This is a genomic window from Paraburkholderia panacisoli (assembly GCF_008369935.1).
GTDB lineage: Bacteria > Pseudomonadota > Gammaproteobacteria > Burkholderiales > Burkholderiaceae > Paraburkholderia > Paraburkholderia panacisoli.
In genome coordinates this window covers 57,672-115,342 of record NZ_VTUZ01000013.1, presented here as the reverse complement: position 1 = coordinate 115,342, position 57,671 = coordinate 57,672, and the positions used below count along the sequence as shown (strand labels likewise).

Here is a 57,671-nt window from a genome sequence, read left to right as displayed (position 1 = left end):
CGAAACGGATCATCTCCAGTACGTCGCCGCGTTCGTCCCACGAGTCTTCGCCGCAGGGCCACGGGTGCTCGAGATCAAACAGCAGCGTCACGCGCCGCGCGTAGTGCGCCGGTGGCCCCGCCGGAGCGATCCAGGTCCACGCAAGCAGCCGAACGCCTTGCACGTTCACGAGTTCGATGCGGGTAGGCTTTTCGGTAAGGCCCTCTTCACGAAAGCTGTGCGCATCGTGCTCAATGGTGCGCGTGATGAACTGCAGGCCGAAATCCCGAACACTATGGTGGGACTGGGCATGCGCGAACGCGCCGTCGATCGCGACCTTGCCTGACACGATACGCAGTCGACCGCCCAGATGGCCGAAGATGCTAACCGGGTCCCGGGTTTCGTCGTAAAGAATCTCCTGTCCTGCATGTGCGCCATCAGGCAGCCATTTTGCGTAGACACGTCGAGGCGTGTCCTGATATCGAATATCGATGTGATCGGGCCGGTCCGGCCATCGCCCGGATATGCGCTCCTGCCGGAGCATTTTGTATTCGTACGCGTCGTCCGGCACCATGTCGGACTTCGCGTACTCGACGAAGGCTTCCGGTTTCATCGCTTCCATCAGAGAAAGGATCTGATCGTCGGTCAGGGCCAGCAGTGAGTGATCTTCGAACCGCGTTCGCAACGACGCCGCCTGTTCGTGGACCGTGAGACACCGGAACTGGTCGACGTCCGCGCTCACGGCATCCGACGTACCGGCCTGCGCGCATCCCGCCGATATAGCGGATGAAGCCGGCTCCATCGGCCTGGTCGATTGACCGGCGGCGCCCACGGGAGCAATCAGGCACGTCAACGCGAGTACACACAGCAACATCCGCCAGGTTGGCCACCGTTGCACATCAGGTGGCATGCACCGGCGCGCTCGACGACCGGAAATGCGATATCGACAAGTGATCATAGGTTCAAAACGTCGCTTGCACTTTGGCGTCTGAATGGCCGCCCGGGCGTGCTGCATGCGAACGACTCGCCACGCCATAGTCATGCAGGAGGCTGCGAGGCGTGCCTGCCGCCACCGTGGCAAGCGACAGCGCGCAACCGCACAACGAGCGTCGCTCGCGGGCCTCCCGAGAATACTCTCAGCGCGGCCTTCTTTGCGTCGGGGAATGGCATTCCGGCACGGAATGGGCTCGAGACTTCCAGGGTCAGCCCCGTGGATAAACGTACGGCATAACCCGCATATTCCAGTCGCTCGAACTAAAAGGTTGCTCTCGCGAGGCCGCGAATATTTTTGACACGAACCCTTCGCCTTGCTTGCAGCCAGGAGTGGTCATGCCTTCGCTGCGTCAAGATCTGCTCGAAAGTGGGAGCGCATCTTTCGCCCTGCTGGCACAAGGCTGCTGATTGCTTTCACTGCTTCGTTCGCTGGCTGCGGCGGCGGTTGCAGCGGTGGCAGCGGTGGCAGCGGTGGCAGCGGTGGCAGCGGTGGCAGCGGTGGCAGCGGTGGCAACGGTGGCAACGGTGGCGCAAGCAGCATGCCGATGATTTCGCTCACCGGCACGGCTGCAACCGGCAAAGCACTTGCGAACGCGACGACATCGCCGGGTACCAGCACAGGTGGGACCGGTGGCACCGGGGCGGGCGGCAGTGGCAGTCTGTCGGCATGATGTGAAACAACAACACACATCATGCCCGGGGTTACAGGCGCTCCATGACGAAATCCCCTGGCGAATTGCTGCGGTCCAAACCGGGTGCCTGCGAGCAAAACAGAGCCGTGAACTCTTCCGCAGGCAGAGGTCGTGAAAAAAGATAACCCTGTCCAGCCTGGCAGGACCATTCGCGAAGGAGTCTTGCCTGCTCACCGGTTTCAATCCCTTCGGCCGTGACGGTCAAGCCCAGTGACTGCGCTACCGAGATGACGGCTCGAACGATTGCATCGTCCTCCGCACTCGTTCCAATGCCCTGAACGAATGACCGGTCGATCTTCAGGACATCCAGCGGCAGCTTGCGAAGATAACTCAGCGAAGAGTAACCCGTGCCAAAGTCATCGATTGCGATGGTTACTCCAAAATCTTTCAGGCTTTTGAGGGTCTCGATACTCTTCGCCGTATTCCGCATGATCAGGCCTTCCGTGACCTCCAGTTTCAGCAGGGCTGCGCCGATCTGAGCACCGGACAGCGCCGCAGCCACGTCGGCGACGAGGTTGGGATCATCGAACTGCCTTGGAGAGAGATTGACACTGACCTGTAGTGGCGGCTCGGCTGGGAACTCCCGCTGCCAACGGGCGACTTGCTGGCAAGCCTCTTCCAGTACGTATCGCCCGAGCGGAATGATCAGGCCGCTTTCTTCTGCAATCGCAATGAACTCGGACGGCGGCAATAGACCTCTCGTGGGGTGCTGCCACCTCACGAGCGCTTCCATTTCACGGAACCCCTCCCCCTGAAGCTGCATGATGGGCTGGAAATACACGCGTAGTTCGCGCCGCTCGATCGCGGAGCGCAGATCAGTTTCAATCTCCAGCTTTTTAACCGCCTCCGCGTGCATGTTCTCTTCGAAAACCACATAACGGCCCTTTCCGTCATTCTTGGCCCGGTACATCGCAACATCGGCGTCCCGCAACAACGTGTCAGCATCTCCGCGGCCGCCGCCTGCGTGCGCGAATGCCAACCCCACGCTTGCGCTGACGATGTACTGCTTGCCGTCGAGATCGAACGGTTGACTGAAATGCGCAAGGATATTCTCCGCGACCAAGGTCCCTTCACTCGTTGCTTCACTCCCCAGATGTTCGAGCAAGATGACAAATTCATCTCCGCCTAGTCGCGCGACGGTGTCGGCCGGGCGAACGCACGCTTCGAGGCGTTTGGCCGCTGCGATCAGCAGTCGGTCTCCCACGTGATGGCCAAGACTGTCGTTGACCCGTTTGAAGTTGTCCAGGTCGATGAAAACGACTCCGATTACTGCGTTGCGTCGACGCGCGCGAGCTTCGGCCTGGCTGATACGATCGAGCAGCAGTGCGCGGTTTGGCAACGAGGTCAAGGTATCGTAGAACGCCTTTCGGGCCAGTTGCTCCTCGAAGTTCTTTCTCTCGGTTGTGTCGCTCGCTGTTGCCACGATCGCACCGACAGCCGGTTCGTCGAGCAGATTCGTCAACGTCAGCTGAATGTAGCGCCACGCATCGTCCTCGCCCCGCGTGCGAAGCTCGATGGATTTCGTGGATCCACCTGTCGACGACACGGCCTGCAAAAGGCCTTGCAACGTGGGACGATCAGCGGGATGAATGGGATCGAGCAGACTGGTGCCGACAAGCTGACCCATGTTCTTCAACGGGTCCGGCCTTCGCGTTGGCGCTTCGTAAACGACATTTCCGTCGACGTCGGAAACGAGGATTGCATCCGACGTGTTTGCCACGAGCGCCTGCAGCCTCTGCTCGCTCGTGCGCAGCGCGCCTTGGGCGGCCGCATCGATATTCCTGCGAATACGCCGCAGCATCTGGAGAAACAGGAGCGCAAGCCCCACGCCAATTGCCAGAACTACGGGGGTTGATATCAGGACGATCCGTTGCACGGCAACGAGCCGGTTCAGTTGCATCGTCGCATCGTCACGGTGCCGCGCCGCCGCTGCGAAGACTTGCTGTTCGATATCGTCGAAGAGCGGATCAGCCGAATTCTCGTCGATCTCATTGGCTCTCGGTATGTCGTGGGCATCGACGGCCTTGAACATCGGCTTCGCGAAAGCCCGATACTTCGCGTGCTTCTCCAGCAACCCGGTCAGCATTGCACGGCTGCCAGGTTCAAGTGCCATCGCTTTCTTCAGCGAAGCGTCCAGTGCTTCGCCGGCCTCGCCATGCTCGCGCAAAACCTCCGGACGCGGGTCCAGGAAGTACTTGCGTTCGGCCGACTCCTCCCATGCAACACTGTACCGGGCTGCCTCGAAGGCCTTATCCGCCTCATTGGCAGCTTGCGCGGCGAACCCCGCGCTCAGACTTTCATACGCTCCCCAAAAAGCCAGAAGCGGCACGCTCAACAGAACGAGCACGAGTCCCAATACTGCGGTGCGCCGCGCCGGGGGAACATTCAACGACGACTGCTCCAGCGGGTCCGCTGCTGAACCGCCTCGCCACAAGTGACCACGCCTTTCGGTATTTTTCTGTCCTGTCACGGTTGCTCCGATGTGAAACGGCACGTCGACGGCTTGATCCGTTCGAGCGGATCGGACGGAACTTCGTCAGGTGTTTCAGTCGCGTGGCCGACGACGCGCGCGTCCCGAGTCGAAGCCCTGAGCGCGACTTATCGCGTTCATCTCCGAACCGCGGAAATCAGGGACGACGTTGGTCTCGGGCCCTGTTTTGTCGGTCCACCGCATGTTTACGGCACGCTCTGGCAAATCTGGAGAGTGCACGAGGGTGGATGCAGGAATGGGGTGTTGTCGGCCTGGACGAGCAGGTCGCGCAACACATCGCCGTCGCGGGAAGGCCCACGACGATGCCGGAGCGGGTCATGTGCTCCGATGCTGAGTTTTCCGGACCCAGACGAATATCAGCACCCGCAATTCTGGATAATTCTGGGTGATGATCCCGTAGGAGAGTTACGACAGGCGCATCTGGAGAAAGCTGGACTAGTGCCGCCGCATTCCGCCGAAGCCCCCCATGCCCCCCATGCCCCCGCCGCCAGCGAACTGGCTACGATGAAAGCCCGCTCCGATTGGCCCACCGAAATGGCCGTGATCCATCTGATGGAAATGATTGAAGTGGTGAAAGTGATGAAAACGATCCACGAAGATGAAACGCACGCCCGCGCCAACGAAAATCGGCGGCCCCCACCACCACGGAGTGGAATAGGAGTAGGAATAGGGATAGGGATAGGTCGCGACCGGGTACCACAGCACGCTACCATCCGTGCTTTGCACCATCTGCCAGATCCCGTCGCTTTGCAGGCATGCACGTCCGACGATCTGCTGCATCGTGCCATCGATTTCTGCATGCGCGACAACCGCGCGGCAATTCGTGCTGCTGACCGGCGCCGCTAACTCGTCATACATTTGCGCGAATGCCGGTGTGACGAAACTGAGTCCGACGAGCAATGTCCCGCAACGAAGCAGTTTGTCCATGATGTGGGGCCGCATGAATCCCCCGACGTTTTAGACGTCGTGTCATCGGCGTCACCCAGCACATCGGTGTGCTTGCGCAAATTCATGCCACGGGGGCAGCACCAGGAGAGGCTCGCCGCCCGGACACACAGTTGCCTGACGAGTAAACGATGGAGCACGCTGGCTTATTCCTGCGCTGTACTGACAGGAGCGGGACAGTCACCCACCTTTTGCACATGCGCCTGGGATAAACCCTTGCACCCAAGGCGGGAGAGCCCCACCGTTCATGACTGTCTCGCCGGGCCACGTGTGACACTGACACCCGCTTGTCTGCGCCGATAGCCGGTGTCCCGCGACGCCAGCCAGTAATACAGCGGCGACGTCAAAAGCAGCCCGATAACCCACGAAAGATCCGCGCCGTCGAGATACTTCGGCACGGGACCCGCATACATTGGCGTGTTCATGAACGGAATCTGCACGACGATACCGATCCCATAGGCAATCAACGCCTGCGGATTGAAGCGGCCGTAGATGCCGCCGTCCACCTGGAAGATCGATTGGATGTCGTATTTCCCCTTGTGGATCACATAGAAGTCGATCAGGTTGATCGCGGTCCACGGCACAAGCACGACCAGCAGCGCCAGCACGAGATCGACCAGATTGCCGACGAAATTCGTCGAAGCGCCGATCGCTCCGTAGCAGGATGCGAGGAGAATCGCAATCGACAGCACAGCGCGCGCCTTCGCCGTGGGAATCCACCGATAGGCGAATGTCTGCAGCGACGTGATGGCCGAGAGCACCGCGCCGTAAAGATTCAGCGCGTTATGGCTGATCACGCTCAGCAGGAAGAGGACGAGCATCGGCAGCCCGAGGGGTCCGGTGGCCTGCTTGACGGCGTCCATCGCGTCGGCGCCGGGCGGCACCGCGAGCACGGCTACCGCGCCGAAGACGAACGCGAGAGTCGACCCGATCGTGCAACCGAGGTAGGTCGCCCAGAACGTCGATGCGATGCTGACGTTCTCCGGCAGATAGCGTGAATAGTCGGAAACGTACGGGGCGAAAGCAATCTGCCAGAGCGCCGACAGTGAAACGGTCGCGAGCCAGCCGGCGAAGTTGAATCCGCCGCGCGTCAGGAAATCGTCAGTGGCGATATGCGTGAAAATATAGCCGAAGCCGATGAAGATGCCGATTCCGAGCACCCACGTTCCGATGCGGTTCAGAATATGTATGAGCCGGTAACCAATGACCCCGATGAGCCCTGACCCCACCGCGCCGATTACGATGCCGACAGGTACCGGTACACCATTTTCGATGCCATGAAGAGACTTCCCGGCAAGCACGATATTGGACGCGAAAAAGCCCACGTACATGACGCCAGCGATCACGGTGACGAGCAGCGCGCCCCATGAACCGAACTGCGCGCGGCTCTGAATCATCTGCGGGATACCCATCTGCGGGCCCTGCGCCGAATGCAACGCCATCAGCACGCCGCCCACAGCCTGACCGACGACGATCGCGACGATGCCCCACAGCAAGTTCAGGTGGAAGATCTGCACGCCGAGCGCGCCCGTGACGATCGGCAATGGAGCAATGTTGCCGCCGAACCATAGCGTGAACAGATCGCGCACCTTGCCATGGCGATCCTCGGGCGGCACATAACCGATGGTGTGTTTTTCGATCAACGCCGGGGCGTTGCGTTCCGAAGTATTCAAGTTCGTCTCCTAGGTCGGACGGAGTTGGCGCTTCAGCGCCGCGCTCCGGTTCCATGCGTGGTCAGGCGTGTCCGGTCGACTGAATCGCCGTGCCCGGCATTCGAAAGTAGTTGAGCTGAGCGGTCTTGCGGATCGTCTTGCTTTGGCGCACGACAGTGGCCTCGCTAGACGCGCCGCCACTGGAGCGCCCTCGATCCACACGTCTCAGGAAGCGGCGGACAGGTAGTCCGCCAGGCGAGCCAGCATCACATCGCAATTGCGCAATTGCTCGACGGTGACGAATTCGTCCGGCTTATGCCCCTGGTCCATGCTGCCGGGTCCACAGACCACCGTTGGAATACCCGCCTGATCGAACAGGCCGCCCTCAGTGCCGAACGCGACCGTGCCGAAGTCCATCGAGCCGGTGAGCAGCGCCAGAAGACGCGCCGCTTCGCTGTCAGGCGATGTCGCCAATCCCGGATACGCAGAGAGCGGCTGAAGGCGGATGTCGGTGTCGGACTTCACTGCGCGCATCTTCGGCAGCAACTCAGCCTCGGCGTAGGTCTGCAACTGGTCGGCTACCTGGTTTGCGTCGAAGCCGGGCAGCGCGCGCACTTCGAAGTCGAATTCGCATTCGGCCGGCACGATGTTGAGCGCACGGCCGCCTTTGATCATGCCTGTCTGCACGGTCGAGAATGGCGGATCGAATCGCTCGTCGTGATGCTCGGGCTGCGCCAACTGCTCGCCGATCTCTTCCAGACGGCCGATCATCCGCGCCGCGTATTGAATGGCGTTGACTCCATTTGGCGCATAGGCCGAATGGCAAGCCGCGCCTTTCACCTGACAGCGCATCGCCAGCTTGCCCTTGTGGCCCAGCACCGGCTTAAGCTCGGTCGGCTCGCCGATCAGGCACAGGGCCGGCTTGTGCGCACGCCGCTCCAGTTCGGCCAGCATCGGCCGCACGCCGAGGCATCCGACTTCCTCGTCGTACGAAAAAGCGAGGTGCACCGGCAGCTTCAACTCGCGCTCAAGAAAGCCGGGCACCGCCGCCAGCACCGAAGCGATGAAACCCTTCATGTCGGCCGTGCCGCGGCCATACAGCCGCCCGTCGCGCTCGGTGAGACGGAATGCATCGACGGTCCACGCCTGGCCCTCGACGGGCACCACGTCGGTGTGGCCGGACAACACGATGCCGCCGCGCTCACCCGGACCGATGGTTGCGAACAGATTCGCCTTGGTACGCTCGGCGTTGTAGAACAGCTCGCTCCCGACACCGAGTTCATCCAGGTAGAGCCGAATGAATTCGATCATCTCCAGATTGGAGTCCCGGCTGACCGTGGCAAAGCCGATCAGCCGTTCAAGCAGCGCACGGCTGGATCGGTCATTCATTGCCGGGCACTCCGTAGCTGGGCGCGGCGGTCGGATTCAACGCCCGGGTCAAGTAGTCCTGCATCTGCGGCCGATACGCCTGCCATAGACCGTCCAGCTGGCCGATGGGGTCGTCATCCGCCCAATCGACCCGCAAATCGACGATCGGCCAGCTCAGGTCGCCCACGATCTTGAGCGCCGCCGAATGCACGGGCCCCGCTTCGCCGCCCGCAGCCATCGCCGCATGCATGGCCGCGAGCAGGCGATCGGCAAGCGTGCCCGATGCCTGCTCGAACGCCGGAAGCATGGCCTCGATCACTTCGACGCCGGCGAGCATGTTGCCTGCGGCTACGCACTGCTTGCCGGCGGCAGCGTGATACGTGCCCAGCGCTTGCTTGCCGCTGAAGAACGCGGTGCGACCCTGGCCATCGATCACCGTCACCTGGCGGTACTCGCTCCACTCGCTCGAGCCGAGCACACGATCCAATGCTGCGGCGGGATCGAGTTGCCCGTTCTCCAGAAGATCGAGAACCTGCGGGCCGAGCGCGGGCAGCGTCACGTTCTGCGTCGCCACCGCGCCCACGCCTGCGCGCACCCATGGGCATCGCGCGCCCACCGCGATGCTGGACGAACTGATCGCGATTCCAAGCTGCCCGGAGACCGGACAACGTCCAACGATGGAGAATGTCATGTCCCGTTCCTTAGGCCTTCGGTGGCGTCCATCCATCCGGAATGACCGCGATAACATCGATCTCCATCAACCACTGCGGCTGACCCAACGCGACCACCACCAGGCCCGTCGAAATAGGAAACACCCCCTTCAACCACTTGCCGACTTCCTGATAGACCGGCTCGCGGTAGCGGATGTCGGTCAGGAACGTCGTCGTCTTGACGACGTGAGACAGGTCGCTGCCCGCCTCTGCCAGCAACTGCTTGACGTTCTTCATCGCCTGCTCGGCCTGGGCGCGCGGATCGCCGAGGCCGACCAGGCGGCCTTCGAAATCCGTGCCCACCTGACCGCGCACATAGACCGTGTTGCCGGCCCGCACGGCCTGACAAAGATCGTTGTCGAGCGTCTGGTTTGGATACGTATCCTTCGTATTGAACATGCGGATACGGGTATGCGTAGGTTGGCTCATCAATGCACCTTAATGCTAGGAAGAAATGGATCGCGGATTAAAGAGGCGTACGCATCAATTCACGCCCATCTCGCTGACTTTGTGGACGCGTGAACCGGCGGATGTGACTTCGACGCTTTCAACGCACTCCTCACGGCGGCTCTGTGACTGGCGTTGCGAGTCATCGTAATAGGCCAGGTATTTACGCTGCGTGACGATGTGATCGGCGATGTGCTTCGCGTCGTGCCACACGCCCCAGATGAATGCGGAGCCGCGGCGCGATAGCCAGGGCAGACCGAGGAAATAGATGCCCGGCTCCTTCGATACGCCGCGCTGATGTTTCGGCTTGCCATTTTCATCGAAGGCGTTGACCTTCAACCAGCTGAAATCGACTGCATACCCGGTCGCCCAGACAATCGACGTCACGCCGGCCTTCGCCAGATCGAGATCGAGCAACGGGTGGGTCACGCATTCCGGATCCGCGGGAATGACGCGGGCTTCAGGCTCTTCGGGAAGAACGAGACCGTTGCGCTCGGCATACGCGTCAGCCGCGTTCAGCAGCGACAGATAGTTTTCGTCGCCGCGTGCGATGTTCTCCGCGAGATCTGCTTCGAAGGCCACCACGCCGTCATTGAACGATTTCGTGAGACCAACGAGCGTGATGCCCTGATTCGCCAGACGCCGGAAATCCACCGTATGGCCGCCGCGCGAACCGCTCACCGCAATGGTGACGTGCTCCCTGCCTGGCTTCATGACCTCTGCATCCCATTCGCCGAGCACGCCGAGCCACCAGCAGAAGTCGCGACCGCGATAGGCGCGTGGCGGGCGATCGTGGGCTCCGACCGATAGGTAGACACGCTTGCCCGCACGTTGCAACTCGTCCGCGATTTGCACGCCCGACGAGCCCGCACCCACCACCAACACGCCCCCTTTGGGCAATTGATCGGGATTGCGATAGTCGGCGGAATGAAGCTGCGTAAGACTCGAATCTCGCGGCGCGATGGGCGGAATGACGGGGCGCTGGAAAGGCCCGGTCGCGACCACCACGCGATTGGCCTCGATCACGCCCTCCGATGTTTCGATGGTGAAGCCCTGCCGTCCCGGATTGCGCACGACCTTCTTCACTTCCACGCCGGTGCGGATCGGCGCTTCAAACTTCTTTGCATAGGCGACGAAATAGTCCGCGATCTGTTCCTTCGGAGCGAATGCGTCGGGGTCGAAGTCTGAGAACTCGAGATTGGGGAAACGATCGTGCCACGCGGGGCCATTGGCGACCAGGGAATCCCAGCGTCCCGTGCGCCAGCGCTCGGCGATACGAGCGCGTTCCAGCACGAGATGCGGCACGCCAAGCTTGCTCAAATGTTCGCTCATCGCGACGCCGGCCTGACCCGCGCCGACCACGAGCGTGTCGATTGACGTTGTTTCCACTGTCATGGCTGTGTCCTTCTGAAATGGTGGAATGTTTCGATTCGATCGCGGCGTCGCGGTCTTGGAGCGCTCGCGATCGTTGCGGACCCGGTCGTGTTTTCCGACAGCACGTTGCCACCCGGTCCGTTTCCGCTTTCGAGAAAATCTACGCGTCCGTCTAGAATTTGAAAAATATATTTAAAAAATGCATGGCATCGGATTTACCTATGCAAGCTTTTTTGACTGCTTCACAATGCCGCCATTGAAGACCCTGAACGCGGAGCGCCGTCGATGGAGACTCACCCGTTGCGCTACTCGTTGCGCCAGTTGCGTTATTTCGTGGTCACCGCGGAAGCACTGTCCTTCACCGCCGCCGCGAAGCGTCTGCACATCTCGCAGCCGTCGATCTCCACGGCACTCGCGGACCTCGAAGTGTCGTTCGGCGTGCAACTCTTCATACGGCATCACGCGAGCGGTCTTTCGCTCACGCAAGCCGGTCGCGATCTGCTCGGGCAAGCGCGCAATCTGCTGAAAATCGCGGAGGAATTGCAGACGACCGCGAAGGAAATGGACGGCGGCATGACGGGCGCCATCGCGCTCGGCTGCCTCGTCTCGCTTGCGCCGCCGCTGATGCCGGGGCTGATCAGCCGATTCACGGGCGAGCACGCGGGCATCTCGTTTCGCACGGTCGAAGCGCATCAGGATGGCCTCTTGCGCGGCTTGAACGACGGCTCGCTCGACATTGCCCTCACCTACAGTCTCGATCTGACGGAGGACATCTCGTTCACGCCGCTGCTCTCACTGCCGCCTTATGCGATCCTGCCGAGGACGCATCGTCTGGCACGTGCACGCAAGGTATCGCTCGCAGACCTCTTGCCCGAGCCGTATGTGATGCTCGACCTGCCGCACAGCCGCGAGTACTTCGCCGCACTCTTCGATGCGGTGGGCAGCCGTCCCGTGCCCGCGTTCCGTTCGTCGCAGCCGGAGGTCGTGCGCGGCATGGTGGCCAACGGTCTCGGCTACAGCCTCCTGAACTTTCCGCTCAAATCGAATCGCACCGTGGATGGCGAAGAGTTCGTCATTAAGCGTTTCAAAGACAACGTCAACGCAACGATGCTCGGCATCGCGCAATCGCGCACGATGAAGCCGCGCCAGGTCGTGCAGCGGTTCGCGTCGTTCTGCGAGAACTATATTCGGCGGCTGCATCTCGACGCATGATCAGGAAAGCGCGATCGTCCGTTTTATGCCTGCGCCTTGTGCATAGGTAAAAGCTTTGCTTTGTATCTGAAAACAATATTTTGGCTTGCAATTTGGCTTGATAGATTGGTGTTCATGTTGGGCGCTACGCCGCAAAGCCTCGCGTTGCCGCGCTCTCACCGTGACGAATCAAGGGGGACACCATGGCCAACCCGGCAAGGACGATCGCAGTGCAAGCACTTGTCGACGAACTGCAGACGGGTTGCGAACGGCCATTCGGCGATGCGCATTCGATGCCGCCCGGTGTCTACACGTCGCCCGAATTCCTCGCGCTCGAAGAGCGCGCTATCTTCGAGCGTGAATGGCAATGCGTCGGCCGGGCCAGTGCGCTCAAAGCGCCCGGCGATTACTTGACGGCGCGCATTGGAGCGCAACCCGTCATCGTGTTGCGCGACAACCAGGTGCAGCTCAAGGCGATGTCGAACGTGTGCCTGCATCGCATGTCGGTGCTGCTCGAAGGACGCGGCAACGTGCGTCGCATCGTCTGCCCTTATCACGCCTGGAATTATTCGCTGGACGGCGCGCTGCAAGGCGCGCCGCTCATGGATCGGCAAGGGGGTTTCTGCAAGGAAAGCTACCAGCTGCCGGCCGTGCGCTGCGAAGAATGGCAAGGCTGGATCTACGTGACACTCGACGAAAACGCGCCGCCCGTTCACTCGCAACTCGCCAAGCTGAGCGAGCTCATCGGCGCATACGGCATGTCGGACTACATCGAAACCTTTCATGAAGAGCACGTGTGGAACACGAACTGGAAGATCCTCGCGGAAAACTTCATGGAAAGCTATCACCTGCCCATGCTGCATCGCGCGACGGTAGGACCGCATTCGCGGCTCGATGAAATGGAATGTCCGCCGGGCTATCCAGCCTTCAACTATCACTGGATCACCAAGGAAGCGTCCTTGCCCATCGGCAACGCGCATCCGGACAATACGCGCCTCACGGGACATTGGCGCAAGACCACGGCGCTGCTCGCGATCTACCCGACGCATCTCGTCACGCTCACGCCGGGTTACTTCTGGTATCTCGTGCTGCAGCCTCAAGGCGTAGAGCGCGTGCATATCCGCTTCGGCGGCGGCCTTGCGCCGGAGTTCATCGCCGATACCGAAGCCAACGCGCACATGGCGACCTTGAAGAAGCTGCTCGACGAAGTCAACGCGGAAGACAAACGCGGCGTGGAAGCCGTCTTTCGCGGCGTGCACGCGCCGCTCGCGAAGCCCGGTCACTTGAGCCATCTCGAACGCCCAAACTATGACTTCGCGCGCTACCTCGCTAGCAAAATCCTCGCGACGCAGCTCGCCACGCATTGATTACGACGCACCATCGACAGGACGCGATCACGATGTCAAACCCTTCCTTCATTTCGTTTTCGGGCGTGAGCAAATCGTACGACGGCGCCCAATACGTGGTCGATGACTTGAACCTCGACGTGCGCAAGGGAGAATTCCTGTCGCTGCTGGGCCCGTCCGGTTCGGGCAAGACGACGACGCTGATGATGCTGGCGGGATTCGAATCGCCCACGCACGGCGAGATTCGCCTCGACGGCCGTCGGCTCGACGACAAGCCGCCGCATCAGCGCGACATCGGCATGGTGTTTCAGAACTACGCGCTCTTTCCGCATCTGACGATTGCGGAGAACGTCGCGTTTCCACTCTCCGTGCGGCGCGTGAGCCGCGCCGAGCAGAAGACGCGCGTGAAGCGCGCGCTCGAAATGATCGAACTGCCGCATCTGGCGAACCGGCGTCCCGCGCAGCTCTCCGGCGGACAGCAGCAGCGCGTGGCGCTCGCGCGCGCGCTCGTGTTCGAGCCGAGCGTCGTGCTGATGGACGAGCCGCTCGGTGCGCTCGACAAACGCCTGCGCGAAACCATGCAATACGAAATCATGCGCCTGCATCGCGAGCTGTCGCTCACGATCGTCTATGTGACGCACGATCAGGCCGAAGCGCTGACGATGTCGGACCGCGTCGCCGTCTTCTCCGATGGCCGTATTCAGCAAGCCGCCACGCCCAGCGAACTTTACGAGAATGCGCAGAATGCTTTCGTCGCAAACTTCGTCGGCGAGAACAACGGGCTGACCGGGCGCGTTGTCAATGCGGGCGAGGACTGGGCGACGCTCGCGCTCTCGGACGGCAGCGTCATTCGCGGCCGTTGCGAACCCGGCCTGCGCACGGGCGACGAAGCGATGCTCGCGCTGCGCCCCGAACGCGCACATATCCCCAGCGCCGAAGGCTCGCACGCCGACGAACACAGCAACGTGGTGCGCGCACGCGTCGAGGAACTGGTGTATTGCGGCGATCATCATCGCGTGCACGTCGCGCTCGGTTCGCGCGATTCCTTCGTGGTGAAAGTGCCCAATACGCAGCGCCATGCGCTGCCTTCGCCCGGCAGCGCGATCGAGATCGCGTGGCGCCACGACGACTGCAAGATTCTCGCGATGAGCGCGCCACGCAGCGCGCCCGTGATCCCTGCATCCCCACCGCTCTCCCCTTCCATCATCACGACCGCACCCGCAGGAGCCAATTGACATGCGCACCTTCATCAAAGCACAAAGCGCCGCACTCGCCGTACTCGCATTCACCGCCGTGACCGCCCAGGCAGCGGAGACGCTCTCCGTCGTGACCTTCGGCGGCGCGTACGAGGCGGCTGCCAGGAAGGCCTATTTCGAACCGTTCACGCAGGCCACCGGCATCGGCTTCTCGACCGAATCGTATGACGGCGGCCTCGCGAAGCTCTCCGCGATGGAGCAGGCGAAGAACACCACGTGGGACTTGATCGACCTCGAAACGAACGATGCGATCACCGCCTGCGACGAAGGCCTGCTCCAGAAGTTCGACAAGAAGACGCTCGGCAAAACGAGCGACTTCATCCCCGGCTCGATCGGCGATTGCGCCGTTGCGAGCATGGTCTGGTCCACGGTTTACGCCTACGATGCGAGCAAGCTCAAGACCGCGCCGACAACCGTCAACGACTTTTTCGATCTGCAGAAATTCCCCGGCAAGCGTGGTCTGCGCAAGTCGCCGAAGGTGTCGATGGAATGGGCGCTAATCGCCGACGGCGTCGATCCGAAGGATGTCTACAAGGTGCTGGGCACACCCGCGGGCGTGGATCGCGCGTTCAGGAAGCTCGACACGATCAAGAAGAACATCGTGTGGTGGGAGTCGGGCGCGCAGGCGCCGCAGCTGCTCGCGGACGGCGCGGTCGTGATGACGCAGGCCTACAACGGCCGCATCGACGACGCCGCGAAGAAGGACAACAAGCCCTTCAAAGCCGTCTGGGACGCGCAGGTCTACGACTTCGACTGGTGGGGCGTTCCGACGGGCGCGAAGCACGCCGACGCCGCCGCGAAATTCATCGTCTCCGCTTCGCAGCCGAAGGCGTATGCGGATTTGTCGAAGTACATCGCCTATGCACCGCCGCGCAAGGACGCAATCGCGCTCGTCGACAAGCAACGCCTCGTCGATCTGCCGACCGCACCCGAGAACTTCAAGCGCGCCTTGCAAATCAACGCGAACTTCTGGGCCGACAACGCGGACCAGATCAACAAGCGCTTCCAGGTATGGCTGACGCAGTAACACCATCGTCCGACGAGAGCCCAACTTGACTATGAACATGCCCGCTTCGGCCCGAGTCACGGCCCCGGGCTCTCCGACGAGAGCCGACGGCCGCGCGTCGTTTCAAAAGGCGCGCCGCCGCGCATCGGTGCAGGCGCTCATGCTCGCGCTACCACTGATCGTGTTTCTGCTTTCAACGTTCATCGCGCCGATCGCGCTGCTGCTCGCGCGCAGCGTGGAGAATCATGAAGTGCCCGACAGCATGCCAGGGCTCACGCGTGCGCTCGATGCATGGGACGGGCACGGCGTGCCGGACGAGCGCACGTTCGCCCTGCTCGCTGCGGGGCTCAAACAGGCGCAGCAAAGCGGACAGCTCGGCACAGTCGCGCGGCGGCTGAACTTCGATCAGGCCGAGTTCCGTAGTCTGTTGATGCGCACCGCGCGCCAGCTGCCCGCCGATGCGCCGCCCGCGTGGAAACCGGCGCTCGTCGAACTCGACGAACGCTGGAATTCGCCCGAGATCTGGCGCTTGCTGAAGCGCGCCGCCACGTCGCCGACGCCGGACTATCTGCTAGCGGCCGTCGATGCGCAAGTGACACCGCAAGGCGCGCTCGCGTTCATGCCGGACAACGCTTCGGTCTATCGGCAGGCGTTCGTGCGCACGATCTCGATCAGCGCCACGGTCACGCTGCTGTGCCTTGTGCTCGGCTATCCGGTCGCATGGCTGCTCGCGAACTTGCCCGCGAAGAGCAGCAACCGCCTGATGCTCCTTGTGATCGTACCGTTCTGGACCTCTGTGCTCGTGCGCACAACCGCGTGGTACGTTTTGCTGCAACCGGGCGGCGTCATCAACAGCCTGCTGATGGGACTCGGTCTCGTCACACATCCACTGCCGCTCATCTTCAATCGCGTGGGCGTGCTCATCGGCATGACACATGTGCTCTTGCCCTACATGATTCTCGCCATCTACTCGGTGATGAAGAGCGTATCGCCCGTGTACGTGCGGGCCGCGCAATCGCTTGGGGCGCACCCGTTCACCGCGTTCGTGCGGGTCTACATGCCGCAGACGCTGCCGGGCGTGGGGGCGGGCTGCTTCCTCGTGTTCGTGCTCGCGCTCGGCTACTACATCACGCCCGCGCTGCTCGGCGGCGCAGGCGACGAGATGATCAGCCAGCTCATCGCAATACAGACCAACACGCAACTCAACTGGGGCCTCGCCGGTGCACTCTCGGCATATCTCGTGATCTTCACGGCGATCTTCTATTTCCTGTTCAACCGCATCGTCGGCATCGACCGCTTGCGCTTCGGTTGAGACTCGGTTGAAACACGCGAACACGACGAAGGAATGACATGCCAGATCAACGCAACAAGGTGCTGACGGAACGCGTCGCCGCGCGCTGGGTGCGGCTGCATACGGCGCTTGTGCTGTTCTTCCTGATTGCGCCGATCCTCGCGATCATCCCGCTCTCGTTCAATTCGGGCTCGTACTTCTCCTACCCGTTGCAGGGCTTTTCGCTGCGCTGGTATGAGCAGGCGCTCACGAGCCCGGACTGGCAACGATCGCTTCTGAACAGCATCGGCATCGGCGCGGCATCGACGCTGATCGCCACGTGTCTCGGCACGCTGGCCGCGCTCGGCATTTCGCGCGCGCAGTTTCCGCTGCGCTCGCTGATCATGCCGATCATCATCTCGCCGATGATCGTGCCGATCGTCGTCGTCGCCGCGGGCTTCTATCTGATCTTCGCGCCGCTCGGCCTCGTGAACTCGTATCCCGGTGTGGTCCTGGCGCATGCCGCGCTCGGCACGCCATTCGTCGTGATCACCGTGACTGCGTCACTGCTTTCTTTCGATCAGAGTCTGTTGCGCGCCGCTTCCGGGCTCGGCGCGACGCCTTGGGTCACATTCAGGCGCGTGACCTTGCCGCTCATCACGCCGGCGGTCGCGACCGGCAGCGTCTTCGCTTTTGCGACCTCGTTCGACGAAGTAATCGTCATTCTGTTCATCGGCGGCCCGGATCAAACAACCGTGCCGCGGCAGATGTGGAGCGGCATTCGCGACTCGATCGACCCGTCGATCCTCGCCGTGGCAACGATGCTGATTGTGTTCGCAGTGCTGCTGTTCGCGAGCATCAACTGGCTGCGCGGCCGCACGGCCGCCGCCAGCAAAGCACTCGTCTGATGCATCGAGGCCACCTGGCGTCGAGCTTAGGTAGGTTTCAATATCTGGGCGAATCGAATTCATCTCCAATCGACACCGCAGATCTGCAACGAACATCTGATTCGCAGCAGCCTGAACTATGCGCACTGGATCGTGCAACACGCGACCGATAAACTGAAATGCATCAATTCGCCATTTTGTACGAAGAAAACTTCACCAGACTAATCTTTTAATTTACGATGACCCCGCTGTCTGAAAACGCACTTGCAACATGGCCCGGCGTTGCAGGAATGGCCATGCATCACGTACACGTTGGAGGCGGGGGCGCAACTCGCGTTTTGTTCGGGTGGGCTGCCCGCGCATATCCGGGAGCCAATGCCGCGTGGGTCCAATCCGTAACCCTTTATATTGGTTCATGACTTGTTGCTTGCAACGCCTGATATCCACTTGAGTAGCAGAACCAAGGATAGCCAGACCAACCCGTCACGCCTCTTTCGCGGATTCGCGGTAGACGTCGGTGAAAACACTCAACACAATGATATTGACAATGCAGAGCCAGTCGATCCGATTACCTGTCCGTCTCGTCACGTGGCGGCAAACGCATCGCTCGACTCTTCTTCACGCAGGATGTAGCCAAGACCTCGCAAGGTCATGATCTTCGCACTCGATTCCGCGAGATGTTTGCGCAGACGATGGATATAAATATCGATCGCGTCGGCACTGGCTTCGTCGTCGAGCGTAAAGACTTTATCCATCAACGTAGACTTCGAAACCGTCTTGCCCAGCTTCAGCATCAACGTTTCAAGAATGGCGTGTTCGCGGCGGCGCAACCGCATCGGTTCATCTCGCAGCACGAATTCACGCGAGTCGAACATGTAGCGCAAATTGCCGCATTCGATCAACTGGCCCTTGTCGCCGGCCGCCTGCCGGCGGATCAACGCCTTGATGCGCGCAACCAGTTCGCGTGCGTCGAACGGTTTGACGACGTAGTCATCGGCGCCGGCCGAGAAGCAGGCAACCTTGTCGTCAGTCGAACCGTTCGCGGTGAGCATGAGAACCGGCACGTTATCGCGTTTGCGGCGCAGACGCGCGAGCACGTCCTTGCCGCTGATACCGGGCAAGCGCAGATCGAGCAACACGGCGTCATAGCACTGCGCGCCGAGTAGTGTTTCGGCCTGTTCGCCGTTCTGCGCCCAATCGATCACGAATTGCTCGACCTGCATCAGATTCATTACCCAGCGCGCGAGATCGGCGTCATCCTCAACCAGCAGCAATTTCATCGTTTTCTCCCGTTCCGTCGCATCCAGACGCGCATCACGCCGCGCCAGCCCATAAGCGCATCTCGACGGTGGCAACCAGGCCGACACCGTCCTCATTCGATTCGAGCGTGACGGTGCCGCCTTGCCGGTGGGCAATCTCCCGTACGATCGGCAACCCGAGTCCCGTTCCCTCAGCGTGGTTCGATGCACGATAGAAACGCTCGAACACGCGTGCCCGTGCTTCGGCTTTGATGCCGGGCCCATTGTCGATGACGCGCACGATCGCCCTGTCATGGCTGCGTAGCGTTTGCACCGTGACGCGACCGCCCGCTTGCGTATAGCGCAGCGCATTGTCGACGAGATTGGTGACGAGTGCGGCAGTCAGTGCTTCGTCGCCAGTGACATGCAAGCCGTCTTCCAGTTCCGCGCCCAGATCGATCTCGTGCGACTGAGCGAAAGCAATCAGTTCCTCCAACACGCCCGCAATCAACGCGCTCAGATCGACACGCTCACGCGCGCTGGACGGCGTGGCCGATTCGGCCTGTGCAAGCAACAGGAGTTTGTTGGTCAACGTGGTGAGCTTGCGGCTGCTTTTATGCATACCGGCCAACGCGTCGGCGAGCGATGGGTCGCGATTGTCGCGCTGCCGCGCGTACTGAATTTGCGCGGCGAGCAGCGCCAGTGGCGTGCGCAATTGATGCGCCGCATCGGAGATGAATTGTCGCTGGGTCGCCGCTTGCTGGCCCATGCGTGCGATGCACTGATTGATGGCCTCGACGATAGGCCTCAGTTCGACGTGCAGGCGAGCGACGCGAATCGGTTCGAGTTGCGATGGGTTGCGATTGGCGACGTCATCTTTCACCTTCATCAGAGGCAGCAATTCGAAGGTCAGACCGAGGTAGACAAAAACCATCGCGAGCAACAGTGTCAGTACTTCGCCGAACAGCTGTGGACGCAACAGGTGCCACACCATAGCATCCCGTGAGCCTTCGGTCTTCGCGACCGCCACGACGACTTTTTCGGTGCGCCCGGAATCGTACAGCTGGCGCACGTAGGCGACCGCGCGCACCACGCGGCCATCGTCGAGGCGTGTGGAATAGAGCGTCGGGCTGTCCCCCGCGCGCGGCGGAAGCGGCAATTCGAGAGTCCCTGCCAGCAGGCGGTGGCCGCTCGCCTCGACACGATAGAAGACACTGTCCTGCTCGGGCGACTCGAAGAGTTCAAGCGCGGCCGGCGGAATCTGGATCGAGACCGAGCCGTTATCCCAATCGATATCCTCGCCAATGATACGCATCGACGAAAGCAATGCGTTGTCCTGCACCAGGTCGGCCGTGGTCTGCGCAAAGCGGTATGAGATCACGCCGGAAATAGAAACGAACGCGGCCAGAGGCAGCAAAAGCCACCACAGCAAACGTCCGCGCAAACTGCCTGCAAACACGATGTGTCGCCCCCTTCAAGACAGCGTTATGGCTTCACGTCGTCGACGAACCGATTGGTAAAGGTGCGCGACAAATCGATATGACGACCCTTGACCGACGGGCTGAAACCGGACAGCACCTTGAGCACCGTTGGCGGCCCGTCGGCCGGCATCTTGCCGTCGGCGGTGTACATCGGCAGCGAGGCGTTCAACGCGCTCACGTAGAGCGCCTTGTCGTTACCGGCATAGTCTTTCGGCATCCGCGCGGCGATCTCTTCGGCGCTGTGCGTATGCAGGTATTGCAGCGTCCTCACAAAAGCCCGCGCGAGTCCGGCTGCTTCCTTGGGATTCGCCTCGAGCCACGCGGTTTGCATGTACAGGCTCGATGCCGGATAGGTGCCGCCGAGCGCGGCGCGCGTGCCTTCGACGTTGCGCATGTCCACGAGCACCCTGGCGTCGCCATTTTTCAGCAACTGCGACACGGTCGGCTCAGTCGTCATGCCAACGTCGATGCGACCTTGCCGGATTGCGGCAATGAAGCTACTGTCCGCGCCGACCGGCAGCACGGTGTACTGCGAAGCAGGCACGCCATTCAGATACGCCAGATACTGCGTCAGGAAGTGAGTCGAGGAACCGAGCCCCGTGACGCCGAGCGTTTTACCCTTCACGTCGGCCATGCTTTTGATTGAGCCGGCCGCTCTGCTCGCCACCAGTGCGACTTCCCCCGGCACCTGGCCGAACACAACGATGGTCTTCACCTCCTCGCCCTTGGCCTGCAGATAGATCGTGTGATCGTAGAAGCCCACCACACCTTGCACGGCACCCGTGAGCAGTTCGGTCTCTGCATCGACACCCGCCGGTTGCGACAGCAGTTCGACATCTAGCCCCTCAGCCTTGAAGTAGCCTAGCTGTTCGGTCAAACGTACCGGCAGATAAATGAGCTTGGTGATGCCGCCTACCATGATCACGATCTTTTCTGGCGCGCCCGCCTGTGCGAACGCGGCCGGCTTTAGCAGTAGACAGAATGTAAGCGACGCCGCGGCGGCGGCACGAGCGAGGCGCGAGAGCCGCGCCAAACGACGATTCATTGGTGGGTGTCTCCGTTATATGCCCTGTCGGCAATGGGCGCGTGATAGACCGGCCACCGGAAATTCTATGGACGCAAATCCTTCTCGACGCTTTCGCAGATGCGCATTCTATCTTGATTGCGGGTTTATCCCGAGTACGTCCGACGCGGCAGCGTCAGGCCGTCCCGTGCCGCCGCGCTCTCGCTGTATGGGGATGCGTACTTTCGAGCCGGGAACGGGTGCTCACACGCCCGCCAGACGCACCCAGTACATCTCAGGAATGGCCCGGTCTTCATCGGATAGAAACGGATTGTCGATCCAGAGTACCTTTCTGCTGCTCAGGTTCGCGCGCTTCAACCCGTTCTGGATATACGGATGCGAGTTGAACAGTTTCAGATACGATCCATCGCGCCACGCCGCTGTGAAGCCGCGTGCGATCGTCGCCGCCAGCTCCTCCTGGCTCGGCGACACGTAGAACAGAAAATCAGAGCGATAGGCCAGCAGCAAATGATTCTCGACAGCGAGGCCAGACTCCGTGCCTTGGCGCGAGTCCAGTTCCGGATAAACCTCGATCACGCCGCGCGGGAAATAGTCGACCCGTCTGCCTTCGACCATCCTGAAGATCGTTTCGTAGCTGGAAGTCGTCTGCACCGAAAGGCCTGCGTGGCGCATGATGTCGGCATCGACCCAGCCGAGTCCCTGTACGCCCGTCATCGACCGGAGATCCTCCAGCGTATCGATTCCGTCGAAATCACGCTGACGATCCTCTCTGATCAGAAACAACCGAAATCCGATCAGCCCCCGATGAATGGGTATGTGGACGACATTCAGTCCGCGCTCGGCCTGTGCCTCCATGCTCGTCCAGTGCAGGTTGATCGTGGTTCCCGACGCGAGTTCGGCGAGCGCCCTGCCGCGTTCCATGACGAGATCGAGCTCGTGTGCGGTATAGGACGCGTTGGCCGCCTTCATGGCGAGATCCAGCGTGGCCAGCGCGAACGCCGCGTGCACGTCCCGGCCCGGGCGGATCTGTGGATAGATGATTTCGAAATGCCCGGCCGGTGCAGCCCGCGCGGCGAGCGCCGCGCTCGCGGCGGCTGCGGCCGCGAAGATAAAGCGCCTTCGATGCATAAATACGAATGACTAAAGCGGGTCGTGCGGATGGCTCGTGAGAAACCGAGGCTAATGAGATCGTGGCACCGGCCGTACCGGGACAACAGTCGGACAAACCCGCTGACGGAAAGCTAACTTATCACTTACTTCACGCTTTCATTTCACGTGTCGTCCACGAAGCCTAAGACTTTCCTGAACGACAACTGATGCATTGCATCATCGGCATGTCCGCTTGCTACTCTGCGATCAGTCCATGCCGGATCGCATAACGGATAACCTCGGCGTTGTTCGAGAGGCCCAGCTTCTGCATTAGCCGCATCTTGTGCGTGCTGATCGTTTTTGCGCTGAGCGCACAGGTGTCAGCGATCTCGTTGATGCTCTTTCCCGCAGCCAGCATCTGCAGCACCTGAAACTCGCGGTCGGACAACACTTCATGCGGCGGCACGTCGCCGCGATGCGTTTCGAACACCATTGCATCGACGAGCTTCGGGTCGATGAAGCGCCCGCCGTCCGCGAGCTTGCGAATCGCCGCTAGCAGCACGTCCGGGTCACTGTCCTTCGTCAGATAGCCCGTCGCGCCGGCGCGCAGCGCGCGCGAGGCCACCTGCGCCTCATCGTGGATGCTCAGCACCAGAACGGGCAACGCCGGCTGCTCGGCGCGCACTCGCCGGATCAGATCGACTCCGCTGATACCGGGCATGGTCATGTCGAGCAACAGCAGATCGACGGCGCAGGTGCGTAGTTTGTCGACGACTTCCGAGCCTTGCGCCGCTTCCGCCGCGACGACGATATCGCTGGTTGTCGCGATGATCTGCTTGAGTCCGCCGCGGACAATCGCGTGATCGTCGGCAATGAGTATCCGGATCATGTTCGAGTGCCGCGATCGAGTGGAATATGAATCGAAACCGTGGTGCCTCTGCCGGGCGTGCTGTCGATCGACAGTGAGCCGCCGATCAGTCGCGCCCGCTCGTTCATGCCGAGCAGCCCGTACGAATAATCGCGGCGCGCCGCCTGCTGGTTGAAACCGCGGCCATTGTCGCGCACATGCAGTTCGAGCTTTGCAGCCGTCGAGGCCAGCATGACGTCTACGCGCGTTGCGTCGGAGTGCCGGGCCACGTTCGTCAGCGACGCCTGCACGATGCGAAAAACGGCTGTCGCATGCGCGTCGGACAGCATGGGTTCGCCGCCGGCAATGCGCAATTCGCACCCAATGCGGTTGCGCCGGTTGAAATCCTGGACCAGCCACTCCAGCGCCGACACGATTCCGAAGTTCAGCGCAGCGGGACGCAGATGGTTCGCGACGTTGCGCACCATCCAGATCGTGCCTTCGACCAGTTCGCGCATGTCGTCGGCTTTCTTCATCGCTTCTTGATCGTGCGCGAGGCGCATTCTGAGCAATGAAACGTCCATCTTGAGTGCCGTCAGCAACTGACCCAGTTCGTCGTGAATCTCCATCGCGATGCGTTTTCTTTCGTCTTCACGAATCGCCTCCATGTACGCGGAAAGCTCCCGCTGCTGCTCGCGTGATTCGACCAGTTCCTGTTCCATCCGCTTGCGTCCTGTGATGTCGTTCAGACCGACATAGACCGCCGGGGACTCGTCGTAGGTCGCGACGCGCGCGGTTGCAATTGCCCAGAACTGGGTTCCGTCAGGACGCCTGAATTGAACCTCCGCATTTCTCAGGCTACCTTCCGTTCGCAGATGATCGACCAGATTTTCGCGCTCCAAGGGGTCGACATAAAAATCCGCGATGTTGGCTGTCATGCCTTCCCCCATGCCGAAGAGTGCGCGCAACGGTTCGTTCGTATAAAGGATGTGCCCGTCCGGCATGGATGTGATGCATAGCGGCACAGGGCTCGTCTCGACGATCGCGCGACAGCGCGCCTCGCTCGCCTGCAAACGCGCGTCCGCGCGCCTGCGCTCGTCGATCTGGCCCTGCAGTTTCGCATTGGCGCGCGCCAGTTCTTCCGTGCGCAACACAACCCGCCGTTCGAGATCGTCGCGCGCCTGCGACAGCGCGGCTTCCGTCTCCTTGCGTACGGCTACTTCGGCGAGCAGATGCCGGTTTTGCGCGACGAGCCGCTTGTGCATCGCCCGCAACTCGAGATGTACGCCGACCCGCGCCAGCATTTCGTCGACGCGCAACGGCTTGGTGACGTAGTCGACGCCGCCCGCCGAAAACCCTTCGACCCTGTCCTCGTCTCCCGTCAGCGAGGTCATGAAAATGACAGCGATGTCGCGTGTGCGTTCCTCCCGTTTCAACCGGCGACACGTCTCGAATCCGTCGATGCCGGGCATCTTCACGTCAAGCAGGATCAGGTCGGGTTGCGAGAACGACGCGCGTTCGAGCGCCTCGACTCCGTCGAGCGCAACCAGCACGCGTATGCCGCGTGCTTCGAGACTGTCGACCACTACCCCCAGATTGGCGGGCGTATCGTCGACGATCAGGATCGTGCCCGTCTGCGCGACGGTAGCAGCGAGCTCGCTCATGATGTCGTGTTCCCTTCGAAATACCGCTCCACCAGATGCAAGATCGCCTTCGACTGGTAGGCCCGTGCCAGTTGACGCAATCGCGCCGCAAACGCCGCATGCGGCGGATCACTCGCCGCGATTCGCTCCGCCCATTGCACGATGCCCCGCATGTTGCCGTCGCGCGCAAGCTGACGCAGTTCACTCATCGCGTCGGCGGGCATCCCGCTGGGGAACGTCTCGGGCGCGTCGAGCGGTGCTTCCGGCTGCGCCGCAGCGTAAATCCACGTCAGCCCGAGCAATGTCGTCATGTGCGCGAGCAATACATCGAAGTCGACCGGCTTCGTGATGAACGCGTTGGCACCGGCATCGAGACTCATCGCGCCGTCCACGCCGAACGGCGTCGCCGATATCGCAATGATCGGCACGTCCGCGAACTCCGGCACGGCGCGCAGACGCCGCGTCACTTCGAGACCGTCGATACCGGGCATCACGATATCTGTCAGGATCAGATCGGGATGTTCAGCCAGCGCCGTCGCGATGCCGTCGCTGCCGTTCGCGGACTCGGCGGCGGCGAAACCGATGCGCGTCAGCAATTCGACGACGACCGCCCGATTGACCTGCACGTCGTCGATCATGAGCACCTTGCGGCGCGGCCCCTCGTAGCCGGTGACAATCGACGCAGGCCCCGCGGATTTGCCTGCATCCTGCTCGACGACTGCGGACGGCAACTCGAACCAGAAGACGCTACCCTGACCGGCCTCGCTCTCGACGTGTATCTCAGCGCCCATCGCGCGCACGAACTGCCTGCTGATCGCAAGGCCCAGCCCTGTGCCTCCCGAGCGGCGCTCCGAGCCGCTTGCCTGCTCGAACGGCATAAAGATTGTCTCTTGATGCTCTGCACGAATGCCGATGCCCGTATCGCGCACTTCAAAGCGGACCGCGCCGTTTTCGCTGCGTCCGATAGAAAGGCGCACGCTGCCGCGGTCGGTGAACTTGACGGCGTTCGATAGCAGATTGAGCAACACCTGGCGCAAGCGGCGTTCGTCGGCACGCACACCGGACGGCGTGCCGGCGGCAACCGTGCAGGCGAAGTTCAGCTGCCGCTGCTCCGCCTTCACACCGATGATCTCCCGGATCGTATCCACGAGTCCCGCGAGCGGCACGTCGCCAATCTCGATGCGCAGCTTGCCCGCTTCGACTTTCGCGAAATCCAGCGTCTCATCGATCAAGGTCAACAGATGTTCGCCGCTTTGCTGGATCACGCCGACGCCGTCGCGCTGACGGATGGTCAAGGTGCCGTCGCGGCGCAAGATCTGCGCGTAGCCGAGAATCCCATTGAGCGGCGTGCGCAGTTCGTGGCTCAGATTGGCGAGGAACTCGCCCTTCGCGCGATTGGCCGCTTCCGCCGCGCGCCGCGCTTCCCGCTCGACAGCGGCTTCACGTTCGTCGAGATACGCGCGATGCAGCCGCATGCCCATTGCGTTGAGCGCCGATACCACCCGGTCGAGTTCGTCAGGTTCCTTCGACGGCGAGCGTTGCAGCACGAACGGCCGTGGCGGCTCATGAAAGTCGTAGTCACTGACACTGCATGCGATTGCCGCGAGATGCCGCGTAACGAGCCGGGAAAGAATATAGAACGTGAAAAGCGCAACGAGAAACGTATTCGCAGCCTGGCTCACGAGTATCACGAGCGCGGTGCGCGTCAGGTCGTGATAGAGATTGGAGAGCGTCGCCTCGACATAGAGCGTGCCGATCCGCTCGACCTTCTCCTTCACGCGGTACAGGATCGGAAATTCGCGCGCCACCGTCATGCTAGGCATGCGCACGCCCGCGGTCACGACCATCGACGAGCCGACCGCCGGAAATTCGCGGACTTCGGCGGCGCTGATATCCGCGAGACGCAGCATCCCTTCCAGCTCCAGCTTCAATTGCGGCTGATCGAGGCGCCATAGCGCTTCACCCAGGCTGTCGCGGTAGCTGCGGTCGATATCGACGAGACGGTTCTGGATCTGCTCGATGCCGTGCTGGTAGTCGCGATACAGCTGGAGCGCCGTCAGAATCAGGGTAATCGCGCAGCTGAAGGCCAGCACTGTCGCGAGCAGTCGCAGCACCACGCTACGCCGCACCTCACGCAGCCCGCTCCACCCTGCATCCAACCTGTCCAGAGCCATATCTCCCCGCGAGCGCCGCCGTTCTCATCGCCATATTCTGCACTCGATGCCAAAGCCCGGTCTACCGCGCCCGCGCCGGGGCATCAAAGGTCCGATGAAAGTCGGCGCGCGTCCGCTTTGCTGCCCGGCGCCCTATCTGCTTTCAAGTTGTCTTTTGCGCGCCCGGTTCGCCTATTTCATCTGCCTGCATTGCTGCTACGCATCTATCCACGTGTCTCGGGCATCTCGCCAATGTCGATCAATCTGACTGTGCGTGCCGGCTGCTCGCTCAGCTCGTCAAGCAGATCGGCCATTTCGCAAAGCACCTGGAAATCGTTGTCGTCAAGCTGGTCCGCGTGATAGCGCCGTAAGTCGCGCATCGTTTCGCCAATCCGTCTCACCGCCTGGGGCGTGCTGTCGATCATTGGCCAGCAATGCATCAGATACGCAAGCGGCGTCACACTGCGCAATTCGCACCACGCATCAAACAGACGCAGACAGATCGAGTTGACCTGCTCCACGATGTTCTCACGCTCGGACAGATAGGCAATCATTATGTGTCGGCTTAAATCCATTTCAATAGCCCATCATCTACCGACCAGTTTAGTGTGGCAGTCAGCACAGGCTGGAAAACCAACGTGTGACTTCCTGATTCCGGTGTCAGGAAATCCTGAACGCGATTCGCACGAAAAACGGCGAACCGGATCCCTGAAAACGCCGGCAACACCCTGCCTCGCACCGCCTCTCCCTAAGGAAATCCTGACGGCGCAAATCGGCACTTCCTGAGTCAACATTCCGCCACTGCCGATTGGACGCCTGTACGCGTGCCGCTAGCATGGATTCATCGGGCATCAGGAGAACATACGGTGGCGGCCAATTCATCACTGCGCACTCAGATCGAGAAACTGGTGGGCTCGACACGCGACCCTGCGGCACGCGTGCGACTGCTCGACCGCTCGCGCACAGGCGGCACGAGGCGTGTCTGCATTCAGATCGAGCGCCCTACAGGGTCGTTCTCTGTCTTCTTGTTTCGCCACGCTGACGGCATGTGGCGCGTTTTTCCGCCGAACCGGCGCCGTCCGGAGATGGGGCGTGGCCGCCAAGCCGCATGACCGATATGCGAGCCCAGGAGGCGCATATGCATGACGACGCTTCGGATGCACTGTCGCAACACATGATCGACCTGCGCACATGGATTAGCGACTGGTACGACCATGCGTTCAAGGCGGGACTCGTCCGGCCGCCGTTCACGGTTGACGATGCAATCGTCGAGCGGCTGGAAGGCTACTTCAAGGCGGGGCTGACACCCGCCGAGGGTGCGATCGCGTTCTTTGGCTTCGTGCACTGAGAGCACAGCGAAGCAGTTCGAAGAAACTCACTTGCGTTTGGCGCACCTGCTGCAACGGCTTCCTGCCGGGACGATAGCCGAGCTGACCGACTGCATGATCGCGTAGCGCAAAAACAGTTGGCCGTGCGATCTACGGCGCTTGCGTTGCGTCGAGAAGACGGGCGGCTTCACGCCTCGCCTGCTCGGCCTCACGCGGTCGTCGGAACTGGCTGAAGAGTGCGCCCAGGTTGCCGAGTGTCCGTGCTTCATCCTGACGATAGGCCATGGGATCATCTCGCGACAGAGTCCGGTAAAGGTCCAACGCGTTCCGGTAGGCGTCTTCCGCCTCGCGTGGGCGCCCGGTGTGACTGAAAAGCACACCTAGATTGTTCAGCGTCCGCGCTTCGTCCGGCTGGTAGGCTGTAGGGTTGTCTCGCGCGAGCGCACGATAGATTTGCAACGCATCCTGATACGCCTGCTTTGCCGCAGCCGGCCGTTGCGTGGCGCGATAGAGCGCGCCAAGGTTGGTGAGCGTGCGTGCCACGTCGGGCCGATAGAGTGCTGGACTCTCCCGGCCAAGCTGCTGCCGGATCGTCAGCGCCTCCTTGTATGCGTGCTCTGCTTCCTCGTGTCGCTGCATCGCGCTATAGAGGTTCCCGAGATTGTTGAGCGTACGCGCGAGTGCCGGGCGATAGGCCGCGGGGTTACCGCGCACGAGCGCGCGCTGGATGTTCAGCGACTCGCGATACGCCTTCTCAGCATCGCTCGTTCGTTGTGCGGCGTCGTACAGGATGGCGAGGTCGTTGAGCGTTGTCGCAATCTCGGGCTTGTAGGTCTTGGGGTCGCGATAAGCCAATGCACGATCGATGCTCAGCGCTTCGCGGTAGGCATCCGCGGCCTCCTGCAGGCGCTGTGTATCGCGATATAAGACGCCGAGGTTGTCAAAAGTTTCTGCCACAGCGGGCCCGTAGGCCGCAGGGTCCTGTCGCGCCAGTGCCCAATAGATCTCCAGCGCCCGCAGATAGGCGACCTCCGCCTCCTTTGGCCGTTGCAGCCCAACATAGAGGTTGCCAAGCTTCTCCTGCGTACGCGCTATCCGGGGTTGGTAGGCGGCGGGCTTCTCCTGCGCGAGCACCTGATAACGCGACAGCAGCGTGTGGTAAATCGGTGCCGCACGTTCGAACTCGCGTTGCTCTCGCAAAGTGTCGGCAAACGCCGTCGCAATGTCGGCGTTTTCCGGTTGCAATGCGTAGGCCTTTTCCAGGAACGGCAATGCATTCAGCGGCGAAAAGCGCAGCAATTCGATTTCGGCAGCCTCATAACAACGTGCTGCGAACACCTGCTGGGTCTCCTGCTTTTCGGCAAGCAGCGTGCCAAGGCGTTTTGACGCACCCTCCAGATCGACGCGTCCGAGCGCTTCGTTCACTTGTACTTCAAGAGGATCGGAACTCCTTGCGATCGACCTTCGACGCAGCAAATCCTCGTAACGTGCAGCCCATTGCTGGGCTTCAGCTACCAGGTCTACGTCGGGCTGCGCCCTAAGTTGCTCGGCCAAGTGCTCGATTAGCGGTTCGATGTTGGTGACCGGGGTATCAGTCTTGCGGTCAATGCGGCTCGATTGCCCATATACGGCACTCAGTATCACGTTGGCCGCCCGCGCGAGCGAGACCATCTGGACATTGGAGAGCCCGGCGGCTTTCGCCGCGCGGCTCAGCCCGGTGGTCATGCGGTCGAGGGTCCGGACGGGGAAACCACAATCGGCCTCCACCTTGAAACCGTCTTTGACATCGACGTCGGACAACGCCGGAGCACACGAACTAGCGATCGCAGCGCGGCATCCCATGAACAATACCGCCATCGCCACGCCCGATAGCGTCTTGCGCGTACTCATTTCCCGCGGGCCTGAAGTCAGACTACCCAGACTTCGCAATGAATTCAACGGCTTGCGTGCTTCTGTCTAACTTTTTGCCCGGAGAACAGGCCACTTCCGCTGTGGCTTTCCGGCCGTTTATGTTTGCAAGTTAGACGTCGGGATCCCGGCCCGATGAGCCCGTGCCATGTAGGTGCCGACGAGCCATTGACCGGTATGCCGCCTGTGTCGCGATCAGCCTGCGTCACCCAGTTGTAGATGGTCTGTGCAGTCGGCTCGAACTCCTTTTCCAGTTCCTCCGGCCTGCGTCCAGCCTTCACCAGTTCGACCATTTGCGCCCGAAATTCCGCCGGGTACGGGGTACGATGCTTGCCCATAATCGGCACCTCCTTCTCCAAAGGATAGATGTCCGCTTTTCTGGGTCAACTTCACTTGACCTGCAAGATCTGCGTCAGCAGCTCGCCATGCAGCGCCGGTTGCGGCAGGAGTTGTACGCGACCTCAATGTGGTCGCAGCCGGAACAGCGCAACACATGCCCGCCCAGCGCCGCAGTGCGGCACTGTTCGATGGCCGACATGGCCTTCAGCTGCCCCAGGCACAGCTGCGCGCGACACTCGCCGCGATTGACATGTTCGATGAAGAGATCGCCGCGCTCGCGCGCACGCTACCCGACTTCGCGCTGTTTGACTCGCTGCCAGGCGCGGGCCCTCATCTGGCACCGCGCGTGCTCGCGGCTTTCGGCGAGCAACGGGAGCGTTTCCACAGCGCGACTGAGGTGCAGCAGTACACCGGCATCGCACCGGTCACCGAGCGCAGTGGCAAGAAAAGCTGGGTGCATTGGCGCTGGCAGTGTCCGAAATTCCTGCGCCAGACCTTCGTCGAATGGGCCGGCCAGACGATCAACCAATCGTTCTGGGCCGGACTCTACTATCGGCAGCAGCGCGCAAAGGGAAGTTCATACCAGGCCGCGGTGCGGGCGCTGGCGTTCAAATTGATACGCATCCTCTACCGTTGCTGGCAGACGCGAAAACCCTACGATGAGAGCGCTTATCTGAACGCGTTGAGAACACATGGCTCGCCACTTCTCGAACACGCGACGCTACCAGGAAGCGCCGCGCTTTCCTCTGAAACCACTTGACGGACTGGCTCAGGGCGTGTTGCGGTCATTCGAGATCGGTCAAATTCGTCGGCCGCGAATGGCCGCTGTCGAGAAAATCGAATGCTCCTTGTCGACCCCAAACCAGCCGGTGGCGAATGGCCGCTTCCGGGGAGTGAACGAAATCTCGAGGTGTACCGCCTCTATGTGTTGGTACGACGTCGCCGCCGATCGTGAGTAGCAGTGGCATTTGAAGTCCATCGCGACAAAGGCGTGGCAGGGACATTCGACTCCATTCCAATGACCCTAGATGGTCGCCGCGTCCCCGGCCGAGGGAACGCCGTAGAGCACCTCGTTGAAGAAGCGAATTCTTTGGGGTTCCTTCAAAAGCTCACCGATTTGCGCGGCCACGCCCTCCCCGGTGCGCCAGGCGAAATAGGCAAGGTAGGCATCGCGCGACTCCCAGCGTTGCACCGAGATAATGTAGTTAGGATCGTCCTGATCCTGGCGGATCGAAATCTCTTCGGCGCCGCCGTGCTGCAGGCTCGACGGCAGCAATTTGCGCAAGAGCGCGATCAAATCCTCGGAACGACCATCCTTGGTTTTGAGCTCGGCAATGATGTTGATGCTCATGTTGTCATGTCCTCTCTTGGTCCGGCTCTGTCGTGGGAACCGGTCGCCACCGGCTGAAATGACCTCATCGCTCGCAGGCAATCCTGCTTTGCGCGCAGCGCTCCAGGCGATCCGATCAGATCGCAGGTTCGGCGACGGCCGTGTTCAGCATGATGACCAACTGGGTGATCAGCCCGTCCTGAATGTTGAAGTAGTAAGTCAGCACGACGGGATCGGGCAGCTTGCTCTTGTCGAAGGTGCCGTCGACCTTGCATCGGACGATGATGCTGCCGTACTGCTCATAGGCAACCTGCGGGTCTAGCGTGACCTTGTCTCCGAAAATCTCCTTGTCGGCCCATTTACGAATGGCCTCGTGGCCGAGGAATTCGCGCCGGTTATCGTTGAGCAGGGCGTCGGGCGCCAGAGTTGCCATCAACAACTCGGGGTCAGGCGCATTGTGAGCCCGGATGTGGTCCTTGACGACCAGCGGCAGTTCGTTGGTGATGTCTTTCATTGCATTTTCCTTCTCACAGTGGGCCCGTCCCTGTGACGAGCTCGATGCCATTCAATCTATCAATTCCCATTGCGGTATGGAACTGAGTCATCTGGAATACAATCGATTCCAGTTTAGAATGAATTAGGAGACGCCTATGGATCGTCTGGACGCGATCGGCCTGTTGGTTCGAGTGGTCGACTCCGGCAGCTTTTCTGCGGTTGCCCGCACACTCGGCGTCGGCCAGCCAGCGGTAAGCAAGCAGGTCGCTGCGCTCGAGGCGCACCTTGGTGCTCAACTGTTGCAACGAACCTCGCGCAGCCTGACGCTCACCGAGGCTGGGCGCGACTTCTACGAATCCGCCGTGCGCCTTGTGGGCGATATCGAAGCCGCCGAGTCCCGCGTTGGGCGCGGCCGGATCGCACCCTCTGGCTTGGTGCGCGCCACCGTGGCGCTGGTTTTCGGCCGGCTCTATGTTGTGCCCCGATTGCACGAATTCTTCGCCCGCTATCCGGAGGTGACAGTCGACCTGGTGGTCGCTGACCGCCTCATCAACCTGGTCGAGGAGGGTATTGATGTCGCCATCCACAATGGCGAGCTGTCGGATTCCAGCCTCATTGCCAGGAGGATCGCACAGACCCCGGTCATCACCGTCGCCACCCCCGCTTATCTGGCGGCACACGGCGAGCCCGCGACGCCGGCGGAACTCGAGCGACACTCCTGTGTGATCTATGCCCCACAAGGCGCGCCGCGCGTCTGGGGATTCGCCGGCAGGTTCGGCGCGATCACCTATCAGCCCAAGGGCGCTTTCCGTACCAACGATGCCGAGCAAATCCGCGCCGCTGTCCTGGCCGGTCTGGGCTTGGCCCACACACCGGGCTGGCTATTTGATTCGGAAATCGCCTCCGGTGCCGTGCAGCCGGTGTTGACGGACTTCGAACCCGCCCCGCTGTCAATTAGCGCGGTCAGGTCCGGCAGCCGGTTCCTGGCCAGCAAGGTCAAGGTCTTCATCGACTTCCTGGCAGAGATCTTTGCCGAGCAGTCCGGTCTCGCCCTATAGCCAGCGAAGGATGCGAAGCGGCTACCTGTCCAGTCTGGACCTCTAGCAAACGATCCTACGCCCGCACCTTTTAAAGGCAGCTGAAATCCTGCGCTGAAGATGGAGGAATACCGTCCACGAACGACCGCTTCGGGGTGGTCAATTCGGGCTATCGAGAGACGGGTAATGGCCGGACTGAGACCTTGCTGCTCTGCGTCCCTGCCAGCCTGCGCGACCGGCTTTCGCAGGTGACACAATGATTTCGCGTCTCGAAACCCTTGTTGTTCCCCGAGGCTGAACCGGCATGGACATGCGTTATCCGGTCTACGGCACCGGGCTGTCGACCGCGCCCGCTTTCATGCTGCCTTGCGCTGACCGGCCCTTGCGGAACTGCGCATAAGGCACCCCCCGCTCCGGATGCGCAGTAGTTTCATCGATGACGCGCTCGACATCGGGAACCTCGCGTAGCGCGGCCATGAACTCCGCCACCGGAAAGTTCGGTGCCACGCAGCCCTGGACCAGCATCCAACGCTGCCACACCGTCACCCACAAGGTACTCTGGCGCCACCCCGGCAGGTTGGCCGACAGCCATTGCAGCCGGCGGTGCGTGCTGTCGGCAATCTCCTCGTCGTAAGCGAAGGCGTTCGGCAGGCGGCAGCGCCCTTCCAGCCAACAGTGGTTGCCGTGCTCGATGCGGTGATGCGATTCGCGCTTCCACTCGGCTTCATTCACGCGCGGGCCGGCGGGCTCCGGGCAGTTGGGAATCGCAGAGGAGACCTGGAAGAACGGGTCATGACCGCGGTTCTGCAGGTCGTCCTCGGCATGCGTGCAGGGCGTCACCAGCATCAGCGCGCACAGCATGCAGCGGTAGTCGATCGTCATCGATGTCCTCCTGAGTCCGGCTTGATGCGAGGCGCCCCCCCGTAGCACTCCGCCCCCGGAGGGCCAACTCCTGCCATGTCTCCATATCTGGTTTTACTAGAAATCCACACCGGCAGGCGCCACCGCGATCACCGGACTTGTCCGGTCCGGCCAGCGGATTCAACTGCCTAACCGCGGTACCCGGGTCATCCCCACTTTGCACTGACCTTCGGTCTGTGCGCTTTTTCGCATTAGCCCTCCACAGTGCCGGACCAGTTCGTCCAGCCCCAGACCGAACGGTCGAGATCGACCCGGAAGGAGGAAATCCGGGGCGATCTTCGTGAAGTGGGCGCGGCACTCCTCGAGGCCGATGTCCGGCGGTAGGTCATAGAGGACGATGGCGGTGATCTCGCGTACCTCCTTAGGTCGACGGGTCGTTGACTTGCTGTAAGCCCGGGCATTCACGGGCGCGCGTCCAACATAGGCGTCCCGGACGGTCGGGCCGCGACGTGGCATCTGTCGATACCTCTTCGCCCCTGGATACCGGCGGACAGTGCGGCGCGAGATGCACCAAGCGCTTCTGGGCGAGGTCGTCCGCCAGAAACCAGGCCGAGCCGGGGCATGTCGCACCTTCGCGCGGTATCAGATGTAGACTGAAATTGGACTTGTATTCAGGTTGCTGCATCGAGTGTCCCGACTGTGGGGGACCGCGCGATTCACACTCATCGGAGACGCAAATGGCGACTGCTATCATCACCCCCCGGAACGACGGCCCGTACCACATCAAAGGCGACTTCAAGATTACCACCCAAGGCGGGAAAGAAATCGAGGTGACTAAGGATGAGGTCTGGCTATGTCGATGCGGCCACTCGCACAACAAGCCATTCTGCGATGGCTCGCACAAGAAAGCCGGGTTCCGAAGCGACCTTGACGAAGAGCCGCAGGAAGGCCAAACACCTGATGCGTCGAACCAGTGATCGCCGTGAAGTTCGTCAGGGCCGCTTGTGACCGGCATCTGCGTATCGTGGCCGGCAACTGCGAGACTGAACGAAAATACCCATGCGTGGGTCGATGAGAAAATATCGAGGAGACACGAGATGAGCCTCCTGCCAGCTTCCTTCGCCCATGCTTATCTCCACGCGCGCAATCTGAGCCGCACCGGACCAGGCCACGCCGCGAATGGCCAGTTCACCGCGCCGGACCTCCTAATCAGGTGCCGGCTCGGTGATCAAAGCCCGCACGCGCTGCAGCGTGACCGGCTCGCGGACGGTTTGGCCATCGCGTTCACATTCATACCAATACTTGTCGACCTGGTAGTGCCCGGCGAACGGCCGGTCGATGAACTCGATTTCAGTCAGCCATTGACGACGAGAACTGACCATTCGAGCTGAAGATTAAATGCGCATCTCTATCTGTTGCTTTTCCGCAACCGAGGCTCTGTCGTACGCCCTGTTGCGTTTGACAACGTGGGGTGCTGCGTCGCCTCCCAAGGCAGTCATTGCGTGCGGTCAGCTCCGCTGTTGCGATAAGAACGCGGTTTTCGCAACAGCGGCATCGTCAACGGCCGCCCGCAGCGAATGACGGAGCGACTTGCGGCTGCTTTGTGACGACGCGAGAGGCGCTTGACGACCCCCTTGCGGTCGTCCGACCCCGCGCTACCAAAGCGGCGGCTTACCGGGTATAAGGGCCAGTCGGGTCGCTCCACTTCGTTGCCCAGGATAACGGACTGCGCAACACGCCGCACCTTTGTCCCATAAAACGCAATGCCGCTAGTACCAGTCAGCGACATAGACGACCCCGGCAGGAGGCGCGGCTTCCGGCGTGTTGCCGTCTCCCAGCGTTCCCTGCCGTCTTGTTCCCACGCGGGAAAATGGCCGAGGCCGCGTGCTGGCCCGGCCTATTCTAGAGGGAGCGCTCCCTGCCTATCGGGCAAGGGCGCACAAGCGGGAGCGACCCATGAGCAGGCTGATTCTCCGGCGCAAGCAAGTACTTGTGTCTTTCACGCTGAGCAAAGTTGCCGTAGGGCTTGCGTTTGCAGGTATTGCAGTAGCGGCAAACGCCGACACGGTCCGGATCACCGTCTCGCACTACAGTGACGCGACTGGCCCATACTTCAACAAGATGGCGCAGGAGTTCGAGAAAGCTAACCCTGGTACGACAATCAAGGTCGAAGAAGTAAACTGGGACACGCTGCAACAGAAGCTCCAGACGGACATCATGGGTGGTGCGAACTCGGACCTGGCGATTGTCGGTACCCGCTGGTTGCTGGACTTCGTTAAGGACGACGTCGCCGAGCCCCTTGATGGCTACATGGACGTGAGCTTCAAGGACCGCTTCATTGGCCAGATGCTGGCGCCGGGTGAAATTAAAGGGAAGGTGTATGGCTTGCCGATCGCTGCTTCAACACGCGCGCTGTACTACAACAAGGACTTGCTTGCGAAAGCTGGTTATCCTAATGGTCCGAAGACGTGGAACGACGTAATCGATGCGTCAAAGAAGCTGAAAGCGATCGGAATCGCCGGCTTTGGTCTTCAAGGCAAAGAGATCGAGACAGACGTCTATTTCTATTATGGACTCTGGAGTTACGGCGGAGACGTGATCGGCAAGGACGGCAGGGCTGCTTTCAATTCGCAGGCTGGCGTGGAGGCCGCAACGCTGTACAAAACAATGATAGACGAAGGTCTGACCGAACCGGCGGTCACCGGGTATAACCGTGAAGGCGTACAGAACCTGTTCAAGCAGGGGCGTGTGGCAATGGTTATCTCTTTGCCCTTACTGTCGAAGCAGATCGCGAAAGAGGCGCCGAATCTGAAGTACGGTATCGATCCCATTCCGACCGGAACGACGCAGGCCACCTATGCGGTGACCGATTCAATCATGATGTTCAAGAACTCCAGGGTCAAGAAGAGCGCCTGGAAGTTTCTCGACTTCCTCTTCACAAGGGGCCCGCGCGTCGAATTCTCGAAGACAGAAGGCTTCCTGCCCACGACGAAGGCTGAAGCCAGCGATCCGGCGCTCAATGGCCCAGACACCAAGGCGTTCATCGCGTTGTTGCCGAACGCGCGCTTCGCACCGACTGTCACTGGCTGGGAAGACACCGGGAAGGCCGTGTCGGATGCGATGCAATCCGTCTACCTGGGAAAGGCTCAACCCGCCGCGGCACTGAACGCGGCAGCCGAAAAGGCAAACCAGTCGCTAGGTAAGTAATGCGATGGTGGTAATTGAGATTTGATGCAGACTAGCGCGCGAACGGTTCGCGGCGAACGGTGCGGGGTGAAACGAGGTTCTACCAGGCCATGGGGTTTTATGCCAGAAGGCGAGTTGGCGTCTGCTGCACGTTGCTCGGTCAATGCTTCATTTCCGACCATCCTTTTGCAGCCGGGAAAGTCCATTCAGGCACTGTGCTTGCAACGGACGCATTCCAAGGTCTTGGGCGATCGTCAACGCCATGCGATAGTGGTTATGAGCTTCCTCGACCCGGGGTGCGGTAGCGTCGACATCCGAGACAAGATCCCCCATCAGGCACCAGGCCCAAGCTTCGTTGCCTCGTTCGCCGGAGGCTCGAGCAAGATCAATGGCGTCATGTGCATGAGTGAGGGCTACATCTTGTCGACCAGCGAGCTGGCATACTCGACCGAAAATTGAGAGCACTAGCGAGTGTCCGAACGTTAAACTACTCGCCGCCGCTTGGCGAACTGCCTCTTCCAGAAGAACCAGTGCCTCATCGGTCCGGCCCAGTGAAGCATACGCCGCCCCCAGACAGGAGGCTATCCGAGGAACGTAGTATGGAAACTCAGCGCTCTTGCACATGGCCAGTGCTGGCTCAAGTGCCTGGACAGCAACGTCGAGTTTGCCTTGAATAAGGTGCATCCGTCCGACACCGTGGCCAGCAAAGATCAGTTGCTCTGGCTCATTTATCCCTCGGGCAATGTCGGTCGCCTCGTGTCCAAGGACGGCAGCCTCGTCGAATCGGCCGAGTTCGGCAAGACACAGCACCAACCAGATACGAGCGTTGACGCGCGTGTATTTTACGTAAGCCTCATCGGGGCCGAGGCCGTGGCCAGGGGCTTCATGGAGGAGATCTAGCGCCTGCCGAGCATGTACCATCGCGCGTTCATAGTCTCCGCAGCCATACCGTGACCTTGCCAGCATCATCGTAGCCCAAGCCTTCGCATCGGGGTCGCTTCGCCGTTCCGTCAACGCCAGGGCGCGTTCCCCTGCCTCGACGGCGCCGACCGAATCACCTAACGAACCGAGCGTGAAAGCCAACCTTGATAGAACGCGCGATAGGCGTACCTCGTCGCCAAGTCCTTCGGCAAGATGTTTCGCGTTCTCCAGATTCGCTCGGTTCCGTGTCAATTCTCCGAGAGAATAAAGCGAGTGGTTAAGATCCCACCGGATGTCGATGACTTCACCGAGTGTGTTGGCCGAGGACGGCAGGACTGCATAGGCAGTCAGGGCTTTCTCCAACAAGACCGACGCCTCGCGATGAGCGGCGCGTTTTGCAGTATTGTTACCGGCACGCCGCCATAGCCGGGCCGCCTTTTCCGTCAATCCGGCTTGGGCGCAGTGTTCGGCCAGGATTTCCGGTTGTTGGTCCGCGACGTCAGAAAAATGATTCTCGAGCTCCGTTGCGATGCGGGCATGGAGTTGACGTCGCCTGTCCCGCAGCAGGGAGCTGTACGCGGCGTCTTGCACCAGGGCGTGCTTGAAGGTGTATTCAGCGTCCGGTGGTGCCCCGCGCCGGAAAACCAGCTCGGCACTGACGAGATGCTCCAATGCGTCGTCCAGGCGCTCCTTGGGCATCGACGCGACCGCGCTGATCAGTTCATAAGAAAATCGCCGGCCGATTGCAGCGGCGATCTGCGCTACATCCCGCACCGGGGCCAGGCGATCGAGCCGCGCCATCAGCGAAGCGTGCAGCGTCATCGGGATCGCCAGTGGTGGCAGTGGACCATCGAGGACGTAGCGCCCGTTCTGTTCCCGTAGCAGGCCGCTCTCCAACACTGACTTGGTCAGTTCCTCGACAAATAGCGGTATTCCATCCGTATGCTCGATGATCCGGTCTGTAACCTCTTTCGGTAGTGCCTTGCCAAAGGTTATCCGCTCGATCATCTCCGCTCGTTGCCGAGGGTGCAGACGATTGAGCGTAAGGAGCACCACCTCTGAGCGGCCGATCCACGGAGAGATGAAATCAGGCCGGAAGGTGACGATCAGCAGGACAGGCAGGGTTGCAATACGATCGACAAGCTGGTCCAGCGCTTCGAGTGAGCTGGGGTCGGCCCAATGCGCGTCTTCAAACAATATCAGCAGCGGCTGACGCATGGCCAGACCCTCGATCTGCGCAATGATTGTGCTAAGCGTCTTCTCCTTGTGCTTCTGCGGCGTGAGGTTAAGGGTTGGGTATCGACCTTCTGTCGAGATCGATAACAACGCCGCCACCAGCGGAGCAGCTGCGCCCGGATTGTCGATGGCCAACGCGAGCACCGCCTCGAGTTTGTCGAGACGTTGTACAGCAGTATCGTCGCGCCGCAAACCAGCCGTACGCTCGAGCTGGGCGATGAACGGGTAGAAGGCGCTGTCTTGATGGCGGCGCGAGCAGAAATACCGCAAGCGGGCGTGCGGCTCAAACTGGAGCCGCTCTTTAAGGGCGGCCGTCAGTCGCGATTTCCCGATACCCGGCTCGCCCGAAAGCAGCACAACCTGCCCCTCGCCGTTCTTCACTCGCTGCCATCGGCGGAGCAACAGCTCGATTTCCTCGTCGCGCCCGACGATTGGCGTCAGCGTGGTCCCATGCAGCGCCTCGAACCGGCTTTCGACCCTGCTGGGGCCGAGCACTTGCCAAACCCGCACTGCTTCGCCAATACCCTTCACAGTGGCCAGGCCCATGTCGCGGTAGTCAAACAGCCCGCCCGTAAGCCGCTGCGTGCTCGTAGAAATCACCACTGTTCCGGGCTCGGCTAATGTCTGCAGCCGGGCAGCGAGATTCGGCGTCTCACCGACAACGCCACGCTCCAGGGCTGCGCCTTCGCCGATGAGATCACCGACTACCACTACACCGGTAGCGATCCCGATCCGCACTCGCAAACCTTCGTCCGTCCCGGAATCGAGTTTGCCGATGGATCGCACAAGCGTCAGCCCCGCGCGTACCGCCCGTTCCGCGTCGTCCTCATGCGCCCGGGGATAACCAAAATAGGCCAGGACACCGTCGCCCAGGTACTTTGCGATGAAACCACCGGCCGTGGTAACGATATCTCCGCAACCCCGGTAATAGGCGCCGATGATCTTCCGCATGTCTTCCGGATCGAGTCGCGTCGACAGGGCAGTCGAATCGACCAGATCGCAAAACATGACGGTGAGCTGGCGTCGGTCCGCGTCATCACGTGGCACAGGCGCGGCCGCGACAGGAGATATTGCAACGGCGCTGTCGCCAAGTTCGGCTATCGCGCGCAGCATTTTGCGGCGATGCCCAAGCAAGACACCCAGATCCTTGAGATCCTGGTCCGTGAGATCGCGAAGGACCGAGCGATCGATACCATTCTCGGCAAAGATCTGAACATACTCGGACAAGCCGAGTGATGCTAACCACTCTGCAATGCTCCCCACCGCTTGTCTCCTGAAGGCGGCTGCCCCATGCAATGGTAGGAAAAATATTCGTTCCGCGCTTGTCGACAATCAGCGCGGCGGCCGGCTGCAACCAGAAGTGGTTTATTCAAGTCGTTGTGCGGTGCCGCTAACGTATGATTTAGTCCGCTTCCTGACGGCACGCGAACTGGGCTGTGAGATTGTTGGTTGCCCGTGGATCCGGGTCCAAACCTGCGTGTCAGGTCTTCCCGCGGAGGCTGAGGCGCAGGACCTCCGGGCTGGTTCGCAAGTTCGCGTCTGCCCGGGCGCTCGACCGTGTCCCACGCGAAGGTCCGTTATCTTGACCGGAACGGTCCTCTGAATGGCCGTGTAAGGACAAGGGCGAACGACTGCAGTTGGGCCGATCACTGCCTGACGGCGACCGGCGGCACGCGACCCGATGGAGCCGCTCGGACAAGATTTACCACCGTCCGCTCCGGGAGCGACATGAGACGACCGCGGATAACGCGTCGGCCTTTATCTCGTCGGCCATCACGGAAAGTGGCGGATCGCTGACGCGGTCCGACCATACCGCGACCCGACGGCGTGACTCCGAAAACGTTGGGAGAGCACCCCAAACCGATGCAGACGCATCCGTTGACTTGCAGCAGACACCTCGTCGACGATCCACAGAATTCGAATTCAGGAAAACAGGTCAGTCAGCCTTAGGCACGCACGCTCGACGCAGCCGATGGAAAGTCTTCACGGCGCTCCGCCCATTTCAGGATCGCATCCAGTGCCGGGCCAGGGCCGGAATGGAAAAATTCCGGCTATCGCTTTGCTGGAGCGGGTTCGTGGAATTTTGCCGGTACCGATACCACCAAAAATACCACCGGGCGTGGGTACTAGGTCATTCACGTGCTTTTGGCTGGCCATTCTGTCTTTTGCATATGTGTCATGTCGAGACTCCGCTTGACACGTATTGGGCCGTATTCGACCCAAAGAGGGTGCCGACGGCCTCGTCTAGACTGCTTCTCAGGGGAAGATCGGTGTCGTGGGCTCCGCGCCTTCGAGATCGGCCTTCGAAAAATGCTGCGCGACCATCTGCTCGATCTCATCTCGCGCGATGCAGGCACGTCGGCCATGATAAGAGCTGGCCATCACGTATGGCGCCACGAAGGCGCTCGAGTCGTGCATTTGGTTCGTCGACGCCGATCATCGCGGCCGTCCATGGCCCGAAGCCCGCACCCGCCAACGACAATGCGATGACGGCGCCGCCCGCAATAGCGAACTCAGCGGGAGGAAAGACCAGCGCCACGAGGCCGAGAAGCACTCCAGTCGCACCGCCGAGCGCCACGCCGCGTTCGAGCGAGTGCACGACGTCGCTGCTTTGCAGCAAGGATGCCTCGGGTAACTGTTCGAGTGCGACACTGTGATTCGCGAGGATATGGATATGTCGCGATGTGATCCGCGCCTGCAGCAAGTCGTCGTACGCACGTCGCACACGTGAACAGACCCTAAACACCCGGCGCCCTTAGAAAACGGCCGCCTCGGCAACCAATGTTGGAGGCGGCCGTTTTGCATTGCATCGCGGCAAGGGACTCCTCCATTCGCGCGATCCGTATAGGGGGCGGGCTTCCCCCTGGCGCTGTCTTGCACGATGCAGAGGAGAGGACTACCTTTGCTTTAGAGCCGCATACAATGCTCAGCGAAGCGGTCCTGGCAGAACTGCCGGCGCAGGCAGTACGAAGTACGGCAAGGCGGCACAACGACGCCAGGAGCCTTTATTGTTAGCGGCTCCAGCGAGTGACGCGCAGCGAGGTGACCTATGTCGCTTGCGATTGCCCTGTTCCTGATCATCGTATTGGCGGTGGGGTTTCACTTTGCCAGTCCCTGGTGGATCACACCAATCGCGTCGAACTGGGTGCGCATGGACGACATGCTGACGATCACGCTCGTCATCACCGGCGCGCTCTTCATCGCGATCAACCTGTTCATCGTGGTCGCACTGGTGCGCTACCGCAACCGCAAGGGTCATCGCGCTGCTTACGAGCCGCACAACAGGCGGCTGGAATGGTGGCTGATCGGCCTGACCACTGTCGGCGTAGCAGCGTTGCTGGCACCGGGGCTCTTCGTCTACGCAGACTTCGTACGGCCGCCGCCCAACGTGCTGCAGATGGAAGTGCTCGGCCAGCAATGGCAATGGCGCTTCCGCTTTGCCGGCCCCGGAGGCAAGCTGGGCACGACGGACGTGCGCTACATCAGCAACGACAACCCCTTCGGCCTGAACCCCGCCGACCCCAACGGCCGTGACAACTACCTGATCGAGACGCCCGAGGTACACCTGCCGCTCAACCGGCCGATCCAGGTCTTGACACGGTCGCGCGACGTGCTGCACGACTTCTACGTACCGCCGTTCCGTGCGCGCATGAACATGGTGCCCGGCATGGTGACGACCTTCTGGTTCACGCCGACCAAGGCAGGGCGTTACGACATCCTGTGCGCGCAGCTTTGCGGTATCGGGCACTCCAACATGCGCGGCGTGGTCGTGGTGGAAGACGAAGCATCGTTCACGCGCTGGCTGGCGAAGCAGAGCACGTTCGAGCAGCGGCAGCAGGCCAAGGTGCAGGCCGCAACCGCCGCTGCAGGCGGCAGCGCCCAAGCGCTTGCTGACCAGGGCAAGGCGCTCGCAGCGGCCAAGGGCTGCATCGCCTGCCATACCGTGGACGGCAGTCCGCTCGTGGGTCCCACCTGGAAGGGCCTGTACGGCAAGACCGAAACGATGGCCGACGGCAGCACCGCGAAGGTGGACGAAGCCTATCTGCGCGCCTTCATCCGCGACCCGAAGGCCCGCGTCGTGAAGGGCTTCGCACCCATCATGCCGACCTTCGACCTGAGCGAGCAGGAGCTGACCGCGCTGGTGACCTACATCAAAGCGCAAGGCGGCCCGGCCGCCAGCAGCGCAGCCCAACCCTAGCGGAGCAGACGCAATGCCTTACGCACACACCGACCACGGCCCGCAAAGCTTCTGGACCCGCTATGTCTGGAGCCAGGACCACAAGGTCATCGCCGTGCAGTATTCGTTGACGGCCATCGCCATCGGCCTGGTCGGCCTTGTGCTGTCGGACCTGATGCGGTTGCAGCTCGGCTTTCCGGGCAAGTTCAGTTTCATCGACGCCAATCACTACTACCAGTTCGTCACCATGCACGGGATGATCATGGTGATCTACCTGCTGACGGCGCTGTTTCTGGGCGGCTTCGGCAACTACCTGATCCCGCTGATGCTGGGCGCGCGCGACATGGTGTTCCCGTTTCTCAACATGTTGAGCTACTGGGTCTACCTGCTGGCCGTGCTGGTGCTAGTAGCGAGCTTCTTCGTGCCAGGCGGGCCGACCGGCGCTGGCTGGACGCTGTATCCACCCCAGGCCATCCTGCCGGGCACGCCGGGCGTGGAATGGGGCATCGTGTTGATGCTGGTGTCGCTGGCAATCTTCATCGTCGCGGCAACGATGGGCGGCCTGAATTACGTCACCACTACGCTGCAGGCGCGCACGCGCGGCATGACGCTCATGCGCATGCCGCTCACGGTGTGGGGCATCTTCATCGCGACCATCCTGGCACTGCTGGCGTTTCCGGCGCTGTTCGTGTCGGCGGTGATGATGCTGCTCGACAGGGCACTCGGCACCAGTTTCTTCATACCGGCCGTGGTGTCGATGGGGCAGACGCTCAAGCATGCCGGCGGCAGCCCGCTCCTGTTCCAGCACCTGTTCTGGTTCTTCGGGCATCCGGAGGTCTACATCGTCGCGCTGCCGGCCTTTGGCATTGCGTCGGACCTCATCAGCACGCACGCGCGCAAGAGCATCTTCGGCTACAAGATGATGGTGTGGGCCATCGTCGTCATCGGTGCGCTGAGCTTCGTGGTCTGGGCGCACCACATGTTCATCGCCGGCATGAATCCGTACTTCGGCTTCTTCTTTGCCACCACCACGCTCATCATCGCCATCCCGACCGCCCTCAAGGTCTACAACTGGGTGCTGACGTTGTGGCGCGGCGATATCCACCTGACCGTGCCGATGCTGTTTGCGATCGGTTTCATCAGCACTTTCGTCCTGGGTGGGCTGACCGGGCTCTATCTCGGCAACGTGAGCGTGGACATTCCGCTGTCGAACACGTACTTCGTGGTGGCGCACTTCCATATGGTGATGGCCGTGTCGCCGATCCTGGTGGTGTTTGGCGGCCTCTACCACTGGTATCCGAAGGTGACGGGCCGCATGCTCAACGACACGCTTGGGCGCGTGCACTTCTGGGTCACCTTCCTCGGCACCTATGCGATCTACTTCCCGATGCACTATCTCGGCATCCTGGGCATGCCGCGGCGGTATTACGCGTATGAGGGCATCAGCTTCATCCCCTCTTCGGCGCAGACGCTCAACACGTTCATCACCGTCATTGCGCTGATCGTTGCAGTGGCGCAGTTGCTGTTCCTGTTCAACCTGGCGTGGAGCCTCGCGCGCGGCAAGCGTGCCGACGGCAACCCTTGGCGGGCCACCACGCTGGAATGGCAGACGCCGCAAACGCCGCCAGTGCATGGCAACTGGGGCGCCGCGCCGCCCGTCGTTTACCGCTGGGCGTACGAATACAGCCCGACGGGGCAGGAGCAAGACTTCGTCCCGCAAAACCAGCCGCCTGCGACGGCGCCTGAACCGGCCGCCCACCCGACGCTTCAACCCGGAGAGGCACGCGAATGACCACACTGCGCCGCTCCTTCGTTCCTGACGTGCCACCTGTGTCGCCGAATGCGAGCCGCATCGGCCTGATCGTCTTCATGGCGGTGGCAACGACATTGTTTTCACTGCTGCTGTTCGCCTATGCAATGCGTATGCGCGAGCCCGACTGGCAGCCGATCCCGCATCCGGCGCTGCTGTGGTGGAACACCGGCGCGCTGGTGCTGGCAAGCATTGCCATGCAGCGTGCCCGGCAGATCACCTTGCACCGCGCGGCGTGGCTGGTGTCAGGCGGGGTACTGGCGGCCGTGTTCGTGATCGGACAACTGGCCGCCTGGCGCATGCTGTCGGCGGCCGGGCAGACCGTCACCGTCAATCCTTCCAATAGCTTCCTCTACCTGCTCACCGGCCTGCACGGGTTGCACGTGCTGGGCGGGCTGGTGGCCTGGGCCGTGACGATCGCGCTTCTCAAGCGAGCGGACCCCTTCCGAGCCCACCGCGCCATCGCGCTTTGCGCCATCTACTGGCATTTCCTGCTGGCTGTCTGGCTCGTGCTGCTGGCGGCGATGTGGTGGATCACCCCAGGGTTCGTCGCCGCCATCTGCGGGCCGCTGTATGGAGCCGCTCCATGACCACACCCACGCTCCCCACCGAATCGGCTGCCACCACGCCCACCGACGCCGGGCCTGACGGCTGGCGCGGCTTCGTCACCGACTGGTCGGCCGACCGCGAAGCCTTCAAGGTGCCGTGGGGCAAGGCGATGATGTGGATCTTCCTGCTATCGGACACCTTCATCTTCAGCAGCTTCCTGATCGGCTACATGACGGTGCGGATGTCGACCACGGTGCCGTGGCCTGACACTTCCAAAGTGTTCGGGCTCACGGTGGGCGGCGTGGAAGTGCCTTTGCTGCTGATCGCCATCATGACGTTCATCCTGATCAGCAGCAGCGGCACCATGGCGATGGCTGTCAACTTTGGCTACCGGCGTAACGCAAAGCGCGCCGCCGCACTGTTGCTCGCGACCGCGCTGCTGGGCGCAACCTTCGTATCGATGCAGGCCTTCGAATGGACCAAACTGATCGTCCATGAAGGTATCCGCCCCTGGGGCAACCCGGTGGGCGCGGCGCAGTTTGGCGCGTGCTTCTTCATGATCACCGGGTTCCACGGCTTTCACGTGAGCTGCGGTGTGATCTACCTGCTGCTGATCGCACGCAAGATCCTGCAGCCGGGGTTCACCGAGCACGGCAACTTCCAGATCGTGGAGATTGCCGGCTTGTACTGGCACTTCGTCGACCTGGTGTGGGTGTTCATCTTTGCGCTGTTCTATTTGTGGTGAGGCAGACCATGGACCACACCGATCCCGCCCGTCGACCCGACGCCGCGCACGGCCAGCAGCATCCGATCGGCATCTACCTGAAAATCTGGGGCCTGCTGTTCGTACTGAGCACGATGTCGTACATGGTGGATTACTTCCACGTGCAGGGCCTGCTGCGCTGGGCGCTGATCGTCGTGCTCATGATCGCCAAGGCCGGGCTGATCGTGTCGATTTTCATGCACATGATGTGGGAGCGGCTGGCGCTGGTGTACGCCATCCTGATGCCGCCCTTGGGCCTGCTGGTGTTGATGGTGCTGATGGCTGCCGAAGCGCATCACACCTTCGGCATGCGGGAACTCTTCTTCCACTGACCCCTGCGCCGACCGTTCCTCTGGCGAGTGCCTGGAACGCACCGCTCTGAATACAAAACGACCCGACAAAAGCCGGGCCGTTTTTGTTTCCTGGCTCGCTGAAAATCTCAGCGAAAAACACCTTCAAATCAGGCGTGCTTCTCGCTGAATTCGTTGAGCGGCTCAGGCTGCTTGAGCGGATCGAAGTCGGCCCACCGCCCTTGTTGCCAGCGGCCGGTCGCGCGTTCGATCGCCGCGCCTCCCGCAGCGCGCAGCACCCGTGCGGCGTCCAACTGGCTGTCCGGCGACACGTGTACGGCCACCAGCACGCCGGAATCACGGGTTCCTTCGTCGCCGGCTTCATGCGTGCGCATCATCGCGCCGACCAATGAACCGACATACGCACCCACCCCGGCCGCGATCAGCGACATGATAAGCGGCGCCGAAAACGCCGCGAAGATCCCGACGCCGACCACGGCGCCAACCGCTGCGCCAATCGTGATGCCCATCTCGGCACCCTTCGGCGACTCCCTCGCGTCTGTGTCGGCGCTGATAGCGCCGCCGGGCCGAAAACGTGCGTGCTGGCCGACCGGATTGACGAAAAACAGTGTGACGTCCTCCTCGACGAAACCGGCATTGAAGAGCCGTTGCGCCGCGTTTTCAGCGGCGGGGAATGTCGTAAAGCGTGCTGCGACGATGAGTGACATGTGGCCTCCTTCCATCGTTGACTAGCGGTTGCAGACTATGGCGCCCCACCCCACCCGCGCGAGACAGGGGTGCATGCGGTGGCACGCGCCGGGACTATGCCGTGATGCCGCGATCGGATTCCATGCCGTCCACTGTGAACAGTCCGCTATGTAACACTACTCCTTTGCCGCCGTTCTGGTCGATCGATTCCGCGCAAACCGAGCGGATAGGATTGCGGCCGTTGTCGAAAGCAGCCATTAAGGCGGATTCCAGCGCGGAATGGGCGCCGAAATGATCTTCCAGCGCCTCGGCGGTAATTGCCGCACTCAACCGGCTCGCCGTCGACGGGCGCCCTAAAGCGCAGTGTTTGAAAAGACTAATTATCGATCCGCTGACAGGTCTGCCGCGGCCAACAACTGACGTGCCTCAAGGGCCTCTTGCGCGTACAGTTCATCACGCCACGTCGTCGCCAGAACGAGGATCATCCGTCGGGGTGTCGATAGGCATGCGACGCTATCAGTCTCCCGAGTTGGAGGACTAGAATGAATTATTCGAATCAATCGGGAGACAAATTGTGCAACTTCACATGGATTCCCATCATTTCACACACGGCCAGCCCGACTGGCGGGCAGCCGTGCTGGCAGGCGTCATTGCGGGCGTTGTGTTCCTGGCGTTAGGGGTCATCCTGATGGCACTGATGACGGAAGGAAGTGTGCTGGAGCCCCCACGCATGGTCGCCGCAATCATTCTGGGGCGAGGCGCATTGCAATCGCCGCAAGCGTTCTCAATTGGCATCGTGCTCGCGGCCTTTGTGGTGCATTTTGCCCTTGCCATCGTATTCGCGCTTGTCCTCGGTCTGATCATGACGTCATTCAACCTTGACTCGAGCATGTGGATGGCTTCACTGGCGGGTGGCGCTTTCGCTGTAGCCGTTTACCTGATTAATTTCTACGGCATGACACGGTTCTTTCCGTGGTTCGCAGAAGCGCGCAACTGGGCCAGCCTGTTCAATCACATCGTCTTCGGTATCGTGGCGGCGAACCTGTACATGAGACTGGAGCGCAACGCATCCCCTAGGGTCAAGGCGGACGCGGGCGGCCCGTCGTAGTCCGGTGCCGTGTTGATCGACCGGTCTCCAGAGCAGAAAAGGCTCGCCGCGCAACAACATGAGCGCCTCGTCGAGGTCGTCATGCTCGGCCACTCCGGTGAAAGCGCCGGTCGACATATGCGAGGATGCTGCGCGATAGACGCAGCGAGCACCGCCGGCACCGTCGCGACGAACGGCACGCAGATGAAGTGCCACAGGTAGATACCGTAGCGAGCGGAACGGTGACATTGCAAGCGGCGTGGGCGCTGGCGGCACGCGCATTGCGCGTCACGAATGGCACCACGACGCGGGACTTTGCATCATGTACGCATACTTCAGGCGTTCGTACGGGCCTGGCCCTTTCGACGGCGAGGGAGGTGTGCCGAACCGGGAGTGGCGCATCAAGCGCAACTGCTCCCTCACGCCGCGGCAGTCGCTCGCCGCGACCGTGTTCCTCATGGCGCTCGACCTCGCGATCGGCGTGGCAGCGGCATTCGCATTCGGCGCGTGGCTCACGCTGCCATTCTCGATGCTTTGCGCCGTGGCCGTCGGCACCGCCTTTATCGCCTACTCCAGGCACGCGACGGACGGCGAGGTGCTGACGTTCGCGCCCCCGTTCGTGATCGTCGAAGTACACGAGCGCGGACGCCGCACGATGCATCGGATGAATGCGGCCCGCTTGGCCGTGTCTGTCGGCGACAGCGATGGCGCCGTCTACCTTTGCGACGGCTGGCAGCGTATTCCCGTCGGACGGCAACTGCCTGCCGCCGCCCGCGCGGAGTTTGTGCGTCAATTGCGCCGCTTTATCAGGGCCGACTGTTGACATGCCGGCCGATGATGGCCCGGCATGTCTGATCGGCATCACAGCGACACGCCGAGCGCCCCGACGATGCCGATGCCGCACGCGATGCTCACGCCAATGATCGGCGCCACGCGAAATGCGCCGCGCACTCGCTCTGCAGCGGGCAACACAGTGCCACTCGCCAGCGCGATCAGCATCCTGCAACCAACGGCAGCAGCAAAGCGTTGAGCACCTGGGCGACGATGTTGAGCGACAGAGGGTCCGGCACGCGCGCGACGAACACCACACTGCGGTCACCGTTGACCCCGTAGAACCGTCGCGCCTCGAACAGATGCAAGGCCAGTGAACGGCGCTAGCCCGCGATTTCACCGAAGCCCCACGCGAGGGCGAGGGACGACACGAGCGCCGCCACCATCGTGGTGCCGAGCGCGCCCATACAAAGACCGCCCCGCCCAGCAGCGCATAAAGCGCGTCGGCGATCTGTCCGACGTCATGCAGCGGCACATGTCCGGCGTTCTTCGCTCCGCCATCGTGACCAGCACGGCTGCGGTCAGCAACTGGGTCAGCACGGCATCGAACGCGGTATCGCGACGCTCGGCATCGCGGTCTGCGGTCGACAGGCCCCTTTCGACGACCGCCGACAGTGATAGGGGGCGCTTCAGAAAACGGAAAGTAAAGCACGTTAGCGACAGGCGATCGTCGCAAAACCGACCCACAGCGGGCATTGTCGCTCAGGGTCCAAAGGCCGATGACCGATCGTAAGCGGACGTTGCGTGTTGAGGTCGAAGAGCCAGCGGGTGGCGCGCTCGTTCGGGTGAAGCCGCCACCATCTCTATGCATCCCTTTGAATCTCACAGGGACCATCGGCACACGATGGCGACCCGCTCGTCAGCACGAACGGTATCCATCCAATCATGCAAGACTACAGAACAATCGCGCACAAGCTCCAGAGCAACATGCACTGAACCCGAGCACTAGGGACGACGTATGGCCTTCACGAACGAGGGAAGCAAAAGAAGAAGGCCGCCAATTATGACGAGCGCCCAAAACACGAATTGCCCCCGATCAGTGATGCCTACCGCCTTATGCCCATATGTCTCGCCAGTTGAGATGGCCAGTCACCCCTTGGAAGCGGCCGCTCGTGTTGTCAACGCGATCGGCCGCAATTGGCCCGATCGCTGCCGATTCCACAGGCCCGGCAGCGGCCGCCTGACGGTGCGGCTTCCGGCTGGTCGGTGACGAATTTATTCTGCGAAGTCCAAACCTATGAGCTAATCAGCGGCCGGCATGGCTAACTAACTTGAGCGGAATGTTATATCAGCTCTTGCGGTCGTCCTACATACCTCATGGAGCAAATTCAGGTCGATAGCACTTAATGTATTTTCGGTTGACCTATCGGAGACTGCCTCAATGTCGGCAAACGAGAAAAGGTGAGTGCACGCCGCTAAATATGACCCTATCACTGATGGATGACTTCCATCGGGTTCGTATAGGTCGATTTCAGGCCGCAGTCTGCGAAACTGATCCCAAGCCAGGCCGACTGGGATAACTCTGGCCCCGGTCGCTTTAGCCAGACCCTGAAACGCCGTAACGATATTTGCCTGCGACGCCGGGTCATTCTTCCGAGCCCAAGTCATGTACAAATATGGCTTCGCACCGGAGATTTGAATCTTGTCGACGAATCGTCGCACATGTTCTTGCATGCTTTTCAATGCACGGAGCGGTCGAGTGCTTTGGTCCTGCAACACGACCGCGTTCCATATCTGGGCAGCTAGATGCTTTTGGACTTCGCCTCGGTTCCAATGCGCCGCAAGCGATGCGCCGCCAAATGCGAGTACCTCTGCCTTCACCTGCATACCGGGAATGCTTGCCTCAAGGAGGTTGGCTAGCATCGTTGGCATATCGTTTCTCGTTGTATAGCTATTGCCAACAAAGAGGACTCGAAACTCGCTGCTCATGGTGATGGGATATAGCGCCTTGTCCGCCAATCGATGCGATGACTGCAACGACATACCAATGCTCTTCTACTTCATCCGACATGGTACCCCGATTGAACGGCGGTCGCCTGTGCGACGTCGAACGAGATTCCCTAGGTGGGTAGAAGCAGGTCCGGCGGTCCCGTGACCGTCCGGTTTTGGCCGGTCAGCGACATAGCCAGCAAGGACAGCGAGACGGTCGTCAATGCACTCATCAGGCATGCCAGCAAATTGCCGCAGGAGCTCTATAAATCGCTGACATGGGATCGGGGAACGGAGATGGCCGGGCACAAACGCTTCACCGTGGCCACTGATATCCAGGTCTACTTCTGCGATCCACAGCATCCATGGCAGCGCGGATCGAACGAAAATACAAACGGGCTATTAAGGCAGCACTTCCCCAAAGGCACCGACCTGTCAGTGTATTCGCAGGCCAAACTCAATGCCGTGGCAAGACGATTGAACGAGCGTCCGAGAAAGACACTGGACTACGAGACGCCCGCCGAACGATTCCAGCAAACTATTGCATCCACCGGTTGAATCCGCCAAGTGTAGCGGTCATTCGAGTGACTTGTTGGCTACGACGGAACCCGTCCGCCCATCCTCTCGCGCCACGGGAAACACCACTGGCGACAGGATTCGCACGGTTCGTCGCTTTCACCTCGAAACCGATCCAGCCACGGCACAGACTGCAGCCATCGAGTCCGCTCTTCCTTGCAACGAGGGCCAGCATGTCAGCGATCGTTGCGGTTCATATCGCCGCGGCAACCCTTTCTGTCATACTCGGGGCAGTGGTGCTCGGGTCGAAAAATGGGTCCGCGCGCCACAAATGGCTCGGCCGTCTATGGGCCGTGACGATGTTGGCGACGGCGCTGAGTTCGTTCGACATCCGGGAACTGGATCCAGGGCATTTTTCCTGGGTGCACGCGCTCTCATTGCTGACGTTTGTAAGCGTCGGGCGAGGGATCTGGGCTATCCGGCAAGGCAACGTGCGCGGTCACCAACTCGCCATGCGCGGATCGTTCATCGGGCTGATTGTGGCCGGCATTGCCGCCGTGGCCACGCCGCATCGTATCTTGAACCTGATCGTGACGGGTTGGATCGCATGATTCCAGGTACCCACATCAAGTTTCCCGAGGTGTCTGCAGGGTTGAGCATTCCGGAGAAACAACTGCTGGCCGGGTTCGCACGGGAGGCGGTGCTCGTCGTCATCGGGAACGCATTGATTGCCGTCGCCCTGACTGGAGTCGGGATTGGCAGAAGCCTCGCCGAAAACCTCGTGTTCAGCCAGGCGATCGGGCTGTCAATTATGCTGCTGCACCACGCGGCCCGGTTTTACCTTCATCAGAGGAACGCACTCACTGCGTCGAGGCTGGCCGTGGCGACGGTGATTGCAATCATCGCTGGAGCCGCGATCGGGCGGGGCCTCGCGAGCCTGCTGCTCGGCATTGACATGAGCAAGGCGTTTTCCCCCAGACAGCTTGCCATCACCGGCTGGATCGCGTTGGTCGCGACGTTGCTGGTCACTTGGTATGGCTGGTCGCGCGCGAGGATCGCCGGCCTGAGCGAGGAAGTCGCGCGCACGGCATGGCAGAAGGAAGTCGCCGAAAAAGCGGCGCTGTTCGCCCGTTTGCAGGCGTTGCAGGCGCAGATCGAGCCACATTTTCTCTTCAACACGCTCGCGACTCTGGATAGCCTGATTGCGTCCGATCCGCCCCGCGCACGTGAACTGCTCGGCAGTCTCAACCGGTTTTTGCGAGCAACGCTGGAAGCGTCGAGAGCGGAAAGCGAGACCTTGTCCGTGCAGTTCGCGGTGCTGGAGTCGATGCTGGCCGTGCATGCGATGCGCCTCGGCCCGAGGCTCGAGTATTCAGTCGATCTTCCTCGCGATTGCGCGAGGCTTGCGGCACCGCCCATGCTGTTGCAACCGCTGGTCGAAAACGCGCTGAAGCATGGCATTCAAGGGACGCTCGGGGGTGGGCGAATCGAGGTTAGGGCAAGGCGTGCCTCTCAACAAGTGGAACTGACGGTGACCGACACGGGGGCCGGATTCGGTGCGACGCCGGCAACGCAAGGCACCGGCATCGGCCTCGCGAACGTGCGCAACCGGCTTGCCGCGCTTTATGGCGAGCGCGCTTCGCTGACCCTCATCGAAAACGTTCCGCACGGTATCGTTGCGAGCGTGCTGCTTCCAGTGTCTGACGGTGATCACCCGAATGGGCTGGCGGGCAGCCCATGAAACCTCACTCGCCCCGCAACGTGTCACAGCATCAGGATGGCGCACCCCGCGCGCCGGAGCGGTCTCGCATCCCCGTCGCGTTGATTGCCGAGGACGAACCGCTGATCGCGGCTGCACTGCAGCGGGAACTGGTGGCGGCATGGCCGGAACTGCGCATCGCCGCGATTGTCGACAACGGGCACGACGCCATCGAGCAAATCGCCGCCTTGCAACCCGACGTCGCATTTCTCGATATCTCGATGCCGGGTGCCACGGGGCTCGACGTTGCTCGCGCATGTGCGAATCTCGCCGCACCGCCGCAGATCGTGTTCGTGACCGCTTACAGCGAGTACGCGCTGGAGGCGTTTGACGCGGCGGCCATCGACTATCTCCTGAAGCCCGTCGATCCCGCGCGGCTCGTGCGCGCGGTTGACCGCTTACGGGGCCGACTTACGCGGCCGTCAGCGGAGGCGGTGCCCGGCGCGCACGTGCAGGCGGATCTGCAGCGCCTGATCGGCGAGCTGGAGCAGATTACGCGCGCCGTGCAACTCGAGAACCGCACGCGCGACACCGAACGTCGTGCGCCGCTACGCTATCTGCGCGCTTCCAGTGGGAACGACATCCGGATGGTGCCCGTGGAGGACGTGTTGTTCCTGGAAGCGGCCGACAAATATGTCGTCGTCACGACGCGCACCGGTGAGCTGTTGATTCGAACGAGCCTCAGGGAGTTGTGCGGCCAACTGGACCCGGCGCGCTTCTGGCAGGTGCATCGGAGTACGGTGGTGAATGTCGATCAGGTGGAGAGCGCGTCGGTGAGCGCACTGGGGAAAATGACACTCAGACTGCGCGGCCACAGCGGCGCACTTGGGGTGAGCAAACAGTATGCGCATCTGTTCCGGCAGATGTGACAGGATGGAGATCGACACCGCACGGTATCGATCTTGTTTGAGAGATCGCGTCCGTCACGGGCGGAGCTTGCGCTCCCCATCCGTGCTGAAGCGAATGTTGCGAAGTATCTGGATCCGTGGCCATACACAGGAGAGCACCAGGACGCCCTCAACCGATGACTACCATGCCGTTTTCCCGCCGTTCACATGAAGGATCCGGCCCGTGGCGGCGAGCGAAATGACAATCCAGCGAGGATCCGCCAGCGGCGCAGCTGTAAGAGGCTTTTTGGCCGGTCTTGTCGGATGACTTTCGCCTGGACCCGGTCGGCTCAAATCGTTTAGGGTTGGTCGATGCCTGCCATCGTCCGCAGGAATGTGAGTGGCCCACCGTGCGTCGCTGGCAGGCGTCGAACGAGCCTCGATGGAGGAAACCGCGGAGTGCTGCGATACGGCCAGAGTTTGTCTGCGAGTGCTTCGAGGAAGCGCCTGCGGAACAGGCGCGAGAGCACACGCACCGGCAGGAAGAAGCCGGGGCGGCAGGCGATCCACCGCTCACCATCGGGCGACAGGCCGCCGCCGGGAACGATACCGTGCACGTGTGGATGATGCGTGAGAGCCGAGCCCCAGGTGTGCAGCACCAGTGTGGCGCCGATCTGCGCGCCCAGGTGTCTGGGATCCGCGGCGATGGTACGCAGGGTTTCGGCGGCGATGTCGAACAGGAGCCCGTAGATTACCGCCTTGTTGTACCAGGCGATCGCACTGATTGGCGCGGGCAACGTGAAGACCACGTGGTAATACTCCACGGGCAGCAGGTCGGCCTGGCGCGCTTCGAGCCAGCGACGTGCGGCACTGGCCTGGCACTTCATGCAAAGCCGGTTGCGGCAGGAGTTGTACGCGACCTCAATGTGGTCGCAGCCGGAACAGCGCAGCACATGCCCGCCCAGCGCCGCGGTGCGGCACTGTTCGATGGCCGACATGACCTTCAGCTGCCCCAGGCTCAGGTGTGCCGTTGCCCGCCACGCTGGCCCGTGACTGCGGAAGATGTCCGCAACCTCCAGCATGAGGCGCTGCAGCGCGAGCTTACCCGGCGGGCAGGCGGTCCAGCGGACTGGTGACCTCGTGCAGCAGGTCGGTCGCTACCTGGACGTAGAGTGCGGTGTTCTCCAGCTTCGCGTGCCCGAGCAGGACCTGGATCACACGGATATCCACCTTCTGTTCAAGCAGGTGTGTCGCAAAACTGTGCCGCTAATTCCGACCTCGGAATTAGAGGCATAATTCCGCGCGGCGAATTATTCCGAGTGCCTCTTACAGATGGCCGGACGGTATGGTGAATCTCGCGGTTGGTGGTGCATGCGACTCGGCATAATCAGAGGCTCGTCAGAAACGCCAGGACACGATCCTCGGGCAGGTACCGCCCCGGGCGCACACTGGCGCTTACGGTCTTCGCCAGAGCTAGTACAACATCCCGTAAATATCCTTAATAATTATCGGGCTGCAAATAAGGCTGTAGGAGCGTGACGACGACCTCGGCCATTTCGTCGAGTGAGCCTGTGCCGGGCAGCGGTTCCCATCGGCCGGTATGGCTGCGAAAGGCGGCACTATAACGATTGCGGGCGAGCTCGGTGAGGCGCGCCACAACAGTCGGTTCCTCATCATCGAGACGTTTGATCAACAGGTGCCGCCCGTAGACTTGTGTGACGACCTGCTCATGGCCGAGCAAGCTGCGCAGTTGACGCTGGAGTTCAGTCGCGTAGTGTTTAGTGGGTATGGCTGGCATGTTTGTCTCTCGATTACGATGTGCCCGTTTGCAACGGATAGCCCCGGAAAGTCCATCTGAAGGGGTGTGCTGCCTGATTATGCTCGTGCATAAACTGCTCGGTGCGCTCGCGCAGATGCGCGGTGCTGGTATGGCTGGCATGGCGTAGCACCCGACGCGTATAGCGGGCAAACCAAAGCTCGATCTGATTGACCCAACTCGCGTGCAGCGGGGTGAAGTGGAAGTGAAACCGCTGATCATGCCGCTCGTTGAACGCCTGCCAGACGGCCTGAGCGCGATGCGTATTGAGGTTGTCCCAAATCACGTGCACCTGTTTGCACGGGTGCGCAGCCGCCACGCGCTCCATGAAGGCGAGCAGGTCCTCTTGGGTGCGCCGTTCGCGGCAGTCTGCCAGCACCTGACCGGTATGCACATCAAGCGCGGCAATCAGCGCCTGAGTGCCGTGCCGGATATATTCAAACTCCCTGCGACGCAGCCGCCCCGGCGCTGGCGCATGCCCCGGATGCTTGCGCTCGATGGCTTGAATGCCCGTCTTCTCGTCGATGCTGAGTACCACCGCGTTTTTGGGCGCCTTGCGGTACAGCTTGCAAATCACATTGACCTTCTCGCGAAAGGCCGGGTCGGGACTGTGTAGCCATTGCTGGACCCGGTGCGGTCGAACGTCGCCAGCCTGCAGAATGCGCTGCACATGGCTGCGGCTGATCTGTTCGACAATGCCACGCTCGATCGCGCGCGCCACTATCTCGTCCAGAGTCGGCGTAACCCGTCCCTCGGGTTCGTGTGCCTCACATGCCAACGCAATCAACTGCAGTCGCGTTTCTTGCGTGATGCGTGGCGGACGGCCGCTACGCTCACCCTCGCGCAGGCCCTGCGCACCGTGCTGTGCGATGCGCTTGCGCCACGT

The 57,671-nt window shown here is 61.4% G+C and carries 50 protein-coding genes and 7 pseudogenes (2 of these 57 cut by a window edge); 24 read left to right on the top strand and 33 right to left on the bottom strand.

Features of this window, described 5'->3' with window-relative positions:
• The 8 genes from FVF58_RS20725 to FVF58_RS20685 form a co-directional block, all read right to left on the bottom strand.
• Positions 1–853: the 5' portion of a DUF1571 domain-containing protein gene (locus FVF58_RS20725; protein WP_188130881.1), read on the bottom strand. 71 nt of this gene lie to the left of the window's left edge; the window shows 853 of its 924 coding nt (coding positions 1–853); its start codon is at positions 851–853; the stop codon falls past the left edge of the window.
• Between the two features lie 821 nt (positions 854–1,674).
• Positions 1,675–4,134: a putative bifunctional diguanylate cyclase/phosphodiesterase gene (locus tag FVF58_RS20715; protein ID WP_149671729.1), complete on the bottom strand. Its 2,460-nt coding sequence runs from the start codon at positions 4,132–4,134 to the stop codon at positions 1,675–1,677.
• Positions 4,135–4,590: 456 nt separating this feature from the next.
• On the bottom strand, positions 4,591–5,082 hold the full coding sequence (locus FVF58_RS20710; protein ID WP_149671728.1) for a hypothetical protein: 492 nt from the start codon (positions 5,080–5,082) through the stop codon (positions 4,591–4,593).
• Positions 5,083–5,345: 263 nt separating this feature from the next.
• The gene (locus FVF58_RS20705) at positions 5,346–6,773 is read right to left on the bottom strand and encodes a purine-cytosine permease family protein (protein ID WP_149671727.1); all 1,428 of its coding nucleotides are present in this window, start codon (positions 6,771–6,773) and stop codon (positions 5,346–5,348) included.
• Between the two features lie 204 nt (positions 6,774–6,977).
• A complete protein-coding gene (argE, locus tag FVF58_RS20700) occupies positions 6,978–8,141 on the bottom strand; it encodes an acetylornithine deacetylase (RefSeq protein WP_149671726.1) in 1,164 nt (387 codons plus the stop codon).
• Positions 8,134–8,811, bottom strand: coding sequence for a DUF1028 domain-containing protein (locus FVF58_RS20695; protein WP_149671725.1), 678 nt, complete (start codon positions 8,809–8,811; stop codon positions 8,134–8,136). The genes argE and FVF58_RS20695 overlap by 8 nt, the downstream gene beginning before the upstream one ends.
• A 10-nt stretch (positions 8,812–8,821) precedes the next feature.
• Positions 8,822–9,259, bottom strand: coding sequence for a RidA family protein (locus FVF58_RS20690; protein WP_149671724.1), 438 nt, complete (start codon positions 9,257–9,259; stop codon positions 8,822–8,824).
• Between the two features lie 54 nt (positions 9,260–9,313).
• Entirely contained in the window at positions 9,314–10,672 is a 1,359-nt protein-coding gene (locus FVF58_RS20685) for a flavin-containing monooxygenase (RefSeq protein ID WP_149671723.1), read from the bottom strand.
• Positions 10,673–10,936: 264 nt separating this feature from the next.
• Between FVF58_RS20685 and FVF58_RS20680 the strand changes: the two genes are divergently transcribed.
• From FVF58_RS20680 to FVF58_RS20655, 6 genes are all read left to right on the top strand, one after another.
• Positions 10,937–11,863, top strand: a complete 927-nt coding sequence (locus tag FVF58_RS20680) for a LysR family transcriptional regulator (RefSeq protein WP_149671722.1) — start codon at positions 10,937–10,939, stop codon at positions 11,861–11,863.
• A 182-nt stretch (positions 11,864–12,045) separates the two neighbouring features.
• Entirely contained in the window at positions 12,046–13,209 is a 1,164-nt protein-coding gene (locus tag FVF58_RS20675; RefSeq protein WP_149671721.1) for an SRPBCC family protein, read from the top strand.
• A 32-nt stretch (positions 13,210–13,241) separates the two neighbouring features.
• The gene (locus FVF58_RS20670) at positions 13,242–14,423 is read left to right on the top strand and encodes an ABC transporter ATP-binding protein (protein ID WP_149671720.1); all 1,182 of its coding nucleotides are present in this window, start codon (positions 13,242–13,244) and stop codon (positions 14,421–14,423) included.
• Position 14,424: 1 nt separating this feature from the next.
• A complete protein-coding gene (locus tag FVF58_RS20665; protein WP_149671719.1) occupies positions 14,425–15,471 on the top strand; it encodes an ABC transporter substrate-binding protein in 1,047 nt (348 codons plus the stop codon).
• Between the two features lie 37 nt (positions 15,472–15,508).
• A complete protein-coding gene (locus tag FVF58_RS20660; RefSeq protein WP_149671827.1) occupies positions 15,509–16,762 on the top strand; it encodes an ABC transporter permease in 1,254 nt (417 codons plus the stop codon).
• A 38-nt stretch (positions 16,763–16,800) separates the two neighbouring features.
• Positions 16,801–17,628 carry an ABC transporter permease gene (locus FVF58_RS20655; RefSeq protein ID WP_149671718.1) on the top strand — a complete coding sequence of 276 codons (828 nt, stop codon included), beginning with the start codon at positions 16,801–16,803 and terminating at the stop codon, positions 17,626–17,628.
• A 563-nt stretch (positions 17,629–18,191) separates the two neighbouring features.
• Here FVF58_RS20655 and FVF58_RS20650 read toward each other — a convergent pair.
• From FVF58_RS20650 to FVF58_RS20615, 8 genes are all read right to left on the bottom strand, one after another.
• Positions 18,192–18,887 (bottom strand): response regulator, encoded by a 696-nt coding sequence (locus tag FVF58_RS20650; protein ID WP_149671717.1) that lies wholly within the window; start codon positions 18,885–18,887, stop codon positions 18,192–18,194.
• Positions 18,888–18,921: 34 nt separating this feature from the next.
• A complete protein-coding gene (locus FVF58_RS20645) occupies positions 18,922–20,304 on the bottom strand; it encodes a sensor histidine kinase (protein ID WP_149671716.1) in 1,383 nt (460 codons plus the stop codon).
• A 26-nt stretch (positions 20,305–20,330) separates the two neighbouring features.
• Complete coding sequence (locus FVF58_RS20640) at positions 20,331–21,371, bottom strand: ABC transporter substrate-binding protein (protein WP_149671715.1); 1,041 nt, start codon at positions 21,369–21,371, stop codon at positions 20,331–20,333.
• 222 nt (positions 21,372–21,593) lie between these two features.
• Complete coding sequence (locus FVF58_RS20635) at positions 21,594–22,478, bottom strand: type 2 periplasmic-binding domain-containing protein (protein ID WP_149671714.1); 885 nt, start codon at positions 22,476–22,478, stop codon at positions 21,594–21,596.
• A 217-nt stretch (positions 22,479–22,695) separates the two neighbouring features.
• Positions 22,696–23,328 (bottom strand): response regulator, encoded by a 633-nt coding sequence (locus FVF58_RS20630; RefSeq protein WP_149671713.1) that lies wholly within the window; start codon positions 23,326–23,328, stop codon positions 22,696–22,698.
• The gene (locus FVF58_RS20625) at positions 23,325–24,950 is read right to left on the bottom strand and encodes a response regulator (protein WP_149671712.1); all 1,626 of its coding nucleotides are present in this window, start codon (positions 24,948–24,950) and stop codon (positions 23,325–23,327) included. Before FVF58_RS20625 ends, FVF58_RS20630 begins: the two co-directional genes overlap by 4 nt.
• Positions 24,947–27,103 carry an ATP-binding protein gene (locus FVF58_RS20620; protein ID WP_149671711.1) on the bottom strand — a complete coding sequence of 719 codons (2,157 nt, stop codon included), beginning with the start codon at positions 27,101–27,103 and terminating at the stop codon, positions 24,947–24,949. The genes FVF58_RS20625 and FVF58_RS20620 overlap by 4 nt, the downstream gene beginning before the upstream one ends.
• A gap of 203 nt (positions 27,104–27,306) precedes the next feature.
• The gene (locus FVF58_RS20615; RefSeq protein ID WP_149671710.1) at positions 27,307–27,636 is read right to left on the bottom strand and encodes a hypothetical protein; all 330 of its coding nucleotides are present in this window, start codon (positions 27,634–27,636) and stop codon (positions 27,307–27,309) included.
• Between the two features lie 312 nt (positions 27,637–27,948).
• Here FVF58_RS20615 and FVF58_RS52845 point away from each other — a divergent pair, with 312 nt between their 5' ends.
• Both FVF58_RS52845 and FVF58_RS20605 read left to right on the top strand, forming a co-directional pair.
• Positions 27,949–28,194 carry a hypothetical protein gene (locus tag FVF58_RS52845; RefSeq protein WP_149671709.1) on the top strand — a complete coding sequence of 82 codons (246 nt, stop codon included), beginning with the start codon at positions 27,949–27,951 and terminating at the stop codon, positions 28,192–28,194.
• A gap of 26 nt (positions 28,195–28,220) precedes the next feature.
• Positions 28,221–28,430 carry a hypothetical protein gene (locus FVF58_RS20605; RefSeq protein WP_149671708.1) on the top strand — a complete coding sequence of 70 codons (210 nt, stop codon included), beginning with the start codon at positions 28,221–28,223 and terminating at the stop codon, positions 28,428–28,430.
• 130 nt (positions 28,431–28,560) lie between these two features.
• Here the strand turns inward: FVF58_RS20605 and FVF58_RS20600 are convergent, their stop codons facing one another.
• From FVF58_RS20600 to FVF58_RS20590, 3 genes and pseudogenes are all read right to left on the bottom strand, one after another.
• Positions 28,561–30,210, bottom strand: coding sequence for a tetratricopeptide repeat protein (locus FVF58_RS20600; protein WP_246217134.1), 1,650 nt, complete (start codon positions 30,208–30,210; stop codon positions 28,561–28,563).
• Between the two features lie 134 nt (positions 30,211–30,344).
• Positions 30,345–30,656: a transposase gene (locus FVF58_RS54795; RefSeq protein WP_425468958.1), complete on the bottom strand. Its 312-nt coding sequence runs from the start codon at positions 30,654–30,656 to the stop codon at positions 30,345–30,347.
• Positions 30,657–30,745: 89 nt separating this feature from the next.
• Positions 30,746–30,916: pseudogene (locus tag FVF58_RS20590) on the bottom strand (transposase zinc-binding domain-containing protein); the annotation flags it as partial.
• On the opposite strand from FVF58_RS20590, the pseudogene FVF58_RS20585 reads away from it, so the two are divergent.
• Positions 30,899–31,417, top strand: a pseudogene (locus FVF58_RS20585) (transposase); the annotation flags it as partial. The pseudogenes FVF58_RS20590 and FVF58_RS20585 overlap by 18 nt on opposite strands.
• Before the next feature lie 264 nt (positions 31,418–31,681).
• Here the strand turns inward: FVF58_RS20585 and FVF58_RS20580 are convergent.
• Together FVF58_RS20580 and FVF58_RS20575 are read right to left on the bottom strand one after the other, a co-directional pair.
• Positions 31,682–32,008 carry a putative quinol monooxygenase gene (locus FVF58_RS20580; RefSeq protein ID WP_149671706.1) on the bottom strand — a complete coding sequence of 109 codons (327 nt, stop codon included), beginning with the start codon at positions 32,006–32,008 and terminating at the stop codon, positions 31,682–31,684.
• Between the two features lie 115 nt (positions 32,009–32,123).
• Positions 32,124–32,501, bottom strand: coding sequence for a nuclear transport factor 2-like protein (locus tag FVF58_RS20575; RefSeq protein ID WP_149671705.1), 378 nt, complete (start codon positions 32,499–32,501; stop codon positions 32,124–32,126).
• Positions 32,502–32,637: 136 nt separating this feature from the next.
• On the opposite strand from FVF58_RS20575, the gene FVF58_RS20570 reads away from it, so the two are divergent.
• Positions 32,638–33,540 carry a LysR family transcriptional regulator gene (locus FVF58_RS20570; RefSeq protein ID WP_149671704.1) on the top strand — a complete coding sequence of 301 codons (903 nt, stop codon included), beginning with the start codon at positions 32,638–32,640 and terminating at the stop codon, positions 33,538–33,540.
• 303 nt (positions 33,541–33,843) lie between these two features.
• On the opposite strand, the gene FVF58_RS20565 is transcribed toward FVF58_RS20570, so the two are convergent.
• Positions 33,844–34,401 (bottom strand): BON domain-containing protein, encoded by a 558-nt coding sequence (locus FVF58_RS20565; protein WP_149671703.1) that lies wholly within the window; start codon positions 34,399–34,401, stop codon positions 33,844–33,846.
• Positions 34,402–35,117: 716 nt separating this feature from the next.
• On the opposite strand from FVF58_RS20565, the gene FVF58_RS20555 reads away from it, so the two are divergent.
• A complete protein-coding gene (locus FVF58_RS20555; RefSeq protein ID WP_149671701.1) occupies positions 35,118–35,357 on the top strand; it encodes a CDGSH iron-sulfur domain-containing protein in 240 nt (79 codons plus the stop codon).
• Positions 35,358–35,372: 15 nt separating this feature from the next.
• Here FVF58_RS20555 and FVF58_RS54790 read toward each other — a convergent pair whose 3' ends face one another.
• Positions 35,373–35,552, bottom strand: coding sequence for a hypothetical protein (locus tag FVF58_RS54790; protein WP_425468957.1), 180 nt, complete (start codon positions 35,550–35,552; stop codon positions 35,373–35,375).
• On the opposite strand from FVF58_RS54790, the gene FVF58_RS20545 reads away from it, so the two are divergent.
• Together FVF58_RS20545 and FVF58_RS20540 are read left to right on the top strand one after the other, a co-directional pair.
• Positions 35,478–35,771: a hypothetical protein gene (locus FVF58_RS20545; protein ID WP_149671700.1), complete on the top strand. Its 294-nt coding sequence runs from the start codon at positions 35,478–35,480 to the stop codon at positions 35,769–35,771. The two genes, FVF58_RS54790 and FVF58_RS20545, sit on opposite strands and share 75 nt — an antisense overlap.
• 565 nt (positions 35,772–36,336) lie before the next feature.
• Positions 36,337–37,587, top strand: a complete 1,251-nt coding sequence (locus tag FVF58_RS20540) for an ABC transporter substrate-binding protein (protein ID WP_149671699.1) — start codon at positions 36,337–36,339, stop codon at positions 37,585–37,587.
• Positions 37,588–37,734: 147 nt separating this feature from the next.
• Here the strand turns inward: FVF58_RS20540 and FVF58_RS20535 are convergent, their stop codons facing one another.
• Together FVF58_RS20535 and FVF58_RS20525 are read right to left on the bottom strand one after the other, a co-directional pair.
• Positions 37,735–40,986 carry an AAA family ATPase gene (locus FVF58_RS20535; RefSeq protein ID WP_149671698.1) on the bottom strand — a complete coding sequence of 1,084 codons (3,252 nt, stop codon included), beginning with the start codon at positions 40,984–40,986 and terminating at the stop codon, positions 37,735–37,737.
• Positions 40,987–41,979: 993 nt separating this feature from the next.
• A pseudogene (locus FVF58_RS20525) lies at positions 41,980–42,469 on the bottom strand (DUF1269 domain-containing protein).
• Positions 42,470–42,772: 303 nt separating this feature from the next.
• Between FVF58_RS20525 and FVF58_RS20520 the strand changes: the two are divergent.
• From FVF58_RS20520 to FVF58_RS20500, 5 genes are read left to right on the top strand one after another with little or no spacing between them, the layout of a single operon-like run.
• A complete protein-coding gene (locus FVF58_RS20520) occupies positions 42,773–43,921 on the top strand; it encodes a c-type cytochrome (RefSeq protein WP_149671697.1) in 1,149 nt (382 codons plus the stop codon).
• A 13-nt stretch (positions 43,922–43,934) separates the two neighbouring features.
• Positions 43,935–45,692, top strand: a complete 1,758-nt coding sequence (ctaD, locus tag FVF58_RS20515; RefSeq protein WP_149671696.1) for a cytochrome c oxidase subunit I — start codon at positions 43,935–43,937, stop codon at positions 45,690–45,692.
• Positions 45,689–46,300 (top strand): cytochrome c oxidase subunit 3, encoded by a 612-nt coding sequence (locus FVF58_RS20510; protein WP_149671695.1) that lies wholly within the window; start codon positions 45,689–45,691, stop codon positions 46,298–46,300. The genes ctaD and FVF58_RS20510 overlap by 4 nt, the downstream gene beginning before the upstream one ends.
• Complete coding sequence (locus FVF58_RS20505) at positions 46,297–47,004, top strand: heme-copper oxidase subunit III family protein (RefSeq protein ID WP_149671694.1); 708 nt, start codon at positions 46,297–46,299, stop codon at positions 47,002–47,004. Before FVF58_RS20510 ends, FVF58_RS20505 begins: the two co-directional genes overlap by 4 nt.
• 8 nt (positions 47,005–47,012) lie before the next feature.
• Positions 47,013–47,354 (top strand): cytochrome C oxidase subunit IV family protein, encoded by a 342-nt coding sequence (locus tag FVF58_RS20500; RefSeq protein WP_149671693.1) that lies wholly within the window; start codon positions 47,013–47,015, stop codon positions 47,352–47,354.
• Positions 47,355–47,482: 128 nt separating this feature from the next.
• On the opposite strand, the gene FVF58_RS20495 is transcribed toward FVF58_RS20500, so the two are convergent.
• A complete protein-coding gene (locus FVF58_RS20495) occupies positions 47,483–48,040 on the bottom strand; it encodes a glycine zipper domain-containing protein (RefSeq protein ID WP_149671692.1) in 558 nt (185 codons plus the stop codon).
• Between the two features lie 94 nt (positions 48,041–48,134).
• A pseudogene (locus tag FVF58_RS20490) lies at positions 48,135–48,387 on the bottom strand (DUF1488 family protein); the annotation flags it as partial.
• Positions 48,388–48,606: 219 nt separating this feature from the next.
• Between FVF58_RS20490 and FVF58_RS20485 the strand changes: the two are divergent.
• A complete protein-coding gene (locus FVF58_RS20485) occupies positions 48,607–49,128 on the top strand; it encodes a hypothetical protein (protein ID WP_223191164.1) in 522 nt (173 codons plus the stop codon).
• A 301-nt stretch (positions 49,129–49,429) separates the two neighbouring features.
• Complete coding sequence (locus FVF58_RS20480) at positions 49,430–49,930, top strand: DUF2244 domain-containing protein (RefSeq protein WP_149671690.1); 501 nt, start codon at positions 49,430–49,432, stop codon at positions 49,928–49,930.
• Positions 49,931–49,968: 38 nt separating this feature from the next.
• On the opposite strand, the gene FVF58_RS51540 is transcribed toward FVF58_RS20480, so the two are convergent.
• Entirely contained in the window at positions 49,969–50,106 is a 138-nt protein-coding gene (locus FVF58_RS51540; protein WP_188130880.1) for a hypothetical protein, read from the bottom strand.
• Entirely contained in the window at positions 50,100–50,246 is a 147-nt protein-coding gene (locus FVF58_RS51535) for a hypothetical protein (protein ID WP_188130879.1), read from the bottom strand. Before FVF58_RS51535 ends, FVF58_RS51540 begins: the two co-directional genes overlap by 7 nt.
• 1,786 nt (positions 50,247–52,032) lie before the next feature.
• Between FVF58_RS51535 and FVF58_RS20475 the strand changes: the two are divergent.
• From FVF58_RS20475 to FVF58_RS20460, 4 genes and pseudogenes are all read left to right on the top strand, one after another.
• Positions 52,033–52,425: pseudogene (locus FVF58_RS20475) on the top strand (IS30 family transposase); the annotation flags it as partial.
• 191 nt (positions 52,426–52,616) lie between these two features.
• The gene (locus tag FVF58_RS54785; RefSeq protein WP_149671689.1) at positions 52,617–52,994 is read left to right on the top strand and encodes a DUF2306 domain-containing protein; all 378 of its coding nucleotides are present in this window, start codon (positions 52,617–52,619) and stop codon (positions 52,992–52,994) included.
• The gene (locus tag FVF58_RS20465) at positions 52,991–54,124 is read left to right on the top strand and encodes a sensor histidine kinase (protein WP_149671688.1); all 1,134 of its coding nucleotides are present in this window, start codon (positions 52,991–52,993) and stop codon (positions 54,122–54,124) included. Before FVF58_RS54785 ends, FVF58_RS20465 begins: the two co-directional genes overlap by 4 nt.
• A complete protein-coding gene (locus FVF58_RS20460) occupies positions 54,121–55,011 on the top strand; it encodes a LytR/AlgR family response regulator transcription factor (RefSeq protein WP_149671687.1) in 891 nt (296 codons plus the stop codon). The genes FVF58_RS20465 and FVF58_RS20460 overlap by 4 nt, the downstream gene beginning before the upstream one ends.
• Before the next feature lie 443 nt (positions 55,012–55,454).
• On the opposite strand, the pseudogene FVF58_RS20455 reads toward FVF58_RS20460, so the two are convergent.
• The 4 genes and pseudogenes from FVF58_RS20455 to FVF58_RS20440 all read right to left on the bottom strand — a co-directional run.
• A pseudogene (locus FVF58_RS20455) lies at positions 55,455–56,051 on the bottom strand (IS91 family transposase); the annotation flags it as partial.
• Between the two features lie 19 nt (positions 56,052–56,070).
• A pseudogene (locus tag FVF58_RS20450) lies at positions 56,071–56,235 on the bottom strand (tyrosine-type recombinase/integrase); the annotation flags it as partial.
• Positions 56,236–56,467: 232 nt separating this feature from the next.
• Positions 56,468–56,767, bottom strand: a complete 300-nt coding sequence (locus FVF58_RS20445) for a hypothetical protein (protein ID WP_149671686.1) — start codon at positions 56,765–56,767, stop codon at positions 56,468–56,470.
• A gap of 13 nt (positions 56,768–56,780) precedes the next feature.
• On the bottom strand, positions 56,781–57,671 hold the 3' portion of the coding sequence (locus FVF58_RS20440) for an IS630 family transposase (protein ID WP_149671685.1). It continues 192 nt past the right edge of the window; only the last 891 of its 1,083 coding nucleotides appear in the window; its start codon lies beyond the right edge, outside the window; it ends in the stop codon at positions 56,781–56,783.

Coding starts and splice junctions, on each gene's coding strand:
- FVF58_RS20710 (WP_149671728.1), bottom strand. CDS start 5,082: ATGGACAAACTGCTTCGTTGCGGGACATTGCTCGTCGGACTCAGTTTC.
- argE (WP_149671726.1), bottom strand. CDS start 8,141: ATGAATGACCGATCCAGCCGTGCGCTGCTTGAACGGCTGATCGGCTTT.
- FVF58_RS20695 (WP_149671725.1), bottom strand. CDS start 8,811: ATGACATTCTCCATCGTTGGACGTTGTCCGGTCTCCGGGCAGCTTGGA.
- FVF58_RS20690 (WP_149671724.1), bottom strand. CDS start 9,259: ATGAGCCAACCTACGCATACCCGTATCCGCATGTTCAATACGAAGGAT.
- FVF58_RS20685 (WP_149671723.1), bottom strand. CDS start 10,672: ATGACAGTGGAAACAACGTCAATCGACACGCTCGTGGTCGGCGCGGGT.
- FVF58_RS20680 (WP_149671722.1), top strand. CDS start 10,937: ATGGAGACTCACCCGTTGCGCTACTCGTTGCGCCAGTTGCGTTATTTC.
- FVF58_RS20675 (WP_149671721.1), top strand. CDS start 12,046: ATGGCCAACCCGGCAAGGACGATCGCAGTGCAAGCACTTGTCGACGAA.
- FVF58_RS20670 (WP_149671720.1), top strand. CDS start 13,242: ATGTCAAACCCTTCCTTCATTTCGTTTTCGGGCGTGAGCAAATCGTAC.
- FVF58_RS20665 (WP_149671719.1), top strand. CDS start 14,425: ATGCGCACCTTCATCAAAGCACAAAGCGCCGCACTCGCCGTACTCGCA.
- FVF58_RS20660 (WP_149671827.1), top strand. CDS start 15,509: ATGCCCGCTTCGGCCCGAGTCACGGCCCCGGGCTCTCCGACGAGAGCC.
- FVF58_RS20655 (WP_149671718.1), top strand. CDS start 16,801: ATGCCAGATCAACGCAACAAGGTGCTGACGGAACGCGTCGCCGCGCGC.
- FVF58_RS20650 (WP_149671717.1), bottom strand. CDS start 18,887: ATGAAATTGCTGCTGGTTGAGGATGACGCCGATCTCGCGCGCTGGGTA.
- FVF58_RS20640 (WP_149671715.1), bottom strand. CDS start 21,371: ATGAATCGTCGTTTGGCGCGGCTCTCGCGCCTCGCTCGTGCCGCCGCC.
- FVF58_RS20635 (WP_149671714.1), bottom strand. CDS start 22,478: ATGCATCGAAGGCGCTTTATCTTCGCGGCCGCAGCCGCCGCGAGCGCG.
- FVF58_RS20630 (WP_149671713.1), bottom strand. CDS start 23,328: ATGATCCGGATACTCATTGCCGACGATCACGCGATTGTCCGCGGCGGA.
- FVF58_RS20625 (WP_149671712.1), bottom strand. CDS start 24,950: ATGAGCGAGCTCGCTGCTACCGTCGCGCAGACGGGCACGATCCTGATC.
- FVF58_RS20620 (WP_149671711.1), bottom strand. CDS start 27,103: ATGGCTCTGGACAGGTTGGATGCAGGGTGGAGCGGGCTGCGTGAGGTG.
- FVF58_RS20615 (WP_149671710.1), bottom strand. CDS start 27,636: ATGATTGCCTATCTGTCCGAGCGTGAGAACATCGTGGAGCAGGTCAAC.
- FVF58_RS20605 (WP_149671708.1), top strand. CDS start 28,221: ATGCATGACGACGCTTCGGATGCACTGTCGCAACACATGATCGACCTG.
- FVF58_RS54795 (WP_425468958.1), bottom strand. CDS start 30,656: ATGGGCAAGCATCGTACCCCGTACCCGGCGGAATTTCGGGCGCAAATG.
- FVF58_RS20580 (WP_149671706.1), bottom strand. CDS start 32,008: ATGAGCATCAACATCATTGCCGAGCTCAAAACCAAGGATGGTCGTTCC.
- FVF58_RS20575 (WP_149671705.1), bottom strand. CDS start 32,501: ATGAAAGACATCACCAACGAACTGCCGCTGGTCGTCAAGGACCACATC.
- FVF58_RS20570 (WP_149671704.1), top strand. CDS start 32,638: ATGGATCGTCTGGACGCGATCGGCCTGTTGGTTCGAGTGGTCGACTCC.
- FVF58_RS20565 (WP_149671703.1), bottom strand. CDS start 34,401: ATGACGATCGACTACCGCTGCATGCTGTGCGCGCTGATGCTGGTGACG.
- FVF58_RS20555 (WP_149671701.1), top strand. CDS start 35,118: ATGGCGACTGCTATCATCACCCCCCGGAACGACGGCCCGTACCACATC.
- FVF58_RS20545 (WP_149671700.1), top strand. CDS start 35,478: ATGAGCCTCCTGCCAGCTTCCTTCGCCCATGCTTATCTCCACGCGCGC.
- FVF58_RS20540 (WP_149671699.1), top strand. CDS start 36,337: ATGAGCAGGCTGATTCTCCGGCGCAAGCAAGTACTTGTGTCTTTCACG.
- FVF58_RS20520 (WP_149671697.1), top strand. CDS start 42,773: ATGTCGCTTGCGATTGCCCTGTTCCTGATCATCGTATTGGCGGTGGGG.
- ctaD (WP_149671696.1), top strand. CDS start 43,935: ATGCCTTACGCACACACCGACCACGGCCCGCAAAGCTTCTGGACCCGC.
- FVF58_RS20510 (WP_149671695.1), top strand. CDS start 45,689: ATGACCACACTGCGCCGCTCCTTCGTTCCTGACGTGCCACCTGTGTCG.
- FVF58_RS20505 (WP_149671694.1), top strand. CDS start 46,297: ATGACCACACCCACGCTCCCCACCGAATCGGCTGCCACCACGCCCACC.
- FVF58_RS20500 (WP_149671693.1), top strand. CDS start 47,013: ATGGACCACACCGATCCCGCCCGTCGACCCGACGCCGCGCACGGCCAG.
- FVF58_RS20495 (WP_149671692.1), bottom strand. CDS start 48,040: ATGTCACTCATCGTCGCAGCACGCTTTACGACATTCCCCGCCGCTGAA.
- FVF58_RS20485 (WP_223191164.1), top strand. CDS start 48,607: ATGGATTCCCATCATTTCACACACGGCCAGCCCGACTGGCGGGCAGCC.
- FVF58_RS20480 (WP_149671690.1), top strand. CDS start 49,430: ATGTACGCATACTTCAGGCGTTCGTACGGGCCTGGCCCTTTCGACGGC.
- FVF58_RS51540 (WP_188130880.1), bottom strand. CDS start 50,106: ATGCTGATCGCGCTGGCGAGTGGCACTGTGTTGCCCGCTGCAGAGCGA.
- FVF58_RS54785 (WP_149671689.1), top strand. CDS start 52,617: ATGTCAGCGATCGTTGCGGTTCATATCGCCGCGGCAACCCTTTCTGTC.
- FVF58_RS20465 (WP_149671688.1), top strand. CDS start 52,991: ATGATTCCAGGTACCCACATCAAGTTTCCCGAGGTGTCTGCAGGGTTG.
- FVF58_RS20460 (WP_149671687.1), top strand. CDS start 54,121: ATGAAACCTCACTCGCCCCGCAACGTGTCACAGCATCAGGATGGCGCA.
- FVF58_RS20445 (WP_149671686.1), bottom strand. CDS start 56,767: ATGCCAGCCATACCCACTAAACACTACGCGACTGAACTCCAGCGTCAA.